The following is a 57,671-nucleotide window of genomic DNA, read 5'->3' on the forward strand; positions in this document are numbered from 1 at the left end:
GTCGGCCTCGCGGACGATTTCGGCGCCGAGCTGCGACAGGCGCTCGGCGGTGTGCGCGTGGCCGCGGTCCAGGTAGTAGGCCGAGGTGATCGTCGTCTCGCCCTCGGCGGCGAGGCCCGCGAGGACGAGCGCGCTGCCGCAGCGCAGGTCGTGCGCCTCCACCTCGGCGCCGCGCAGCGGACACGGGCCGTTCACCTTCGCGCGGTTGCCGTCCACCTCGATGTCGGCGCCCATCTTGCGCAGCTCGTCGGCCAGCTTGAACCGGCCGTCGAAGATCCGCTCGTAGACGTAGGACGGGCCCTCGGCGAGGCAGGACAGCGCCATGATCGGCGACTGGAGGTCGGTGGCGAAGCCCGGGTACTCATCGGTGATGACGTTGATCGGCCGGAGCGTCCGCTCGCGGCGCACCTGGAGGACGGCGCCCTGCTGGTGGAACTCGACGCCCATCTGCTCCAGCTTGTCGGCGGCGACGCCGAGGTGCTCCAGGGACGCGCCCACCAGGTTCAGGTCGCCGCCGGTGATCGCGGCGGCCATGACGAACACGCCGGCGTCGATCCGGTCGGGCATCACGGTGTGCTCGACGGCGGTCAGCTCGTCCACGCCCTCGACGGTGATGAAGCCGGTGCCGCCACCGCTGATCTTGGCGCCCATCGCCTGCAGGATCGCGATGTTGTCCAGCACCTCCGGCTCCAGCGCCGCGTTCTTGATCAGCGTGGTGCCGCGGGCCAGCGCCGCCGCCATGATCAGGTTCTCGGTGCCGGTGTGCGACGGGGTGTCGCAGTAGAGCGTCCCGCCGCGCAGGTCGCCCGCCTTGATGTGGATGATGCCGTCGCCGTTGTCGGCCACGTGCTCGGTGACCGTGGCGCCCATCCGCTTGAAGCCGTTGTAGTGGAAGTCCAGGTTGCGGCTGCCGAGGTTGCAGCCGCCGACGCCCTCGATGACGGCCTCGCCGAGCCGGTGCAGCAGCGCCGGGACGAACAGGAACGAGCCGCGGAACCGGGACGCGATGTCGGCGGGCAGCACGGGGCTGCTCAGCGAGGACGCGTCGATCACCAGCGTGCGCTCGGTCTCGTGCAGCTCGGCCTTGGCCCCGATGGCCCGCGCGAGCTCCACCGCCCGCCGCACGTCCTCGATGATCGGGACGTTCCGCAGGACGGTCCGTCCCTTGGCGGCCATCAGCGAGGCGCCGATCATCGGCAGGACGGCGTTCTTCGCCCCCTGGATGAATACCGTGCCGTGCAGCTGCCTGCCGCCGCGCACGCGGTAGCGAACCTCGTGGCCCATGCTCATGCCGCCTTACTCCTTCTCGGGTGCGGGTAGGTGCCTGCCATCAAGTGGGAGCACGAGGGCCGAGCGCGCCGAACGGTGTCCCCCCTCTGCGCCAACGCGACCCCAGTAAACCACCGGACCGGACATGTGCCGTCCGGCCCGCGCCACGCTGGCGTCAGTCTGCTTGGTGAGACCTTCGCTCAGCGCAAAAAGTTCGCACTCCCCAGGAAATTTCCCAAGGTGAGCCTAGGGGCGGCGACTCACCAGAGTGGTGGCTATCGTGATCATTCCTAGGCGAATCGCCCACGGCGCGGGGGTGCCGCCGGCCGGTTCAGCGGGGTTCGAGGACCTCGATCTCGTCGCCGATCGTGAGGGTGCCCAGCGCGCGCGGGACGGCGTTGTAGCCGAACTGGATGCCGCGGTCGCGGGTGCGGTAGGTGGCGAGCGTCCGGAGCGGCTCACGGCCGCGCTCAGCCGTCTCCTGGTCGGTGGTGGTGATGACGCAGCGGGCGCACGGCTTGACCATCTCGATGACGGCCTCCCCCACGCGCAGGAGGCGGACATCGTCCTCGCCATAGGGGCCGAGGCCCTCGATGACGACGCTCGGACGGAAACGGTTCATCGGGAGGGGGTCGTCCAGGCGCGTGTTGAGGTCGGCCAAGGACTCGGCGGAGATGACCAGCAGCGGGTACCCGTCGGCGAACATCAGCTCGCCCCCGCCCCTCGACGTCGGCCGGTGACCGGTGAAGCGCACCAGCCGGCAGTCGGCGTCGAACAGCTCGGCGAACCAGGCCGCGGCCTCTTCGCCCTGGTCGATGCCCTGGCACTCCTTCCGCTGGATGGCCACGTCCATAACCTCACCGTCGTCCACGGCCTTGTGGACGAGCGTTGAGGCGCCGGGAGCGTCCACCGTGAGGACTTCGCCGTCATAGGACGGACGCATCAGCGCCATCTCCGCGTAGTCCCGCTGGGACAGGAAACGGCCCTCGGGAGTGACCAGCATGAACTCGCGGTCGAACGGCAGCCCTCTGGGCGTCAGTTCGACACTGTGCAGCGCGGTGCCGCCGCCGCTCTTGAGCGGGTAGGCGTTCAGCTCGGTCAGGGTCCCCTTCAAGGCCCCTCCTCGTTTCAGCTCAGCGCGGCGAGCCGGTCGAAGACCGGCGCCAGCCGCTCGACGAAACGCTCCGGACGGCAGACTTCGTCCAGGCGGTTCTCGTCCAGGGTCAGGCCGGCCTCCGCGGCGTGCTTGCGCAGGGTCTCCCGGAACGGCGTCCCGGTCTCCCAGGTCTCCATCGCGGCCCGCTGGACGAGCGGGTACGCCTCATCGTCGCGGGACATGCCCGCTTCGACCAGTTCCAGCAGCACGGTCGACGTGTAGATCAGGCCGCCCGTCGACTCCAGGTTGACCGTCATGCGCGCCTTGTCCACCACGAGCCCGGACATGAGGCGGTTCGTCAGGTTCAGCATGTAGTCGAGCGCGATGGACGCGTCCGGCAGCGCGATCCGCTCGGTCGACGAGTGCGAGATGTCGCGCTCGTGCCACAGCGGGACGCCCTCCAGCACCGGGACGATCTGCGCCCGCACGACGCGGGCCATCCCGGCGAGCCGCTCGGAGATGATCGGGTTCTTCTTGTGCGGCATCGCCGACGAGCCCTTCTGGCCCTTCCCGAACGGCTCCCACAGCTCGCGGACCTCGGTGCGCTGCCCGTGCCGCACCTCCAGCGCGATCGCCTCGCACACCGTCGCCATGATCGCCAGCGCCGACACCCACTCGCTGATGCCGTCCCGCATCACGACCTGCGTCGACACGTCGGCCGGCTTCAGCCCGAGCTTGCGCGCGACATGCAGCTCGACGGCGGGGTCGATGTTGGAGTACGTCCCGACCGCGCCCGAGATCGCCATGACGCCCACGGCCTCCCGCGCCCGCCGCAGCCGGTCCCGCGACCGCGCCATGGCGAACGCGAAGTCGGCGACCCGGTGCCCCCACACGTCCGGTTCGCCGTGGATGCCGTGCGTCCGCCCGACCCGCAGCGTCCCCCGGTGCGCCAGCGCATGGTCGCGCAGGGTCGCGACCAGCGTGTCGGCCTTCTCCAGCAGGATGTCGGTGGCCTCGACCAGCTGCAGCGCGAGCGCGGTGTCCAGCAGGTCGGACGACGTCATCCCGAAGTGCACGTACCGGGCGGCCTCGCGGGGCTCGGTGTTGTCGGCCCACGCCGACAGGAAGGCGATCACGTCATGCTGCGTGACCGCCTCGATCTCGTGCACCGCCTCCGGTGTCGGCGGCGGCGCCTTGCGCACCGGGTCCACCACCTCCGGCGGGATGGTGCCTGCCTCGGCGTGGGCCTCGACGACGAGGACCTCCACCTGGCACCACAGCTCGTACTTGTGCGCGTCACTCCAGACGCGCCCCATCTCCGGGAGTGTGTACCGCTCGATCACCTGCTCATTGTCCCAGGTCTCACGGCCGCTCCGCGCGCCGGGTCCGATGCGCCCCCGGCCGGGCGCACCGGCACCGGGAAGCGTGCGTCAGGCCACGGTCTCGGCGGCCTTGAGCGCGATGTCCTCGCGGTGGTGGGAGGCGCGCAGGGTGATCTTGGAGACGGCCTCGTAGGCGGTCGCGCGGGCGGTGGGGAGGTCGGGGCCGGTGCCGACCACGTTCAGGACGCGGCCGCCGTTGGCGAGCAGACGTCCCCCGGCGTCCAGCCTCGTGCCCGCGTGGAGGACGTAGGCGCCGTCCACCTTGGACGCCTCGTCCAGGCCGGTGATCTCGTCGCCCTTGACCGGGGCGGCCGGGTAGCCCTCGGCGGCCAGGACGACCGTCACGGCCGAGCCCGGGTGCCACTCGGGGCGGAAGCCGGGGTCCAGGGCGCCGATCGCGCACGCTTGGAGGAGCTTGGCGAGCGGGGTCGCCAGCCGGTCCAGGACGACCTGGGTTTCAGGGTCGCCGAAGCGTGCGTTGAACTCGACGACCCGAACGCCCTTGGACGTCAGCGCCAGACCCGCGTACAGGGTGCCGACGTAGGGGATCTCGCGCCGGCGCAGTTCGTCCACGGCTGGTTGGACGACCGTGGACATGACCTCGTCCACAAGGTCCGGGGAGATCCAGGGGAGCGGCGTGTAGGCGCCCATTCCGCCCGTGTTGGGGCCCGCGTCGTTGTCGTAGGCGCGCTTGAAGTCCTGGGCGGGGAGGAGCGGGACGGCGCTCTGGCCGTCGCACAGGGCGAACAGGGAGACCTCGGGGCCGTCCAGGAACTCCTCGATCACGACGCGGTCGCAGGCGACGGCGTGCTGGGAGGCGATGGTGCGGTCCTCGGTGACGATGACGCCCTTGCCGGCGGCGAGACCGTCGTCCTTCACGACGTAGGGCGGGCCGAAGGCGTCGAGCGCCTCCTCGGCCTGGGCGGCGGTGTCGCAGACGCGGGCCTCGGCGGTCGGGACGCCGGCCGCCGCCATGATCTCCTTCGCGAACGCCTTGGACGCCTCGATGCGGGCGGCGGCGCGGTCCGGGCCGAAGCACGGGACGCCGGCCTCGCGCAGGGCGTCGCCGACGCCCGCGACCAGCACGGCCTCCGGGCCGATGACGACGAGGTCGGCGCGGAGGCGCCCGGCGAGCTCCGTCACCGCGGTCGGGTCGCACGGGTCGAGCTGGTGGTTGTCCGCGATCTCGGCCGTGCCCGGGTTGCCCGGGGCGCAGTGGAGGGCGGTGACGGCAGGGTCGCGGTGCAGGGCGCGGGCGAGCGCATGCTCGCGGCCACCCGATCCAAGGACGAGTACTCGCACGTGACGCGAGCTTACTGGTCGCACTGCCGGGAAGGACGGTCGTGCGTGACCCGGATCGTGCCGAGTGAGGCGACCGTCACAGCGGGACGGGTGAACCTCCCCGTTATGGGCGGCGTCCTAAATGCCGGCTGGTAAGCTGCCACGGGCTTGACCGCCCGGTGTCGAGGTGCGTGAAAGGAGGTGGTCGGGATGAGTCCTGGTGATCCTTGCAGTTCGCCGGAGAACCCTCACAGTCCGCACAGGACTGTCCTTCCGTCCGCCTCCATCTGGCATCCGGCCACCGTGCTCGCGCGCTCCCTTCGCTGACCAGCCTGGGTTGAGCGCGCGCTACGTGCGTGGCCGGCGGGTTAGGAGCACCTCATGGCCATGACACGAGTCCGCCCCGGCCGCGCGCTCTTCAAGACGCGCGGCCGCCCCCACGGCGTGCCGGCTCCGATCCGCGATTCGGCCGTCATCGACTGGGCCGCCTACATCGACGGCCACCGGGTCTGCACCGGCACCGTCGCCGACGCCGTCCGCATGGTCCGCGACGGGCGCCTCGTCCCGGACGGCGACAGCGCCGGATTCGTCTGGGTCGGCCTCCACGAGCCGTCCGCGACCGAACTCGCCGACATCGCCGAGGTCTTCGGCCTGCACCCGCTCGCCGTCGAGGACGCGATCCACGCCCACCAGCGCCCCAAGCTGGAGCGCTACGACGACGTCCACTTCGTCGTCATGAAGACCGTGGGATACGTGCCCAGTGAGCCCGGCGGCCCCGAAGTGGTGGTGACCGGCGAGATCATGCTGTTCTGCGGGCCCGACTTCGTGGTCACCGTCCGGCACGGCACCCACGGCGAACTCGGCACCGTCCGCCGCGACCTGGAGCACGACCCGGCCCGCCTGGCCCTCGGCCCCGCCGCCGTCCTGCACGCCGTCGCCGACCGCGTCGTGGACGGCTACGTCGGCGTCGCCAACGCCGTCATGGAGGACATCGACGAGGTCGAAGAGGCCGTCTTCTCCCCCGAACGCACCGACGAGTCCCGCCGCATCTACCGCCTCAAGCGCGAGGTCATCCAGCTCAAGCGCGCCGTCGGCCCGCTCGCCGGCCCGCTGCGCAACCTCTCCGGCCGCCGCTTCGTCCCGGCCGAGATCAAGGAGTACCTCCGCGACGTCGAGGACCACCTCACCCGCGTCCGCGAGCAGGTCGAGTCCTACGACGAGCTCCTCAACCCGATCCTCCAGGCGCACATGACCCAGGTCACCGTCGCCGACAACAAGGACATGCGCAAGATCTCCGCCTGGGGCGCCATCTTCATGGTCCCCACCGCCATAGCGGGGGTCTACGGGATGAACTTCAAGCACATGCCCGAGACCCAGTGGCAGTTCGGCTACCCGATGATCCTCTGCGTCATCGGCCTGGCCTGCTTCTCCCTCTACCGGGGCTTCCGCCGCAACGGCTGGCTGTAGCCCTTCCGTCCGCGGCCGCCGCCGGCGGCCGCGGTCAGTTCCCGGCTTCCGGCGTGCGGGCGTCCGCGTCGGCCAGCCGGACGAGCCGGTCCCGGTCGACGATCGAGGTCCATCGGCGGCCCGTCTCGATGACGCCCTCCTTGCGCAGCCGGCTCATGGCCCTGCTGACCGACTCCGTCGTGCTGCCGGTCATCGCGGCCAGGTCGCTGCGCGTCAGCGGCAGTTGCAGCAGGACCGCGCCGCCCCTGGGCTCGCCGAGCCTGCCGGCCAGGGTCAGCAGGGTCGCCGCGACCCGCTGCTCCACCGTGCCGCCGGACAGCCGCCGGACGGCCTGGTGCGCCTCCTCCAGGCGGTGCGCGAGATCGTCCACCACCGCGAGCGCGACGCTGGGGTGCCGGCGCAGGACGGCGCGGAAGTCGTCCGCGGAGATGGACAGCGCGCACGAGACCGTGAGCGTCTCGGCGGAGTCGGTGAACTCCGGCTCGCCGAGCGTGGTGAGCGTCCCGAACAGGCCGCCCGGCGTGACGATGCCGACCAGTACGTCCTGCCCGTCCGGCGTCGGGCGGACCAGCTTGACCCGGCCGCTGGCCAGTACGAACAGGTGGTCGGCGCGCGCGCCGGCAGGGTAGATCCGCTCGCCCTCGGCGTACCCGCGGACCCGCATGCGCGCCTCGATGGCGGTGATCTCGCCGATGTCCAGCCCGGTGAAGAACCGGGCCTGGGACAGCACCTTCAGCCGCATCCGCCGCGGGCAGTGGTGCGGTTTGGCGCAGGGCCGTCGCAGCGGCGTCGTCCGGCGGTGCATCACTTGTCCTCCGCGAAGTATGTCTCGGCCTTCGGGCGCGCCCTCACGGTATGCGGCCTCATGTGCTGCGACGTCCATCGTGCGCCGGGTCCGAGCCCGCCCCGCATCACCCGGAAGGCGCACCGGAATCCGGCCGATGTGCGGTTGATTGACACGCGTCATGGTGGGCGCGCCCCAGGCTTTCTACCTTTCGTCCCATGTCCGGCAATCGGCCGTACGCAAAGGGAGATGGGACATGAAGAAGCGTTCACCGCTCGTCATCGGAGCCTCCGGCATCGCGGCGCTCGCGCTGGCGGCGGGCGCCTACGTGATCAATGACGGGAACGCCGAGGGGAAGGCCGCTGAGCGGCCGGCGGTCGCCGCCGGGCAGGTGGCCGGCACCGAGCCGGTCACCCAGCCGCTGCGGGACGAGCACAAGGAACTGATGCCCCACATCGAGGAACTGCGGGCCGCCGGTGACGCCGTCGGCAACGCGCAGTGGAAGGACCTGCGGGCCAAGACCGCCACGGCCCACACGTTCCTGGCCGGGCATCTGGTGCCGCACGCACAGGCCGAGGACAAGGTGCTGTACGCGGAGATCGACCGCCTGCTCGGCAACGTGCCGGTCACCGCGACGATGCGCCGCGACCACGTCGAGGTCGAGAAGCTCACCGCCGAACTGGAGACCCTGCAGGGGCAGCTCACGAAGCCGCCGAACGCGCAGGCCCAGCGCGACCTGCGCCGCGTCCTCTACGGCTCCTACACGCTGGTCAAGCTCCACTTCGCCAAGGAAGAGGAGGTGTACCTGCCCATTCTCGACAAGCGCCTCACCGCCGAGCAGGCACGCGAGCTGTTCGAGCGGATGGAGCAGGTGGGCGGCCAGGACGGTGGTCACGGCGGCCAGGACAGTGGGCACGGCCAGGACGGCGGTCACTGAGGCCGGGATCCGGCGCGGCTAGGGCAGGTGGGCGGCGATCGTCCCAGGGGACGGCCTGGACAGGCCGCGGGACGTCAGAACCCGGTGCAGGCGGTCCGGGTAGTCGGTGACGATCGCGTCCACGCCGTACTCGATGAAGCGGGTCATGTCCTCGGGGCTGTTGACCGTCCAGACGATGACCGGCAGCGAGGCCGTGTGGGCGTCCGCTACCAGTGCGGGGGTGGTGATGACGTGTTCGGGAGACAGGGCCGTCGCGCCCATCTCAAGGGCGGCGGCCACCGGGTCCGCCGGGGAGAGGCCCGCCAGCCAGCGGGTGCCGGGGACGAGGGTCTTGCGTTCCACGAGGGCCACGCGGCCCAGGTCCGGGTAGTGGCGGCGGGCTTCGGCCAGGACGCGCCAGTCGAAGGCCAGGAGGCGGGCCCGGTGGGTGAGGGCGTAGGACTCCAGGACGTCCACCACGGCGGCGGTGAAGAGTTCTACCTCCTCGTCCGTCCACGTTGGGTCGGTCTTGAGTTCCACGGAGAGCGTCACGTCGGCCGGGGCGAGCAGGGCGCATGCCTCGGCCAGCGTGGGGATGCCCGAGCCGCCGCCTGCGTCCACCGTGCGGAGCTGGGCGAGCGTCAGCTCCCGGATCGGCTTGCCCACGTAGGGGAAGGCCGGGTCGTCCGGCTGGACGGGGCCGGTGTCCGCGAGGTTCCCCGGTGAGAGGACCTGGTCGTGGTTCAGGACGGCCACGCCGTCCGACGACAGGCCCACGTCCAGCTCGACGGCGTCGACGCCGACGGCGAGCGCGTGGGCGAAGCCGGGCAGGGTGTTCTCCGGACGCAGACCACGTGCGCCCCTGTGCCCGTGCACCTCGACGGTAGAGATCACCGCACGCACGTTACCGTCCGTGACCGAACGTGCGGTGAAGAACGCTAGACGAGAGAGCGGAGCGAGAGTGTCTGGTCGCGGCCGGGGCCGACCCCGATGGCGGAGATCTGGGCGCCGGACATCTCCTCCAGGGCCCGGACGTACGCCTGCGCGTTCGGGGGAAGGTCCTCGAACTTCTTGGCGCCGGTGATGTCCTCCCGCCAGCCGTCCAGGTACTCCAGGATCGGCTTGGCGTGGTGGAAGTCGGTCTGGGTCGTGGGGAGATCGTCCACGCGCGTGCCGTCGACGTCGTAGGCGACGCACACCGGGACGCGTTCGAGGCCGGACAGGACGTCCAGCTTCGTCAGGAAGTAGTCGGTGATGCCGTTGACGCGGGTCGCGTACCGCGCGATGACGGCGTCGAACCAGCCGCAGCGGCGGTCGCGGCCCGTGGTGACGCCGTACTCGCCGCCGGTCTTGCGCAGGTACTCGCCCTGCTCGTCCAGCAGCTCGGTGGGGAACGGCCCGGAGCCCACGCGGGTCGTGTACGCCTTCAGGATGCCGATCACGCGGGTGATCCGCGTGGGGCCGATGCCGGAGCCCGCGCACGCGCCGCCGGCCGTCGGGCTGGACGACGTCACGAACGGGTAGGTGCCGTGGTCGATGTCGAGCAGCGTGCCCTGGGCGCCCTCCAGCAGGACGACCTTGCCGTCCTCCAGCGCCTTGTTGAGGACGAGGGTGGTGTCGGCGACGAACGGCTTCAGGCGCTCCCCGTAGGCCAGGTACTCCTGGACGATCGGGCCCGTCTCGATGCGGCGCCGGTTGTAGACCTTCGTCAGCACCTGGTTCTTCTCCCGGAGGGAGAGGTCCAGCTTCTGGGTCAGGATGTTCGGGTCGAACAGGTCCTGGACGCGGACGCCCATCCGGTTGATCTTGTCGGCGTAGGTGGGGCCGATGCCGCGGCCGGTGGTGCCGATCCGGGCCTTGCCGAGGTACCGCTCGGTGACCTTGTCGAGGGCGCGGTGGTGCGGCATGATCAGGTGCGCGTTCGCCGAGATCAGCAGCCGGTCGCAGGAGATCCCGCGCTCCCGCAGCCCGTCGATCTCCTGCAGCAGGACGGCCGGGTCGATCACCACGCCGTTGCCGATGACCGGGACGACGTCGGGCGACAGCACCCCCGACGGCAGCAGGTGCAGCGCGTAGCTCTTGTCGCCGATGACGACCGTGTGGCCGGCGTTGTTGCCGCCCTGGTAGCGGACGACGTAGTCGACGTCCCCGCCGAGCAGGTCTGTTGCCTTGCCCTTGCCCTCATCTCCCCACTGGGCACCGACAAGAACGATGGCGGGCATGCCACTTTTCCTTCCCACGACGAAGGCCCCGGTCGCCGCAAGCGAAGGGGCCTCTTGCGATCAAAGCGTACCCGCACCAGGGCGGCAAGGAAACCGGAGCCGGATTCCCCCCCCGCTGGTCACCGGGTCCGCGCGTCGCCGGCTAGGAGCCGTTCAGGGTGGCGGCGGCGGTGGCGCTGCTGTCGCGCAGGAACGCCTTGCAGCGCTCGGCCTCGTCCTCCTCGCCGATGGCGGCGGCCGCGCGGCCGAGTGCGTGCAGGGCGCGCAGGAAGCCGCGGTTGGCCTCGTGCTCCCAGGGGATGGGCCCCTGGCCCTTCCAGCCGGCCCGGCGCAACTGGTCGAGGCCGCGGTGGTACCCGGTGCGGGCGAACGCGTAGGAGTCGATGACCGATCCGTTGGCGAAGGCACGGTCGGCCAGCTCGGCCCACGCCCCCGTGTAGTCGGGGTGGCGCGCGGCGACTTCGAACGGGTCGACGCCGTTCTCCAAGGCCGTCCGGGCTTCGGTGTTGTCCGGGAGTTCGGTCGGAGGAGGGCCGCCGAGCAGGTTCTGGGTCATACGGGCCATCGTAGGCAGGCTCGTCCGCCCGCTGACAACCCGGGTCACGGCCGGTGGGACGGCGCCGTGGCGCGCGAGTTCCAGTGGGGGGCGGGGAGCGGCAGGGTGAAGTGGGCTGCGCCGCCGTCGAGGGTGGAGCGGGCGCCGGGCCAGCCCTGGTGGACGAACTGGAGCCCCTGCCGGTTGGTCAGGATGACGTCCGCGTCGAACTCGGTGATGCCGCGCCGTCCGGCGAGGTGGGAGAGATACGCGACCAGGGCGCTGCCCAGACCATGGTGTTGCCAGGGGTCGGTGACGAGGACGGCGACGTCCGCGCGCCAGGGGCGTGCGGTGTCGCGGATGTACTCGGCGATGCCGGCGATCTCGTCGCCGTCCAGGCCGACCAGGGCCTCGCGGTCCCAGTGGTCGAGGCGGTCGAGCAGGCCCGCGTAGTGGTCGGGGATGCGCGGCGTGCCGGAGAAGAACCGCGTGTAGAGGCTGGCGGGCGAGAGCCGGTCGGACATCCGGCGCACGCGCGGGCCGTCGGTGATGCCGTACGGGCGGATTCGCAGGTCGTCAATGTGAGCGGCGCTGCGCACATCGAGTTGTGTCATGCAACTCATTGGACCGCAAAAAGTTGCGTGAAGCAACCCAGGTGGGGAATCAGGCGGCCGGACCGGGGCGGGGGGCCACGTCGGACGGGCCGAGGTGCGCGCCGCAGGAGTCGCAGGTGAACTCCGGCGTCAGCGTGCCGTCGCAGCCGCGGTGGCCGATGATCAGCGGCGGCCCGTCGGGGGCGTAGTGGCGGTCGCCCCACATCAGCAGGGTCATGACCGCCGGCCACAGCTCGACGCCCTTGCGGGTGAGGCGGTACTCGAAGCGCTCCGGCCGCCGCTGGTACGGGACGCGGCGCATGATGCCCTCGTCGCACAGCCGGTTGAGCCGGTCGGTGAGGACGTTGCGGGCCACGCCCAGGACGTCCTGGAAGTCGTCGAAGCGCCGCACGCCCTGGAAGGCGCTGCGGATCACCAGCATCGTCCACCGGTCGCCGACGACCTCCAGGGAGCGGGCGACCGAGCAGTTCTGTGACTCGTACGTGCGGGGTAGTGCCACGCCTGCGACCCTACCCGAGTTTCGTGAAACAACGCGGCCCCAGGGGGACGTCCCCCTGGGGCCGGTGCTGCGAGGTGCTACTTGAGCTTCTTGCCGGCGGACTGCAGGTTCTCCGCCGCCTCGACGATGCGGGCGGCCATGGCGGCCTCGGCCGCCTTGCCCCACGAGCGCGGGTCGTACTGCTTCTTGTTGCCGACCTCGCCGTCGACCTTCAGCACACCGTCGTAGTTGCGGAACATGTGCTCCGCGACCGGACGGGTGAACGCGTACTGCGTGTCGGTGTCGATGTTCATCTTGACGACGCCGTAGGAGACGGCCTCGCGGATCTCCTCCAGCGACGAGCCGGAGCCGCCGTGGAACACCAGGTCGAACGGCTTGTCCTTGCCGTACTTGGCGCCGACCGCGTCCTGGATCTCCTTGAGCACCTCAGGACGCAGCTTGACCGAGCCCGGCTTGTAGACGCCGTGCACGTTGCCGAACGTCGCGGCGAGGATGTAGCGGCCCTTCTCGCCCACGCCGACGGCCTCGGCGGTCGCGATCGCGTCGCCCGGCGTCGTGTACAGCTTCTCGTTGATCTCGTTGGCGACGCCGTCCTCCTCGCCGCCGACGACGCCGATCTCCATCTCCATGATGATCCGGGCCTTGGCGCACTCCTCCAGCAGTTCGGCGGCGATCCCCAGGTTCTCGTGCAGCTCGACGGCGGACCCGTCCCACATGTGCGACTGGAACAGCGGCTCCTCGCCGCGCGCCACCCGCTCCTGGGAGATCTTGATCAGCGGACGCATGAAGCCGTCCAGCTTGTCCTTCGGGCAGTGGTCGGTGTGCAGGGCGATGTTCACCGGGTACTTGGCGGCCACGACCCGGGCGTACTCGGCGAGCGCGGTCGAGCCCACGACCATGTCCTTCACCGTGGAGCCCGACAGGTAGTCGGCTCCGCCGGTGGACACCTGCACGATCCCGTCGCTCTCGGCCTCGGCGAAGCCGCGCAGCGCGGCGTTCAGCGTCTGGCTGGACGTCACGTTGATCGCGGGGAAGGCGAAGCCGTCCTGCTTCGCACGGTCGAGCATCTCCGCGTAGACCTCGGGCGTTGCGATGGGCATAGTCAGCGTCCTTTCATACGCAGCGGTGCCGCCGGGCAGCTGGGGCCGGGCGGTGGCACCCGGACGTCCGTGTACCCAGGTGAGCGCCCAGGTCACATGGTTTCCGGGTCGGGCATGCCGTCCACCCTCAGTATCCCGCCTTCGCGGAGTGCGATGAAAGGTACGCTCGCGGTGTGGATCTCACGACCCTTCCCCTAAACATCACCGAGTGGCTGCATCCGACCGCATGGCTGCAGCTCTTCGGCACGTTCGCGACGATCGGCGTGCTCGCCATCATCTTCGCCGAGACCGGACTGCTGGTCGGCTGCATCCTCCCGGGCGACTCGCTGCTGTTCACGGCGGGGATCCTCACGGCGGTCTCGACCGTCAACGGGCAGGAGTTCCAGCCGCTGTCGCTGCCCTGGCTGCTCGTCGGCGGCCCGGTCGCGGCGATCGCCGGCGCCCAGCTCGGCCACTGGCTCGGCGCCAGGTACGGCCGCAAGCTCTTCGACCGGCCGGACTCGCGCATCTTCAGACAGGAGTGGGTCGAGAAGGCCGAGCACTACTTCAACCGGTTCGGCCCCGCGAAGGCGGTGGTGCTGGCCCGGTTCATCCCGATCGTCCGGACGTTCCTGAACCCGCTCGCCGGGATGCTCGGCATGGACGCGAAGAAGTTCTTCATCTGGAACGCCATCGGCGGCATCGTCTGGACGGACGCCCTGTTCCTGCTGGGCCACTTCCTCGGTTCCGAGGTGCCCGACATCGAGAAGTACATCCTTCCCGGGGTCGCGGTGATCCTGATCCTGTCGGTGATTCCGATCATCCGGGAGGTCCTCAAGGGGCGTAAATCGGACCACGGTCCGAATAAGAATGGTCCCGAAGAGTCACGTCCGTCGCTCAGCGGTGACAGTTATCGCTAACCTCCCCATGTGGGACGTCATCGGTCGGACCCTAGGGGTCTCGCGCGCATACTGATCGCGGCATTGGCCGTGGTGGCCGCTTTGGCCCTGCTCGTCGTGGGCGGCATGGCCCTGGTCAACGCGGTTTCGGGCGAACCCGATCAGAAGGGGCCATCGACGGCTGCCTCGCCGTCCGGCGAGGGCGGCGGCGGCGCGACGTCCCCGAGCAGTAGCGAGAAGACCACGCCGGCGTCCAAGGTGCCCCTCGTCATCAGCGTGACCGGCCAGCCCACGAACGTGGTCGTCCGCGTCGCCGACACCCGCGGCGAGGTGCTCACCAACGGCACGCTCCAGACCGGGGTGACGCTGAAGTACGACCAGGCGCCCCTCCAGGTCGTCGCCGTCAACGGCGGCTCCCTGAAGGTCGTCATCTACGGCGAGGAGCAGCCGCAGCGGCCCGCGGGCCAGCGCGGCCAGTGGTTCGTCAAGGCGAAGAGCTAGCTCAGACCTGCTGGTCCAGGCCCAGATCCGCCACGTCGTAGGGGTGGCGGTACGCGAGACCCTCCTCCGCGATGCGCCCGGCGGCGCCCCGCTCCAGGATCGTCGCGACCGCCACGACCTCCGCGCCCGCCTCCCGCAGCGCCTCCACCGCGGTCAGGACGGACCCGCCCGTGGTCGAGGTGTCCTCCACGGCGAGGACGCGGCGGCCCCGCACGTCCGGCCCCTCGATGCGCCGCTGCAGCCCGTGCGCCTTGCCCGCCTTGCGGACGACGAACGCGTCCAGCGTCCGGCCGCGCGCCGCCGCCGCGTGCAGCATCGCCGTCGCGACCGGGTCGGCGCCGAGCGTGAGCCCGCCGACGGCGTCGTAACCGAGGTCGTCGGTCTCGTCCAGCATGACCCGCCCCACCAGCGGCGCCGCGGCCCCGTCCAGCGTCACCCGGCGCAAATCCACGTACCAGGACGCCCGCTTGCCCGACGACAGCACGAAGTCGCCGTGCACCACGGCCTTGTCCTTGATCAGCTCCAGCAACTCATCACGATCGCTCACGCTCAGAGCCTATTGACCCGGCGTCCGCGCCGGCGGGCCGCCATGTAGGTTCGGCGGGTGACACCCGGAACCGTCGTCCTGCTGCACGCCCCGAACGCCACATCGGCCTCCTGGGGCGATCTGCCCGAGATGCTCCGCTCGTACGGTCTGGACGTGGTGGCGCCGGACGTCCCGGACGCGACCGGCCCCCGCTACATCGCCCGCCTCTCGCTGATCATCACCGCGGCCGACCCGGCGGTGCCGCTCATCCTCGTCGCCCACGGCGCCGCCGGTCCTCTGCTGCCGGGCATCGCCCTGGCCCAGCGCGCGGCGCACCGTCCCATCGCGGGCTTCGTGTTCGTGGACGCCGACCTGCCGCGCCGCGGCCGGCACGACCACGAGGCTCCCCAGGACACCCTCCCTACGGCCCCAGATTGGCCCGAGGCGCCCTGCGGCTACCTCCGTACGCAATCGGACCACCTGCACGACGAAGCCCGCAGAGAGGCCGGTCTGCGCGGCTGGCGGGTCACCGACCACGAACCCCCGGCGACCGTCGCGCAATCCCTGAGCGAATTGATCGCCGGCCTGTAGGTGCCGAGGGCACGGCGTCATGAGGCCCGGCGGGCCCCTGGGAGATCACGCGTTCTTGAGGAGGTCGTCCAAGAGCGCGTCGTAGTCGTCTTCGTTCCGGCCGAGGTCCACGCGGGCTCGGTAGCGGAGGCGCAGGAGGGCCTCCAGGCTGTCTTCGGCGATGGCGACGTCGTCCGGGCCGGGAGTGAGGGAGTCGGCGTCGTCGGGGGCCGGGGCCTCGTCGGGGCCGCCGCCCATGCCGGTGCCGACGGCGCGGTCGCGGAGGGCGAGGACGACGTCGGCGCCGCTGGTGGCCCATTCGTGGGCGCCGGTCGCGTCGCCCTGGGCGTACAGCACCTCGGCGACGGCCCGGTACACCTCGGGGTCGCGCGGGCTGTCGGCGCGGATCTGGTCGAGGAGCGTGCGGGCCTCGTCGGCGTGGCCCAGTTCGAACAGCGCGTCGGCGAGGTAGGCGCGGGGGTCGCCGTAGGTCTCGCCGCCGTCCTCCAGCGCCCTGCGGTACAGCTCGGCGGCGCGGCCGTGGTCGCCGGCGTGCTGCCACTGCTCCCCGGCGCGCAGCAGGACGTTGGCGCGTGACACCCCACCGGAGACCGACTCGGCCAGCTCGGACAGCCTGCGGGCCGCCGAGATGTGATCGCCGGTGCGCAGGGTGTCGAACTCCAGATCGTCGAGATCGTCTTCCGTCACATGCGTCACGCTTCCACGCTACCCGGCGGTGGCAGGCCGAAGCGGGCGAATCGACGATGATCGCCGAATACCGCCGCGTAACTGTCAGCTCACCTGCGGGAACGTTCTAGCGCATCCCAGAATCCGCGGCGCAGCGCGTGCCGCACCTCGTCGTGCAGGAGGAAGTCGATCGGCAGCGAGGACCCCTGCAGGAGCCGCGCCTCCAGGTCGGACGGCATGCGCGGCTTGCGGGCCAGGACGGCCTCCAGCCACAGCGCGGGCGCGTCCCGGGCGACGGACTCGCCGAAGTCCTGGCCCTCCTGGTGGGCGGCCTTGACCGCGTCCGCGAGGGATGGGGAGTTCTGCGCCGGGACGGGCGACATCTGCTGCGGCCCGGTGTAGGGGCCGTGCTGGCCGTGCTGGCCGCCCTGGTGCGACGGCATCGACTGCGGTTGCATCGACTGCGGTTGCATCGACTGCGGCTGCATCGACTGCGGGGGTGGCGGCGGCGACGGCGCCGGGACGGGCGACGAGCCGTACTGCGGCCCGTGGCTCGGCGGCATCGGCGGCGCCGACGGGATGGGGGCGGAGGACGGCCCCGGCAGCGGCGACGGCCCGGACGTGGTGGCGGAATGGAGCGGGGCCTGCTGGCCGCCGGTGCCGTAGGACGATCCGGCGAGGCCGCCGCCGTTCCCGCCGGGCACGGGCATCGGGCCGGTGCCCACGCCGTTGCCGCCGGCGGGGCCGCTGCCGAGCCCGCCGGTCATGGCCGGGCCGAGGTCGCGGACGGACGAGGAGGACGGCGCCGGCGGCCCGCTGACCAGGGACGCGGGCGGCGGCCCGTTGTGCGAGGCCGGCTGCAGGGAGCCGAGTGAGCCGCCGTGCCCGTTCGACGAGGCGCCGTGCCCGTTGGACAGCGGGCTCGTCCCGTAGGAGGAGCCGGACGCCGCCCCGTCCATGCCGGCGAGCAGGTTGACGTAGGGGCGCAGGTGGCCGGACCCGATCTCGATGAGGTCGTCGCACTCCTGCCGCAGCACCCGGGAGATCGTCCAGTTGCCGTCGACGGCGACGTGCACGACGGTGACGCGGACGCCGAGGTCCTGCGCGTCGGCGACGATCTGCGCGAGGTCCTCGTCGCCGCTGACCAGGACGGCGTCGGCGAGCGCGCCGTTGCGGGCCAGCGTCATCAGGTCGCGGCGGACCTCGGTGTCGACGCCCTCGTGGCGGCCGGGGCGGACGCGGCCGAGCCGCAGCTTGAGGCCGGGCAGGTCGGCGAGCGCGTCGTGCTCGGGGGAGCGGCGGCCCTCGATCGTCGCCTCGTACCAGTAGCAGCGGAGCAGCGGCATGCCGGTGCGTTCCCTGGCGAGGTTGCCCAGGAGTTGCAGTAGGCCGCCGAAGTCCCACGAGACCGTCTCACGGTGGCGCGTGCCGTGCACAGCCATGGCGCCGTCCGCCAGCAGATAGCCGGCGTCAACGAACAGCGCGCAGCGATCCATGCGGCACCGTCCTTCCTCAACACGGGAGCTCACAGCGTGCCCACTCGATGTAGCGACCCCGGGCGCTTATAGCGTAGTGAAGCCCTGCAGCCCAGTAGGTCGATACGGCGATTCGCCACTCTTTCATGACGGACCGCCCGTTGGCGACTCCCCGGTAACAACGAATTGGGCAGCCGCGCGGGACGCTACCAGCCGTTTCGGCCCGGCCCGGCGCTTCCGCCTGATCTTTACGGGAAGAAGCAGGTCACGGACTCAGGTCCGGGATCCCGGCGATACTCAAAACCTTGCAGAGTCTCGCACATTGTGCTTGCTTGACCACGGACCGTTATGCATTTCGGGCGCGTTTTCCTTTCACCGGGACGGGCGAAAGCCCGGCGTCACGTGATATGGGCGCGGCCCATCTCGGTGAGCCGGCCGCCGTCGTGCGGAGTTTCCCAGCGCACGTTGCAGTCGCGGCCCGACAATTCGACGGTCGCGATGGCGTTGTGGAACCAGGGCCCTTCCGTCATGCGCCACCGGATGGGCGGGACCGGGACCTTCGCGAGCTTCGCCAGCATCCGGAACGGGCCGCCCGACGTCCGCGAGTACGCGATGCGGTTCGCCCACCTGAACTTGCCCTGCAGCGGGTTCCGCAGCGGCGAGCAGACGATCTGGGAGACCTTCGACTGCGTCCCGGGCTTGGTGACCCGCGCCAGGTACGAGTAGTGGATGTCGCCGGACAGGAACGAGATGCTCGCCGGCGCGGGCCCCCGCTCACCGCGTCCGACGGCCACGACGTCGGCGGCCACGTCGCGGAACGACCGTTCGAACGCCGCCCAGTGCTCCAGGTCGGCGGCCTGGCGGATCTTCTCCCCCAGCCCCGCACCGCGCTTGCCCCAGGCGCCCCCGGCGACGGCCTCGTTCCACGACTCCGCATGGTGGATCGCCATGGGGAGCAGGTAAGGGAGAGAACTCGCGATGAGCAGATGGTCCATGCCGCCTTGGCATTGGCCGTCGAGCCACTCGAACTCCTCGTCGTCGAGCATGCCGCGGCGGTCTTCGGTGAGCAGCCTGGAGCATCGGCTGTCGACGACGATCAGGCGGGTGCCGGCCCAGTCGTGGGCATAGCTCCAGCGCGTACTGGCGGGTTCCTTGTCGGCCTTCTCCGCGAACTCGTCCAGGACGGCGCCGGCGTCGCCCGACGTGTCCGACGCCTTGCGCAGCGCCTCGAAGAGGGGATTGGACGCGCGGTCCTGGGGCGACATGTTACCGAGGTGCTGGTAGATCCAGTACGAGCCGATCCCGCCGGTGATGCGGTCCTTCCACCAGGGCTGGGCCCACATCTGCCGCCGCCACGTGTAGGAGGTGTTCCAGTCGTCCCGGATGTCGTGGTCGTCGAAGATCGTGAAGGTCGGGACGGTCGACAGCAGCCACCGGACCGCCGGATCGCCGTGCCACGCCAGTTTGTAGAGGTGCGTGTAGTCCTCGAAGTCGGCGGCCTCGTCGGCGGGCGGCTCGTCCGGCCCGCGCCGCCCGCCGATGAACGCGCGCATCTCGTCGCTCAGCTCGTCGGCGTACACCTGGTCGCCGACCATGAGCAGGATGTCGGGCCAGGCGACCTCGTCCCCGCCGTCGCGCAGCCGCACCGCGAACGCGGCGAGCGCGTCGTACCCGAACTCCTCCACGGTGCCGGGCGACCGGCGGCAGGAGCCGAACGAGATCCGCAGCTTCCCGTCGTCGCCGAGCGTCCTGAGCTGGGACGGCGGGAACCCGTCGTCCTCGGGCCAGACGGTCTCGCCGTCGGTCAGCACCCTGTACGGGATGCGTGAGCCCGGCGCCAGGCCGTCGATCTCGACGAGCGCGTAGTGGTGGCCGTGCACGGTGAACGTCCGCGCGGACGCGTCGACACCGTGCTCCTCATTGTCGACACCGTGCTCGTCATTGACGACCCGCACCTCGCAGGGCCGTTCCGTCTCCACCCAGATCGTCGCGGTGTGGTGACTCACGTGCCGGAGATGGGGCCCGAGAACCAATGCGCTCATAGAGCGTCTCTAGCGGACCGGACCCCGCCGCGTCCACTCGCAGGCGCAACGGCCCGGTCCCCGTGCTGCTCGCGGGACCGGGCCGGCTCATCGACGTGGATGTCGTCTAACGCCGCTGGCGCAGGACCTCGGCCTCTTTATCGGAGGCCAGCCCCACCACCGGACGATCGGGGCGCTGCGGTGCCTGGCCGCCGATGGACTGGAGCCACTCCCAGGTGTCGGTGACCGTTTGCTGGACGGGCCTGCAGCGCAGCCCCGCGGCGAGAGCCTTGCTGACGTTGGAGCGATGAATGGTGTCGTGGGCCTCGCCGGGCGGAAGCCAGATCGGAAGGCCCGTCCACGGCTGGATGCCCGCTTCAAGGATCGTCTCTGGGGCCGTCCAGACGAGTTCGGCGTCCGACCCCGTTGCCTGGATGCAGGCTTGGAGCAACTCGTCCATCGTCGTGTGGGCCGGCGGACTGACCAGGTTGTAGGGCCCGTTCAGCCCTTGCTCAGCGGCGTTCATCGTCCAGACGGCCAGGTCACGGACATCGATGTACTGGATACCGGCGTCGTGCGGGCCCGGAGCCAGGACGTCGCCGCCCCGGTCGATGCGCGCGAGCCACCAGGGCAGGCGTCCGATGTTCTCGTACGGCCCCAGGATGAGACCGGCCCGCACGAGCAGCGCCCTGTCTCCGAACACATCGAGCGCTGCCAGCTCACCACCGCGCTTGGCCGCCGCGTAGTCGACATCGCCGTCGTCTGGCGAGCCGTCCACCACATCGGCCCCTTCCCCGGCGCCGAGCGGTGTGGGAAACCGGTACACCGAACGGCTGGAGATGTAGACGTATCGTCCGGCCCGTCCTTCGAGGAGCCGCGCGGCATCGCGCACAGCGGACGGTGCACCCGACCAGGTATCGACGACCGCGTCCCACTCCCCGTCGTCGAGAGCCTTGAGACCCCCCGCTTCGGTGCGGTCGCCGTGCAGCGACTCCACACCTTCCGGCGGCTCGTGGCGCCCCCTGTGAAAAACGGTCACGTCCAACCCGCGCGCAAGCGCCTCCTCGGTGATGGCCCGCCCGACGAACTCCGTCCCGCCCAGCATCAGCATCCTCATGCGGAGAACTCTGCCTTCTGTACGTTCTGTACGGAACGCCTTAACGCTCACAGCAGAACCCGCCAGGCCCCCGCGTGGTGTCCGGCCCCGCAGGAGCCGCCGCCCCCGACCGCCGCTACCTCACCCGCCGCCTGAACGAACTCCGCCGCGCGCCCTGACGCCGCGTTGGGCGGAAGTGACGCGGCACGGGCGCATCCGGTTGTGGCTGTGCCGGAATGGCCGGGAGCGGGCGGGCCGATTCTGCCGGGCGGGGCGGCATATCGGGGCTGACCGGTTCGCATACTGAATGGTATTTATACCCCAGTCGGGGGAAGTCGCGAGGATTTAACTGTTTGGTGTTGAGATCCGCAAAGTTGTGGCTATGGTCGAGTTCCTGCAACTCTCATTCGGTGGGGGAATGAGTGCGGATTGACGACTGCCTTGCGCGGATGATGACGATCCCGGGGGCTCAGCGGGTGACACTGGTCGACTGTGCGAGCGGGCTCGCCGTGGCGGCGGCGGGCCGGGAGGACCTCGTCGACCAGCACGAGGACGCGGCCGGCGCGACGGACGTGGTGCGCGCGGTGCTGGCGTCGCCGGCGCTCAGCGCCACCGCCGCGGGCGACGACGTGGAGGAGATCATCGTTTGCGGCACGGACGGATATCACCTATTGGCCCTCTCCGGAGCCGATCTCGACGGGCATCTCTTCGTCCATTTACTGCTCGACCGGGAGAACGGCAACCTCGCGCTCGCGCGGCTGCGCATGCAGAGCCTCGTCCGCGAAATGGCGGACGGCTGATATGGACATTTACGGTCTTCTCGGCGTGCTGGAGCGGGAAAGGTGCACCGGTGTGCTGCGCGTGGGCGGCGATGGCGCGTTCCACCTGGAACGCGGGGCCGTCGTCCATGCGGAGAGCCGGCATGCGTCCGCCGGCCCCGGGTCCGATCCCGAGCTGGGGGCGCTGCTCGCGGTGTTCGACGCCGCCTACTTCGTGCTCGGGTCCGCGGTCGAGCCGGTGTTCACCGAGGGGCCGGTGAGCGGGCGCCTGCGGATCACCGTGGCGACGCTCGTGCAGGAGCAGCGCCGGCGCCGCGCCCGCCTGGACGCCGCCTGGCCGGACGGGGGCGTCGACGTGGCGCCCGTCGTGCCGGTCCGGCGGGTGCGGCGGCAGCGCGTCATCCTGACCGGCGTCCAGGCGGAGATCCTGCTCAACGCCGACGGGCGGCGCACGCCCGCGCGGCTGGCCCGCGACCTCGGGCGGACGGCGTTCGGCTGCCTGCTCGCCGTGCGCGGGCTCGCCGCGGCGTCGCTGGTGCGGACGGAGCCGCCGGAACGCTCCGCCGCCCCGGCGGGGCCGGTGGGCGAGCCGCCCGCCGAATGGGCGCCGCCCGACCGTGCGCTGCTCGACCGGCTGCGGACGGCGCTGGTGGAGCTCGGCTGACCCGGACGACCGGTGAAACGTCTGATCGGAGGGCTGACGAAGGTGGCGAAACGAGCGGGGACGGCGACGCGGGTCCCCGAGGCCAAGGTGGCGGCGGAGCTGCGGACGCTGCGGGCGCGCGTCCCGCAGCTCACCGGCAGCCTGGTCGCGTCGGTGGACGGGCTGCTCCTCGCGCAGGACCTGCCCGCGTCCGTCGAACCGACCGGGATGGCGGCGGTGACGGCGACGGGCCTGTCGCTGGCGCACCGGATCGCGCAGACCGCGCACGGCGGCGCGTTCCACGAGGTGGTGATACGCGGGGTGGACGGCTACGTGGTCATCTACGCGGCCGGGCCGACCGCGTCCCTCACCGTCCTCGCGGAACCGACCGTCAACGTGGGGCGGCTCCACCTGGAGTCGCGCCCCATCGCACGCGCCGTCGCGTCGCATCTCACCGGCGCGCGCCGTACGTAACGACAAACAGAAGGGGAGCACGCATGTCCAACCTCGACCTCTCGCTCAAGGAAATGATGTCCATCGACGGGACGCTCGGCGCCGCCGTCGTCGACTACAACAGCGGCATGGCGCTCGGGCACCTGGGCAGCTCGAAGGCCCTCGACCTGCAGGTCGCCGCGGCCGGGAACACCGAGGTGGTGCGGGCCAAGCTCCGCACCATGGAGCAGCTCGGGCTCAAGGAGGAGATCGAGGACATCCTCATCAGCATCTCCAGCCAGTACCACGTCATCCGCCCGGTGACCGGCCGCAAGGGCAAGGGCCTCTTCCTCTACCTGGCCCTCGACCGGAACCGCTCCAACCTGGCCCTGGCCCGGCACCGCCTCCGCGACATCGAGGAGAACCTGGAGGTGTGACAGCGGGCGGCCCGTCCACCGGCCACAACGGTGGACGGGCCTGCCCGCCGGCATCGGGGCCGTCAGCTGTTCAGCAGGCGCAGCATCTGCTGGATCTCCGCCGTCCGCGACGTGACGACGCGGCCGGCGAACGCCTTCGCGTCCGGGTTGACGCCCTTGCTCTGCTCCGTCCGCGCCATCTCCACCGCGCTGCCCTGGTGGCCGATGAACAGGTTGAGGAAGGCGGGCTCGAAGCCGGCGCCCTTCGTCTTCCGCAGTGCGTTGATCTCCTTGGCCCCGGTGGCGGGCGCGGCGCCGTGGTGCAGGTGCGTCTGCGCCGCCGCCTCGGACGTCGCCGGTTTCGACCACGCGCCGAGCCAGGACTCCATGAGCTTCAGCTCTTCGGACTCCGTCGCGTCGACGGCGGAGGCCAGCGTCCGCACCTGCTTGCGGTCGGCCCGGCCGGTGGCGAGGCGCACCAGCTGCAGCCCCTGCTCGTGATGGGAGACCATCATCTGCAGGAAGACCACGTCCTGGTCGTTGAAGCCGGAGGACGGTGCGCTGGACGCGGCGCTCGCCGTCTTGCCCTTCGCCGGCCCGGTGCTGCACGCCGCCGTCAGCGGCAGGGCCGCGGCGAGGACGGCCAGCAGGATCGCGCCGCGCCGGCCGGTCACAGCGGCAGCCACAGGGCCAGCGTGAACTGCGACGGCTCCCAGCCCTGGAGCGCGGTGTGCCCCTGGCGGCAGCGGAACCGGGCGCCGTCGAAGGTCACCACGTCGCCCGTCTTGTACGCCACGCCCGCCTTCCACGCGTCCGCGGACGCGGGCTCGTCGGTCGGCGCCGGGGGGCGGCTGCTGGTCGGCGGCGCCGGTGCCGTCGGCTGCGTCGTCGGGGCGGGGGCCTGGGTCGGCTTGCCGGTGGGCGCCGGCTGCGAGCCGCCACCGCCGCCGATGTTGAGGTCGATGCAGCTGTAGAACGCGTTCGGCGTGTCCCCGATGTTCCACACCGCGAGGACGGTGTGGCGGCCCGGGAACTTGCTGAGGTCGATGTTGTGGGTCACGACCGCGTCCGGCTGCCGGTTGCCGCCGTCGACCGTGGCGGCCTTCGTGCCGTCGACGAAGTACTCCCAGTTGGACGTCCGGTGCCGCGCGGTGAACACCCACCGGAACGGGACGCTGGTGCCGACGGACTCGGCCGGCCAGTCGCGGCTCTCGTCCGCCAGGACGGAGAACTGGCTGAGGCCGCCGTCGCAGCTCTTCAGCCCCTTCGGGCCCTCGACGCTCTGCGGTTCGAACTGGATGGGGCCGCAGTCGGGGACGGCGCCCGTCGCGCAGAGCGCCTGCCGGCTCGGGGGTGCGGAGACGTAGCCGTGCGCCGACGCGGGGACGGCGACGAGCACCGGCGCCGCGACGGCCGCCACGGCGGCGAGGGGGTAGGCGACGGACCTGCGCATGAAGTGATCTCCCAACGGTCGTCCCGCGGCCACCGGATTTCGGTGTGCCGCAATGCCGTGGGACGCTACTGGGGGTATCCATAAAGAAACTTTAATAATCCTCGAAGGGACCGTGAAGGCGTCCCGCGGCGGCCGCACCGGGCCGCACGCTGGGAGAACACGGCGGGCCGGCGCATCGCGCCGACCCGTCCGGTCCCCGGTTACTTGGTGAGGGTGAGGCCGCTCTTCGGCTCGACCGTCAGCCGGTCGGCGGCGTCGTCGAGATCGACGACGACCTCGTCGCCGTCGCGGACCTCACCGGAGAGCAGCTCGCGGGCGAGCTGGTCGCCGATCGCCGTCTGCACGAGCCGGCGCAGCGGCCGCGCCCCGTACAGCGGGTCGTAGCCGGTCAGCGCCAGCCACTCCCGCGCCGCGGGCGTGACGTTCAGCGTCAGCTGCCGGTCGGCGAGGCGCTCGGCCAGCTTGTCGACCTGCAGGTCCACGATCCGGGTCAGCTCCGTCGTGGACAGCGCGTCGAACAGGATCACGTCGTCGAGACGGTTCAGGAACTCCGGCTTGAACGAGTTCCGGACGGCGTTCCACACCGCTTCCCGCTTCGCCCCGTTCTCCAGCGTCGGGTCGACGAGGAACTGCGACCCGATGTTGGACGTCAGGATCAGGATCGTGTTGCGGAAGTCGACCGTGCGTCCCTGCCCGTCCGTGAGCCGGCCGTCGTCCAGCACCTGGAGCAGGATGTCGAAGACCTCGGGGTGCGCCTTCTCCACCTCGTCCAGCAGGACCGCCGAGTACGGGCGGCGCCGGACGGCCTCCGTGAGCTGCCCGCCCTCCTCGTAGCCGATGTACCCGGGCGGCGCGCCGACCAGCCGGGCGACGCTGTGCTTCTCGGAGTACTCGCTCATGTCGATGCGGGTCATCGCCCGCTCGTCGTCGAACAGGAACTCCGCGAGCGCCTTCGCCAGCTCGGTCTTGCCGACGCCGGTCGGGCCGAGGAACAGGAACGAGCCGGTCGGGCGGTCCGGGTCGGAGATGCCCGCGCGCGCCCGGCGCACCGCGTCCGACACCGTGCGGACGGCGGCCTCCTGCCCGATGAGGCGCCTGCCCAGCTCGTCCTCCATGCGGAGCAGCTTGGCCGTCTCGCCTTCGAGCAGCCGGCCGGCGGGGATGCCCGTCCAGGACGCGACCACGTCGGCGACGTCGTCCGGGCCGACCTCCTCCTTGACCATCGCGTCGCGGTTCTCGGCCGCCTCCGACGCCTCCTCCAGCTGCTTCTCCAACGCCGGGATCTCGCCGTAGGTGAGCCGCGCGGACGTCTCCAGGTCGCCGTCGCGCTGGGCGCGCTCCGCCTCGCCGCGCAGCTGGTCGATCGTCTCCTTGATCTCGCCGACCCGGTTCAGGCTCGCCTTCTCCTTGTCCCAGCGGGCGACGAGGCCGGTGAGCTGCTCCTGCTTGTCGGCGAGGTCCTTGCGCAGCCGGTCGAGCCGCTGCCGGGACGCCTCGTCGGTCTCCTTCGCGAGGTTCAGCTCCTCCATCTTCAGCCGGTCCACCGAGCGCTGCAGCTCGTCGATCTCCACCGGACGGGAGTCGATCTCCATCCGCAGCCGGGACGCGGCCTCGTCCACCAGGTCGATCGCCTTGTCCGGCAGGTACCGGGAGGTGATGTAGCGGTCCGACAGCGTCGCCGCCGCGACCAGCGCCGAGTCGTTGATCTGCACCTTGTGGTGCGCCTCGTAGCGGCCCTTCAGCCCGCGCAGGATCGCGATCGAGTCCTCCACGGTCGGCTCGCCGACGAAGATCTGCTGGAAGCGGCGCTCCAGCGCCGGGTCCTTCTCGATGCGCTCGCGGTACTCGTCCAGCGTCGTCGCGCCGATCATGCGCAGCTCGCCGCGCGCCAGCATCGGCTTCAGCATGTTGCCGGCGTCCATCGCGCCCTCGGCCGCGCCCGCCCCGACGACGGTGTGCAGCTCGTCGATGAACGTGACGATCTGCCCCTCGGACTCCTTGATCTCGTTCAGGACGGCCTTCAGCCGCTCCTCGAACTCGCCGCGGTACTTCGCGCCAGCGACCATCGCGCCCAGGTCGAGCGAGACGAGCTTCTTGCCGCGCAGCGACTCGGGCACGTCGCCCGCGATGATGCGCTGCGCCAGGCCCTCCACCACGGCGGTCTTCCCGACGCCGGGCTCACCGATCAGCACCGGGTTGTTCTTCGTGCGGCGCGACAGCACCTGCACGACCCGGCGGATCTCCGCGTCGCGGCCGATGACCGGGTCGAGCCGCCCGTCGCGGGCCGCCGACGTCAGGTCGACGCCGTACTTCTCCAGCGACTGGTAGGTGCCCTCGGGGTTCTCACTGGTGACGCGGGCGTGGCCGCGCACCTTCTCGAACGCGTCCAGCAGCGCCTGCGGCGTCGCGCCGAACTCCTTCAGCAGGCCCGCCGCCGGGCCGCCGTCCGCGGCCAGGCCGACCAGCAGGTGCTCGGTCGAGACGTACTCGTCCTCCAGCTGCTGCGCCCGGTTCGCGGCCGTGTTGATCGACCGCTGGAGCTGGCCCGCGAGGCGCGGGGACGACACCGTCGACCCCTGCGCCTTCGGCTTCGCGGCGAGCTGCTCCTCGGCCCGCCGCCGGATCGCCTGCCAGTCGGCGCCGACCGCCTCCAGCAGCGGCACCGCCGTCCCGTCCGGCAGCGCGATCAGCGCCACCAGCAGATGCTGCGGCTCGACCTCGGGGTGCCCCTCGGCCGCCGCCCTGCGGACCGCGACCGACACCGCCTCCTGGCTCTTCTGCGTCAGCTTGTAGTCCATGTCCCGTCCCCGTGAGAAGTGCCGTGCTCAATCGGTGTTCCGCTCGTGCCAGACGACGACGCTGGTGTGCCGGATCGGCACCAGGTCGGCGCCGGGGGTGCCGGCCGGATCGCCGTGCCGCCGGTGCTGCGCCAGCCGCGCCGCGACCGCGCGGGTCGACTCCAGTTCGTTCGCGAGCTCCTCCAGCGCCGCGTGCGCCTTCGCGAGCTCCTCGCGGAGCCGCACGTTGTCGCGCTGCAGCTCCAGGATGTGCTTGATGCCGGAGAGGTTGATGCCCTCCTCCTGGGAGAGCCGCTGGATCTCCCGGAGCATCACGATGTCGCGCATCGAGTAGCGGCGCCCCCGGCCCGCCGTCCGCCCCGGCGACACCAGGCCCATCCGGTCGTACGTCCGCAGCGTCTGCGGATGCAGCCCGGACAGCTGCGCCGCCACCGAGATCACATAGACCGGAGTGTCATCGCCGAAGGGATCCATGACCTCACTCCTGCCTGGCCTGCTGGATGATGTCGGCGCGCAGGTCCTCGCCGCCGCCCGCCGCGCGGAGCTTCGCCAGGGCCTCGCGGGACTGCTCGTCCAGCTTCTGCGGGACATGGACGTCCACGGTGACCAGCAGGTCGCCCTTCGTCCCGTCGCGCCGGGGGGCGCCGCGGCCCTTCACGCGGAACTTGCGGCCGTTGGGCGTGCCCTCCGGCAGCTTCAGCGTGACGGGCTGCCCCTGGAACGTCGGCACCCGGATCTCGGCGCCGAGCGCCGCCTCGGGGAACGTCACCGGGACGGTCATCGTGAGGTTGTCGCCGCTGCGGCCGAACACCGGGTGCGGAAGGACCTTGATGTTCACGTACAGGTCGCCGGACGGGCCGCCGTTCTCGCCCGGGGCGCCCTTGGCCTTCAGCCTGATCTTCTGCCCGTCCGCGACGCCCGCCGGGATGCGGGCCTGGATCGTCCGGGTGCCGGTCGCGCGGCCGCTGCCGTGGCACACCTCGCACGGGTCGTCCACGACGAGGCCCCGGCCGCGGCACTCCTTGCACGGCTCCTGGAAGCCGAAGTTGCCGAGGTTGCGGGTCTCGTGCCCGGTGCCCTCGCAGTTCGGGCACACCCGCGGCACGGTGCCGGCCTTCGCGCCCGTCCCCCGGCACGCGTTGCACGCCGCCTCGCTGGTCAGCTTGATCGGGACGGTCACGCCGTTCATGGCGCGGCCGAACGACAGCGTCACCTCGGTCTCGACGTCCGCGCCGCGCCGCGCGCGCCGCGTCGTCCCCGTGGTGCGGGTACCGCCGCCGCCCCGGCCGAACAGGCCGCCGAACAGGTCGCCGATGCGCTCCCCGGCGCCCGTCTGCGTCCCGGTGCCGCCCTGGCCGAACAGGTCGCCGAGGTCGAAGCCGAACCCGCCGCCCTGCTGGCCGCGGAACCCGCCCGGCATCGACCGGACGGTGTCGTACTCCTTGCGGCGCTTCTCGTCGGACAGCACGTCGTAGGCCTCGGAGACCTCCTTGAAGCGCTCCTCGGCGTCGGCGTCCCCCTTGTTGGCGTCCGGGTGGTACTTGCGCGCCAGCTTCCGGTAGGACTTCTTGATCTCCTCCTGCGAGGCCGTCTTCGCGACACCGAGGACCTTGTAGTAGTCCTTCTCCAGGTAGTCCTTGGTGCTCACGGCGCCCCGCCTTCTGCTATCGCCACTTGCCACATGTCTTCAAGGCCCCCGATCGGGGCCCGCCCCCCGCGGGGACGGACCCCGCGGGATCATTCGCCGTCGTCGCCCGGCTCGTCGGCGGGCTTGTCCGCGCCCGCCTCCGGGTCGGGGTCGGCCACCGCGACGCGCGCGGCCCGCAGGACGCGCTCGCCGATCCGGTAGCCGGGCTGCAGGACGTCCACGACACTCGTCTCGGTCACGTCCGCCGAGAGGGAGTGCATGAGCGCCTCGTGCACGGTCGGGTCGAAGGGCTCGCCCTTCTCCCCGTACCGCTCCAGGCCGAGCTTGCCGGTGACCGCCTCCAGGCTCTCCGCGACGGACTTGAACCCGCCGGTGAGCTCGTCGTGGTCACGGGCGCGGCCGATGTCGTCCAGGATCGGGAGCAGCTCGGACAGGACCTGCCCGAGGGCCTGCTCGCGGACCGCGACCCGGTCGCGCTCGACCCGCTTGCGATAGTTGTCGTATTCGGCCTTCAGCCGCTGGAGGTCGGCGAGACGCTCCGAGAGCTGAGTCTTCAGCGAGGAGGTCTCCTCGTCGCTGACCTTGCCGGCGCTGGTGTCCCCGTCGGCCGGGGCCTCCGGGGCAGGCGAACCCTCCGCCTGCGCCCGGACTTCCCCCGTTTCGGGATCGATGCGCCGCTTGTCGCGGATCACCGGGCCCTCCTTCTCCTCGCCCTCATCAGGGGAGGACGTCACGATGCACCGTCCTTCGGCTTGTCCTCGTCCACGATCTCCGCGTCGACGACCTCGTCGTCCTGCGGCCCCTGCGCGTCGGCGGTCGGACCGTGGTCCTCGGCGCCGGGCTGGCCGCCCTCGGGCTGCTGCGCGTACATTGCCGCGCCCATCTTCTGGCTGACCTGGGCGAGCTTCTCGGCGGAGCCCTTGATCGCGTCGATGTCGGTGCCCTCCAGGGCCTTCTTCACCTCGGCGACCGCGTCGTTCACCTCGGTCTTCAGCTCCGCGGGGACCTTCTCGTCGTTCTCCCGCAGGAACTTCTCGGTCGAGTACGCGAGGGTGTCGGCCTGGTTGCGGACGTCGGCCTCCTCCTTGCGCTTGCGGTCCTCCTCGGCGTACTGCTCGGCGTCGCGCATCATCTTGTCGATGTCGTCCTTCGGCAGCGCGCTGCCGCCGGTGATGACCATCGACTGCTCGCGGCCGGTGCCCTGGTCCTTCGCGCTGACGTTCACGATGCCGTTCGCGTCAATGTCGAAGGTGACCTCGATCTGCGGGACGCCGCGCGGCGCCGGCGGCAGGCCGGTGAGCTGGAAGGTGCCGAGCTTCTTGTTGTACGCGGCGATCTCGCGCTCGCCCTGGTAGACCTGGATCTCCACGGACGGCTGGTTGTCGTCGGCGGTGGTGAACGTCTCCGACCGCTTGGTCGGGATCGTGGTGTTCCGCTCGATGATCTTGGTGAAGATGCCGCCCTTGGTCTCGATGCCGAGGCTCAGCGGGGTCACGTCCAGCAGCAGGACGTCCTTGACCTCGCCCTTGAGCACGCCGGCCTGCAGGCTGGCGCCGATCGCGACGACCTCGTCCGGGTTGACGCCCTTGTTCGGCTCCTTGCCGCCGGTCAGCTCCTTGACCAGCTCGGACACCGCGGGCATCCGGGTCGAGCCGCCGACCAGGACGACCTGGTCGATCTTGTCGACGGTGATGTTCGCGTCCTTCAGCACCGACTGGAACGGCGCCTTGGTCCGGTCGAGCAGGTCGGACGTCATCCGCTGGAACTCGCCCCGGGTCAGCTTCTCGTCCAGGTGCAGCGGGCCTTCGCTGGACGCGGTGATGTAGGGCAGGTTGATCTGCGTCTCGGACGAGCCGGACAGCTCGATCTTCGCCTTCTCAGCGGCCTCGCGGAGCCGCTGCAGGGCCATCTTGTCCTTGCCGAGGTCGACGCCGTTGGCGTTCTTGAACTTCTCCACCAGCCAGTCGACGACCTTGTTGTCCCAGTCGTCGCCGCCCAGGTGGTTGTCGCCGCTGGTGGCCTTGACCTCGACCACCCCGTCGCCGACCTCCAGCAGGGAGACGTCGAACGTACCGCCACCGAGGTCGAAGACCAGGATGGTGGCCTCGTTCTCCTTCTCCAGGTGGTAGGCCAGCGCCGCCGAGGTCGGCTCGTTGATGATCCGCAGGACGTTCAGGCCCGCGATCTGGCCGGCCTCCTTGGTGGCCTGCCGCTGGTGGTCGGAGAAGTAGGCGGGGACCGTGATGACCGCGTCGGTGATGGTCTCGCCCAGGTAGGACTCCGCGTCCCGCTTCAGCTTCTGCAGCACGAACGCGCTGATCTGCTGCGGGTTGAAGTCCTTGTCGTCGATCTTGGTCTTCCAGTCGGTGCCCATCTCGCGCTTGACCGACCGGATGGTGCGGTCCACGTTGGTGACCGCCTGGCGCTTGGCGACCTCGCCGACGAGAACCTCACCGTTCTTGGCGAAGGCGACGACGGACGGCGTGGTCCGCGACCCCTCCGCGTTCGCGATGACGGTGGGCTCGCCGCCCTCCAGAATCGCGACGACCGAGTTGGTCGTCCCGAGGTCGATGCCGACCGCACGTGCCATGTTCTCGTCCTCCGTCGTTCTGCCGGTGTTATCGCAGCCCCGGTCGCCCCCAGGGCGCGGCCGGTTCGTCTTCTCTGTCCGCAAGGTTGCCCGGAGACCGGCCCCTTGTCAAATGACTTGAGTCGGCCTCGCTCAACTTTGCTGACGACCTCTACAACAGGACGATTGAGCAACCTATTCCGGTTCCCGACGCCGGCTCGCGGGGGAGAAGTTCGCCCTGCCGAAGGAGGCCTCGTCCTCCGCGGGAAGGACCGCGGGCAGCGTCACCCCCATCCCGGACGCTCCCCGCACCTCCTCGTCCACATGACCCCGCCGTCATCGCGCCGCGCCCTGCCGATGACTCCGAGGTCGATGTACTCGCTCTGGCCGTACATGGACACGGTGACGAGCCGGATCGCACCGCACACCCCCGTGGCCGCCCCACCAAGAGCGAGATCGACGTAGCCGATCGCGGCGGTCATGTCGTCGGTCACCCCGCCCTGACCGTCCTCGATGTCCCAGGCGTACATCTGCGGCGGCTCGTACGCCGCCCTCACCGCCAGCCCCCGAGCAGGACGCGCCGCCGCCGCTTCGGCCGCACGTGAGACGGCCGCGACGGCGGCGCGGCCGTCCGGGGCCGCCTCCTGAGGGGCGGGGTCGCCCGCTGGACGCCGAGGGCCTCGCGAACCTTGTCGGCGAGCAGCCGAGGAGTGGCCGCATCGAGACGGCCAAGGGCAGGCCCACCGTGGCCGATGTCGGACGCATCCTGGACGTCTACGGCACCGACTACGCGACACGGGCGGCCCTGCTCCAGCTCACTCGCGACATCCGGAACCGGGGCTGGTGGGCGGCATTCGACGATGTGCTGGCCGGCAGTTATGCCGAACTGGAAGACGCGGCGGGCAGCATCCGTACGTGGCAGACGGAAGTTATCCCCGGTCTGCTCCAGACCCCTGACTACGCTCGCGCTCTAATCAGCAGTGAATTCCCAAACGATCGGGAAGAGATCGATCGGCGGTTGCAGGCTCGAATGGCGAGGCGCGCCCGGTTTGCGCGTACTGACGCGCCTGACCTCGACGTACTCCTGGCAGAGGAGATCCTCCGCCGCCCGGTCGGTGGACTGGCTGTGATGAAGGGCCAGCTCTCGGCGCTCCTGGAAGCGGCGAAACAGTCGTCGGTGACTGTCCGTGTTGTGCCGATGATGCTTGAATACCGGCCCGGGCTCGGCGAGGGCTCAGTCGTCATCTTCGAGTTCTCGGCGCCGCTGGAACTCGATACTGCTCACGTGGAGACCATGGGAGGAAGCATGTACATCGAGGACGTCGCGCAAGTGCGGCGCTGTTGCTCAATGCTTGACCGCATCGCCAGCATAGCGTTGTCTCAAGAGGAGTCCGTGGCGCTCATCGCCACCATCCGGGAGGAGTTTTAACGCATGTCGATGCTTAGGTTCCCGGCCGAAGCTCAGTGGCGGATCAGCAGCCACTCCGGCGCTGGTAACGATTCGTGTGTAGAGGTGGCGCTGAACATTCCTGGTGTTGTGGGTGTGCGTGACTCGGTGGATCGGAACGGGCCGGTGCTGGTGTTCGCGCCCCACGCGTGGCGCGGGTTGACTTCCCGAATCAAAAATGGCGAGCTGTAACCCTCCAGCTCACGTCATGCGGCGGCCGGTGCGAAACCGGTCGCCGCGCTCGTTCCGGCAGCTGATCAGGGTTGCGTGGTGTGCCACCAGGGGCGGGACACCAGGGCGGCCAGTGCGGCGCCGGTGGCGTTGAGGAGGACGTCGTCCACAGAGGACACACGGTCCAGATGCAGGACGTACTGTCCGGCCTCGACCAGGGCTGAGCAGCCCGCCCCGAGCGCCAGGATCCGGGGTACGGACGCCAGCGCCGCGAAGCGCAGCGGGGTGAAGAACCCGAGCGCCGCGAACACCAGCAGGTTGCCCACGATCTGGCCCGTGTCCATCGTGGACAAGTCCCGCAGCGGCACCAGGCTCATCGCTGCGCCGGCTTCGTCGCCGGGCAGCAGGATCATCCAGACCCACGGCACCGTCCCGTAGACGATGCCGACCTCGGCCAGCGACATCCGCCACGCCGACGGGACGCCGGCGGCGCTCCGGCGGCGGGCCAGAACCCACACCGCCAGTGCGGCCAGCGGCAGCGCGGCCACCGTGATGAGCGCCACGCCGTTGAACGTGCCGACCAAGATGTGCCATTCCGGCTTGTGCAACGGCATGGTCAACATCCTCACCATCATGCCGACCGGGCCGAACGCGGCGATCGCCGCGGCGAGGATCGCGAGGCTGGCGAGCACGATTACGCGCGTACGACGGGCTGGAGTTGAAGGCGAAGCGCTCTGGTCCATGCCTGTATTGAAATCGGAAGCCCCTATCGCGGGCGTATGCGTTTTCACCGGATACCTACAGCGTGGAGACCCCGTCCTTGAGGGCGGGGAGGAAACGCGGCACTTTGGCCTCCTGGTTTTGTCGGTCGGGGTTTTGTCGGTGGCGGTCGGTAGGTTGCGGGGCGTGTCGCGGTATCGGCTGTGTCCGACCCCTGCCCCCGGTTCGTGTGGAATCTGGCGGTGGAGCAGCACGCGTGGTGGACGCCGCGGCGCGGCCCGGCGCCGGGGTATGGCGCGCAGGCCCGCCAGCTCACCGAGGCCCGTGCCGCCAACCCGTGGCTGGCGGCCGGGTCGGTGACGGTGCAGCAGCAGGCGCTCCGGGACTTCGCGCAGGCGATGGCGAACTTCTTCGCCGGGACGCACCGGCGCCCGACCTGGCGTAAGGCCGGGGTGCACGAGGGTTTCCGGATCGTCGGGGTGCGGGGGCAGGCGTGGGAGGTGCGGCGGTTGTCGCGCCGCACGGGTGAGGTGCGGGTGCCGAAGGTGGGGTGGGTGCGGTTGCGCTGGTCGCGTCCCGTCCCGGCCGGGGTGAGGTCGTTCCGGGTGACGCGGGACCGCGCCGGACGCTGGCATGTCGCGTTCGCCGCGATCCCGGCCCCGGTTCCCGCGCCGGGCAATAGTGCGGCGGTCGGTGTCGACCGGGGTGTGGTGGTGTCGGCCGCGCTGTCGACCGGCGAGACCTCCGCCGTGCCGGGCCTGACGCGGGGGGAGGCGGGCCACCCGCCGCGACCGATCCCTGCGCGACCCCGAACGGCAGGGGGCGTCCGGCAGTCAGGGGCGGCGGACGGCCTTCCAGACCCACCGTCCGCGGCCTCGCCACAGGGTGGTGGTGCCGTCCGGCTCGACCTTCGCCCGTGCCCCGTAGCACGGCAGGTCGCCCTCACGGAGCCCAGCGTTCGCGGATGGCGTCCAAGGCCTCCCAGAGGCGCCGGGTGCCGCCCTGGGTGACCGTCGGTGGTTCGCCGTCGCGGAGATCGATCTTGCGGTCACCTCGCCGTTGGGCGACGTGGTCGCTGTCGGCGCCAGGTCGCCGCTGACCGGTGCCAGGTGGTGCCTGGCCAGCGAGATTGCCGAGTGGCCGTAACCATCTGCTCGCAGGGCTGCGGTGTGTTATCTTGTGAGTGCGGACCCGCCCCACACTCGTGGATCAGCGGGTCTAGCTTCTTTCTGAGCCAGGAGTGCTCTGGGCGGGACAGTACGCGTCAGCACAGGATCGGGCCGCCGTTGATGTCGGCGGCCTTGAGGTAGGTGTCGAACCAGTCCCACGTGTACCTCTTGCCGGGGTGGCGTAGCAGCGACTGGTAGGAAGTCCAGGCCACCAGGTCGGCCATATGGACCAGCTGGGAGCGGCCCGAGCACTGGAACAGCGGATCTTCGATGATGCTGCGGTGGGCGAGTTTCATACTGCGGTGCGCGGCGTAGTAGCCGTTGGCGGTTCCGTCGCCGTCCATGAAGACCATCCCCAGCTCGCCGGCCGTTCCGAGCCGGGTGTCGAGCCGGTCCACTAGGCGGCGGTAGAGGGCGTCGCGTTCCCGGGCGTAGGCGGGGCCGGTGGCCGTGGTGGTCCGGTACACGGTACCGACGTTCAGGCCCGGCGTGGAGCCGATGGCTTCCAGCGCCAGCCGCACCACTTGCCGCCGGTCCTTCTTGGAGGCGTTCACCTTCGGGTCTGTCGACGGCTCGCCGCGGCCGCCGACCAGCTTGGTGGCGTGCAGCTCTGCAGCCGGCGGGATCCTGTAGTCCGCTACCGCAAGGTGAAGGCGCGTGGGCGTGAAGGCGGATCGGGGGATCGGTTGAGAACCGGGTGACCGTGCACTCCCCCCACAGCGAGGATCTCCTCATGGCCCATCACCACCCGCCGGACTCCGGCGGGGACGCGTCCGACGCGGAGGCGATCGTCCGGTCGCGGGACGAGCCCGCCGCGTTCGCGGAGATCTTCCACCGCCATTTCGCCGCTATCCACGGGTATGTGGCGCGGCGGCTCGGCGCGGATGCCGCGGACGACATCGCCGCCGAGGTCTTCCTCGCCGCGTTCCGCAAGCGGGGCCGGTTCGATCCCGCGCGTGGGTCGGTCCGTCCCTGGCTGTACGGCATCGCGACCCGGCTGATTGGGACGCACCGCCGCGCGGAGGGCCGCCGCTACCGGGCGCTCGCGCGCACGCCCGCCGACCGATTCGAGGACGGCCCCGAAGACCTGGTCGCGGCCCGTGTCACGGCCGGTGGCGCGGGCGTGGAACTGGCCGACGCGCTGGCCCGGCTGCCGCGCGGGGACCGTGACGTCCTGCTGCTGGTGGCGCTGGCCGACCTGTCCTACGAGGAGGTCGGGCAGGCGCTCGGCCTGAAGACGGGCACGGTCGGGTCCCGGCTGAACCGTGCCCGGCGCCGCCTGCGGGAGTCGCTCGGCGGAACCAACCCCGCGCTGATCGTTGAGGAGACGCCCGCATGAACATGAACGAGATGGACCGGGTCCGGGGCCTGCTGCGCGAGCCGCCGCCCCCGTCGGCGGAGGTGTCGGCGAAGGCGCTGGCGGTGCTGGCGGACGAGATGGCGGGCAAGCGCGTCCAGACGGCGGGGACGGGCCGGCGGCGGTTCGGGTTCGGGTGGCCGGCCGGGCTGGGGACGGCCCTGGTCGCGGCGGGCGCGGCGACCGCCGTCGCCATCGCCCTTACGGGCGGAGGGACGCCGGGTTCGCCCGAGTCACCGGCCGGGGTCGACCTCGGCAAGGACGCGGTGCTCGCGGCGGCGGCCAAGGTCGAGCTGACGCCGACCGGCGAGTACTGGTACACCGACCGCCTCGACGGGCAGTCGTACATCGTCCGGGCGAAGACCGGCACGTACGCGATCGTCGGCGCGGCGAGCGAGTCGTTCAGCTGGACCGGCCTGAAGAAGGGGACCGGCGAGGCGTACTACGGGCGCGACCTGCCGGCCAGGCCGCTCACCGCCCAGGACGAGGCGGCGTGGAAGAAGGCCGGTTCCCCGTCCACCTTCCGGGTCTGGTCGAACGACCACTACTCCACCTACACGGCCAAGGCGACGAAGTGGCGGTCGGACGGCCCGGAGGTCGGCATCGACCCGAAGGGCGGCGGTGAGTTCCTGGGCAAGCCGGCCGCCGAATGGCAGAACCTGCCGACCGACCCGTCCAAGCTCGCCGCCATGTTCCTGAACGACGCGGAGACGCGCCGGGGGATGGGCCTCCCGGAGAAGGCCGCGCGGAAGGTGAGCGCTTCGCAGGCGGCCTCCGCCAAGATCTGGCGTGCGTCGTCGATCCTCGGCGGCACGCCGGTCCCGCCCAAGGTCCGGGCCGGGCTGATGCGGGCGCTGGCCGCGCAGCCGGGCATCGACGCGATCGGCCGCACCACCGACCCGCTGGGCCGCGAGGGTGTGGCGCTGGCCTCCGGCGAGCGCACCGTGACGGTCACCGGCGAATACGGCGGGCCGAAGGCCGAGCGGGGGACCTACCGGCACCGCCAGGTGATCGTCTTCGATGAGCGGACCGGCGAGCTGCTGTCCGTCCAGGACGAGCTGACCGGGCCCGGCGGCCCCTACGCGGAGATGAAGCCGGGCTTCGTCATCAACTACGTGGCCATCCGCTCGTCGGGCTGGACGGACACCAAGCCGAAGCCCCCCGCGGAGCTGCCCTCCTGACCTGTCCGACCCTTCCGGACCGGGGGCGGTGACCGCCGCGTTATCCCTTGGCGAACGCCGCCTCTCCGCCGATGCCCTCCGCCCACCGTCCGGGCGGGGGGCATCGTGCCATCAGGGGGCGTCGCGCCGTTAAGCAGTGAGGTCGGACGGGGCCGTGCCGGCCTCGGTTAGGGGAAGGCCGAGGGCCACCCGTTCGCTCAGCCAGCCGCTCGGCCGGTAGCGCGGGTCGCGGGTCGCCGCGTGCATCTGGTCAAGGACGGCCCAGACACGCTCGGCGCCCACGTGGTCGCCCCACTCCAGCGGTCCGCGCGGGTAGCCGAGCCCCAGCCGGACGGCGGTGTCGATGTCGGCGGGACGGGCCAGCCGCTGCTCGGCGATGCCGCAGCCCACGTTGACGATCGACGCCAGCAGCCGGGGCGCGACGGCCACGGGCGCGTCACGGACGACGCTCACCTGCCGTCCCGTGGCGAGCAGGGCGGCGAGCGCCGCGCGGCCGGCGTCCGGGTCGAGCGCGGGCTGCACGGTGAGGGTGATCCGGCCGAAGAAGCCGAAGAAACCGTCGATACCGAGCGTCCGCTCACCCGGGAGGCCGTTGGCGACCTGGTCCGCGACGCTCATGTCCGCCGTGGCGTCGACCAGCGCGACGGCCTCGCCGGACGGCGCGTCGCCCGCCTCGACCTCCACTCCGGCCTCGGACAGCAGGAGACCCAGCGTCTCCCGATGCTGCGGTTCCTGGAACCAGACCGGCCGGAAGTCGGCGGCGGGCGCGGCCGCCTCCGGGGGCTCCTGCTTGACGCCGTCCACGTACTTGTAGAAGCCCTCGCCGGTCTTGCGTCCGTATAGACCGGCCTCTAGGCGCGCCCTCCCGATCCTGGACGGACGGAACCGAGGCTCTGTGTAGAACCCCGTCCAGATGGACTCCATGACTGGGTGTGAGACGTCCATGCCGGTGAGGTCGAGCAGTTCGCAGGGGCCCATCTTGAGGCCGAGCACGTCCCGCGCGATGCGGTCGATGTCCGCTGGCTCAGCGACCCCCTCCGAAAGGATCTGCAGGGCCTCCGTCACCAGGCCGCGCCCAGCGTGGTTGACCAGGAACCCGGGCGCGTCAGGCGCGATCACCGGTTCGTGACCGAGACGCCGCACCAGGTCGGAGAGGGCGCCCGGGATCCACTCCGCCGTGCGCGCGCCCGGAATCACCTCTACGAGACGCATCAACGGCACCGGGTTGAAGAAGTGCAGCCCCGCCACCCTGGACGGGTCCTCCAGAGCGGCCGCGATGGCAGTCACCGGCAGCGAACTGGTGTTGGTCACCAGGACCGTGTGCTTAGGGCACACCTTCTCCAGGGACCTGAACAGCTCCCGCTTGGTGTTCATGTCCTCGCGGACGGCCTCCACCACGAGATCGCAGTCCTGGAACGGGGTCAGCGGCTCACCGACCGGCCGCAGCCGCCCCTTGGCGGCCTCGGCCTCCTCGGCGGTCATCCGGCCCTTGCCGACGAGCTTGTCGAACATGCCGCCGATGTGCTCGGTGGCGCCGACCACGGCCTCCATCCGGACGTCGGCCAGCTCCACGGTCAGCCCGCCCGCCGCGGCGAGCTGCGCGATCCCGCGCCCCATCGCCCCGGTGCCGATCACCCGGATCGTCGTGACCCGCCGCGCCCAGTCCTCCACCGTCGCCTCCTCGCTCGCCCGCCTCCACGCATTCAACCGTGAAGGCCCCCGCCCCGCAGGGCGGGGCCCTCCAGACCGGCGTCCAAGGCCTCGCGGCCGTCTTCGAACGCCTCTGACCCCGTACTGGCGGCGTGTTAGGTCAGCGTGGGTGCGAGGCCGGGGGCGGCCAGCAGGACGAGGCCGAGGGCGATCATCCCGGCGCCCAGCGGCCGGCTCAGCAGCTCCCCGTGCCGCCAGACCTTCTCCACGAGGATCACTGCGGCGATGGCCCCCATCCAGACCAGGCTCATCATCCCCGCGGCGAGCAGGACGGCCATCAGCGCCCAGCAGCAGCCGAGGCAGAAGGCCCCGTGCCGGACGCCGACGAGCAGCGCCCCGCGGGGGCCCGCGGTGATCCGCTCGCCGTGGCGCACGACGACGGCGAGCGGTGAGCGGCACAGCCGCAGGCATGCCCCCTTCAGCGGGGTGAGCTGGTAGGCGCCCGCGAGCAGCAGCACCGCGGCGCCCGCGCGGACGGCCTCCGCCGGGTCGCCCGCCGCCATCGCCGGCTGGAACGCCAGGAACAGGCCGTACGCCGCCACCCCGGCCGCCGCCCACACGGCCAGGTAGCCGGTCGCCAGCGTGTACGCGGTCGTGCCCGGTCCGCCGCGACCGCGCAGCAGCCGGTCGATCCGGACGATCACCGGCGTCACCGCGGGCAGCATCATCGCCGCCATCATCACCAGCCAGGTACCGAGGAACAGCCCCGCGCTCATGGAGTGCTCCATCTGCATCCCGGCCATCTCGTCCCCGGAACCGCCGGGTTCGGCGGCGCCGGTGAGGATCCCGGCGCGCATTCCGGGTGTGGCTAGGTGGTGGACCGCCAGCCACGCGACCGCGGAGATGAGGACCAGAACCGCGACGAACACGATCTCGTGCGGCGCGGGCCCGGCGACGGCTCCGGGCTCGTGCTGACGCCCCGACACGGGCCGGGCCCTCACTTCGGTCCGCTCCAGTCGAACGGGATGTGCTTGCTGGAGCGGCCGTCCCACTCCCAGTCGAACCCGTAGGCGGCGACCCGGTCGGTGACGGCGCGGCCCCAGGTGGCGACCTGCCCAGGCCCCGTCTCCGAACCCGGGGCGTTGACGGTCTGCACCCGCGCCCCCTCGGGCGTCGTGGGCCCCGTCAGCGCCTCGGCCCGCGCCGCGACCCGGCCGGGCACCTCGGCGCTCCAGGTGGCGAGGTCGTCGTCGATCGAGATCGTGATGGGCGAGAACTCCATCCCGCGCACCTCCGGAGCGAGCATCCCCACCAGCTGCGCCGGCCACCCGCCGGCCTCCCCGCCGAAGATCTTCCCGAGTGCCGCGCGCTGGGAGTCGTCGGCGCGCTCGTCCAGGAAGACGGCCGCGTAAGCGTCGGAGTGCTCGCCCCACACGTTCCCCACGAAGGAGCCCAGCATCAGGACGTTGAGGCCGTCGAGCGCGACCTCTCCGTACCGTCCTTCACGGATGTGCCACGCCAGCACACCGTCGCAGTCGCCGTAGGTGGGAGGCTGCGCGTAGGTGCACGGGCACGGGATGGCGCATTTGCAGACGTCGAACCAGTCGCCGATGAGGTGCCATCGCGGTATTGCGGCGGTCTCTGCCATGGTCTTCCCCTTGGTCGCATCCCGCCGCGCCTCTCGGTCCAATCCTCGCAAAACGCCTGATCAGGAGCCAGCGGGTGCGGGGTAAAACCTGGGGCGCACCGGGGATGGCGCGGCCGGGTTCGCGTCCGGCCGGGTCAACGACGGTCGGGGGTCCAGGTGGGGGTGCGGCCGGTCATGGCGATGAGGCGGTCCAGGGAAGAGGCGTCGGCGGGGGCGTCCACGGCGGGGCCGAAGAGACCGGGGACGCCCTTGCCGCCGCTCTGCTCGACGGCGGGGGCGACGAAGGCGAGGCATGCCTCGATCTCGTCCTCGCCGACGTCGTAGGGCCGGCCGGTGGCGCGGGCGATGTCCCAGCCGTGCACGACCAGCTCGTTGAGCGCGACGTTCCCGGCCTGTTCGCCGGGCAGGTCGATGCCGCCCGCCTTCGTCATGCCCTGCCAGGCGCCGGGGGAGCGCCAGGCGGCGGCCAGGGCGTCGAGCTGCTCGGGGATGCGGGCGCGCCAGTCCGGCGGGAGGCTGGCCGCGTCGGCGGACGGCGGCTGCGACCCGCCGTCCGGGACGCTCTTCTCGGCGGCCCAGGTGAAGGCGAGCGCGAGGCCGTTCACGTGGTCGATGAGGGTGCCGAGGGACATCTCGGCGCAGGGGGTCGCGGCGGTGAGCCGGTGGTCGGGGAGGTCCGTGAGCAGGGCGGCCATGCGGCGGGCCGCGGGTGCGATGTCGGGCTTCGAGGTCATCTGGATTCTCCGTTCCAATGGCCGGGACGGGGCTGGACGTGCCCCGTCAGGTGGTATGGACTCGGGAACCCGCCGATACTCATCGGCGCGCGGAATCTCTAAGGTATGACGGGCGGCAGACGTCCGGGTGGGCGCCCAGACGGCCCGGAAAGGGGCCGGAAGGGGTCTGACCAGGGCACGTGACGCATAAGCTACTACCGAGTAGTATTCGGGCCCCGGGTGCGGAGCGGTCTTTCGCGAGCCCTACGCTGGCTGCCAACACCCGTACCCCAGGAGGACGGAACAGTGTTCTGGATCACGTTGGTCATCGGGCTCGCCGGAACGGCGGTCGCTCTGGCGCTCGCCGGTCGGCGGGTGCTGTTCCTGTACAAGATCGGCGCGAGCGGGCAGCCCGACCCCGAGCGGACGCTGCAGGTCAAACGTGAGCCCAAGAAGGCCGTCGAAGGCCAGGCCGTCGAGGTCCTGGGGCAGCGCAAACTGCTGAAGTGGACGGTCGCCGGCATCTCGCACGCGGCCGTCATGTGGGCGTTCATCCTGCTGCTGACCGTGTACCTGGAGGCGGCCGTCGCGCTGCTGTTCGGGCTGGACGTGAAGATCCCGGGCTTCCAGACCTGGGGGCCGATCGGTTTCGTCCAGGACACGATCGCGCTCGCCTGCACCGCCGGCCTGATCGTCTTCACCGCGATCCGGTTCAAGAACTCGCCGAAGCGGCTGGACCGCAAGTCCCGGTTCAAGGGCTCGCACTTGTCCGGCGCCTGGTGGACGCTCTTCCTGATCTTCAACGTGATCTGGACGATGTTCTTCTTCCGCGGCGTCGAGTGGGCCAGCGGCAACCTCCCCTACGGCAAGGGCGCGTACTTCTCCTACGCCGTCGGCCAGCTCTTCAAGGGCATGGACCACGACACCCTGGAGATCCTGGAGTCGGTCGGCCTGCTCGCGCACATCGCCGTCGCGCTGATCTTCCTGGTCTTCGTCGTCCACTCCAAGCACCTGCACATCTTCCTGGCGCCGCTCAACGTCATGTTCAAGCGCCGCCCGGACGGCCTGGGCGCCGCGCAGCCGATGATGTCGGGCGGCAAGCCGCTCGACTTCGAGGAGGCCGACCCCGACGAGGACGTCTTCGGCCGCGGCAAGATCGAGGACTTCACCTGGAAGGGCTTCCTCGACATGGCGACCTGCACCGAGTGCGGTCGCTGCCAGTCGCAGTGCCCCGCCTGGAACACCGGCAAGCCGCTGTCGCCGAAGATGCTCATCCTGGACCTGCGCGACCACGCGCTCGCCAAGGCGCCCTACCTGACGGCGTCCGAGGAGCAGCGGGAGAAGTTCACCGACGAGCAGAAGCTCGCCATGGAGGTGGACAAGGCGCTCGTCGGGGAAGACGGCGTCATCCACCCGGACGTCCTGTGGTCCTGCACCAACTGCGGCGCGTGCGTCGAGCAGTGCCCGGTCGATATCGAGCACATCGACCACATCCTGGACATGCGCCGCTTCCAGGTCATGATCGAGTCCTCGTTCCCCAGCGAGGCCGGCGTCATGCTGAAGAACCTGGAGAACAAGGGCAACCCGTGGGGCATGTCCGAGATGAAGCGCCTCGAATGGGTCGAGGAGCTGGACTTCGAGGTCGACGTCGTCGACGACAAGGTCGCCGAGGACACCGAGTACCTGTTCTGGGTCGGCTGCGCCGGCGCCCTGGAGGACCGGGCCAAGAAGACCACCAAGGCCGTCGCCGAGCTGCTGCACATCGCCGGCGTCAAGTTCGCCGTCCTCGGCCCCATGGAGGCGTGCACCGGCGACCCGGCCCGCCGCCTCGGCATGGAGTTCGTCTTCCAGATGCTCGGCCAGCAGAACGTCGAGACGCTGAACGACGCGGGCGTCAAGAAGATCGTCGCGACCTGCCCGCACTGCTTCAACACCCTGGCCAACGAGTACCCGCAGATCGGCGGGAACTACGAGGTCGTCCACCACACCCAGCTGCTCGCGCACCTCGTGGACACCGGGAGGCTCACCCCGGTCACCCCGATCGAGGAGAACATCACCTACCACGACCCCTGCTTCCTGGGCCGCCACAACAAGGTCTACAAGCAGCCGCGCGACATCATGGCGACCGTCCCCGGCGTCAAGACGCAGGAGATGCACCGGCACAAGGACCGCGGCTTCTGCTGCGGCGCCGGTGGCGCCCGGATGTGGATGGAGGAGCGCATCGGCAAGCGCATCAACACCGAGCGCGTGGACGAGGCTCTGGAGACCAACCCCGACACCGTCTCCACTGCCTGCCCGTTCTGCCTGGTGATGCTGGGCGACGCCATCAACGAGAAGAAGAACGAGGGCGCGGCCAAGGAGTCGCTGGAGGTCGTGGACGTCTCCCAGCTCCTGATCCGCTCCATCAAGGGCGAGGGCCTTCCCGAGCAGAAGGAGCCCGTCGCCGCCGAGTAGCGCAGCGGACGGTGGAGGACCCCGGGCTCACGGCTCGGGGTCCTTCCCTTTTCAGGGGCCGGGTGCCGGCTCCACGGCCGGCGGTCCCGCGTCCGGTTCCGGTTCCGCGCCCGTGACTGCGCCCGTGACCGCGCCCGTGACTGCGTCCGTGGCCGCGCCCGTGGCCGCGTCCGTCGCAGGGGGGACGGCGATCAGCACGTCACGGAGGACGGTCACCGACTGGTAGGGCAGGATCTGGCGGACGGCGAGGTCGTCCACGGAGGCGAGCGGGCCGTGCGCCGTCCGCGCCAGCACGATCAGCTTCGCGTGGTACATGCCCAGGCCGGGCAGCGAGGCGAGGACGTGCTCGGGTGCCGAGTTGACGTCGACCAGGCCGCCGTCGTCGAACCCGCTCGGCACGTCGGGACGTCCGATGCCGAGATGGCGGGCGATCGCCGGATGGTGCGCCGCCAGCGCGCGGGCCTGCTCCCGGCGCACCCTCCGCTCGATCAGCTGGACGGCCGGGACGGGCATGCCGCCAGGGTGCGCCGCCGGCCGCGGCCCGGCTGTGATGAGGGCGAGCTGGACGGGGCCGCCGATCATCGTGACCGCCAGGGCGCAGGCGGCCGGGCCGTCCCACCAGGTGGTCTGATCGGGGTCGCCGCTTCCGGCGACGACGAAGAAGAGCAGCCACAGCATCAGGTAACCGGCCGCCATCAGCCCGAGCCGCCAGCTGTGCCGCCGCGCCGCGATGTAGGCGACGAGGGCCCAGGTCGTGACCCCGAAGGTGAGCACCGGGAGGGTGATGAGGAGGGCCCGGAGCCACCCGGGCAACCAGTATCCGGCCGGCGGCGGCACCGTCCACGCCGCATGCTCCGCGGCGAGGTGGTACCCCGCGACGGCGCTGATGGCCGGAGCGGCGGGGTGCGGCTGACCGGTGTGCGCGAGGACGCTCGCGGGGTGCGGCGGGGTCGCCGGCGAGGGAGCGGAGTGGTTCGGGAAGGGAGCGGAAGCGAGCGGCGGGTCGGGCGGAGCGAACCTGGGCGCGGCCGGTTGTCCGGCCGGTTTGAGCGATTCATCCGGTTCGGGTGGTTCGGGCGGTTCTGTGCGGTCCGATGCCTCGTCCGGTTCTCCCCCGGGCGCCGGTAACACAAGCGACGGATCGGAGCGCAGGATGGCCAGGTGCAGGCTCCGCAGCCGCTCGCCCGGCTCGATGCCGAACTCGTCCGAGAAGAAGGCGCGCGCGTCCCGGTAGGCGGCGAGCGCCTCGGCCTGGCGGCCGCACCGGTAGAGGGCCAGCATCAGCAGGTGCCGGAAGCCCTCCCGGAGCGGGAACTCGGCGACGAGCCGCAGCAGCTCGGGCACCACCCGCGCGTGCTCTCCCGCCTCCAGCGCGGCCTCGGCGCACGCTTCCAGCGCCGCCGCGCGCATCTCCTCCAGGCGGTCGCGCGCCGCGTCGAAGAAGACGCCCTTCAGGCCGGCCAGCGCCTGGTCCCGCCACATGGCCAGCGCCTCGCGCAGCAGCGCCTCTGCCCGCGCCGCGTCGCCCCCGGCGGCCACGACCTGCGCCGCCTTCACCCGTTCCTCGAAGACCTCGGTGTCGAGGCTCTCCGGCGGGACGTGCAGCGCGTATCCGGCGCCGGTCAGCGCCAGCAGCCGCCCCGGAGCGCGCGGGGAACGTTCCGGCTCCAGCACGCGACGCAACCCGGCCACGTACTTCTGCACGACGTTCGCCCCGTTGTCGGGAGGCTCGTCCCCCCACACCGCCCGCACGATCGACGCCGTCGGCACCGGCCGGCCCGGCGTCAGCAGCAGCACGGCGAGGACCGCCCGCTGCTTGCCCGGCCCCAGGTCGAGCTCCCGCCCGTCCCGCCACGCGGCGGGCCGGCCCAGGATCCCGAAGCGCAGTGATGGTCCCTCGCCCGGCAGCGCCACCACCTCCCGTCCCCGTCCCGGGCGCCACCGCAGTAGTTCGGCAGCCGTGGCGCACTGACCGCAGCATAACGACAGTGATCCGGCACCCGACTGCCACAGGCTCATTCCGGACATCGGGGGGCGATGTCCCACGTAGATATGAAGAGAAGGGACCTCGGGTGTCTCATCACCGACTGCGGGCCGGCCACGTCTCGGCCGCGCTCGTTCTCGTGCTCGCGTCCGCCACGGCCTGCGGGCCGGCCGAGGACGCGGCGACGACATCGAAGACGGGCTCCGCGCCCGCCGCACGCCCGTCCGGCGCCGCGTCCGACGGCGCGACCGCCGCGGCGCCCAACGGAGTGGAGAAGCTCCCGGCCGCCGGCGTCCTGTCGCGTGCCCGCAAGGCGACCGCCGCGGCGCGGTTCCTGCGGATGCGCGGCAACATCGAGGACGGCAAGGACAAGTTCGCGCTCGACTTCCGGTACGCGGGCAGGACGAAAGCGACCGGGTGGTTCCAGCAGGGGAAGCAGCGCGTCGAGATCACCAGGATCGGCAAGGACGTCTACCTCAAGGGCAACAACGCGTTCTGGAAGGCGATCGGCGGAAAGGGCGCGGTGCAGCTGTTCTCCGGCAAGCAACTCAAGACGACCACCCGGGCCGCCGACTTCAAGGACCTGGCGGGCTTCACCGACCGTACGGCCATCTTCAACGAGGCCGTCAAGTCCGTGGGCACCTGGAAGACGGCCGGGACCGGGACGGTCGGCGGAACCCCCGCCGTGCGCCTCACCGGCGCCCCCGGCGAGGAGATCCACGTGGCGACCCGGGGAGCGCCGTACGTGCTGCGTGTCGACGGCGGCCCCGGCAACCGCATCGAGTACCTCGACTACGGGAAGCCGGTGGACGTCCGGCGCCCGCCCGCCGGGACCGTGGTCGACGGCGACGCCTTCCAGTGAGCTGCCGTCCGCCCGGCGGCCGCGGGGCCGCGTGCGCACGCCGGGCGGACGGCGTCCCCCGCCGCTGAGGTTCCGGACGCGGGCGCCCTGGTAGAACTCGGGGATGGCCGTGCTCGTGTCCGTCCTCGCGTTCGTGATGACGCTCGCCGGCGGTCTCGCGGCGATGCGGGTGCGCGACCGGCGGCACCTCGTCCTCGGGCTGGCCGGCGGGCTCATGCTCGGCGTCGTCGCCTTCGACCTGATCCCCGAGTCGCTGGAGATGACGCGGCACCGCCCGCTCGGCGTCCCCGCGCCGATGATCGGCTTCGCGGCCGGGTTCGTGCTGCTGCACGTCGTCGAGCAGGCCGTGGCGATCCACCGGGCGCACGAGGACGAGTACGCGCCGCACGCCCACGGCGTCGAGGCCGGGGCCGGCGGGCTGCTGGCCGCGTCCGCGCTCGTCCTGCACAGCCTCGTGGACGGCGTCAGCATCGGCCTCGGCTTCCAGTCCGGCACCGACGTCGGGATCTTCGTGGCGCTCGCCGTGGTCACGCACGACTTCGCGGACGGGTTCAACACCTTCACCGCGGCGTCGCTGAACCGCGCCGACCGCCGCCCGGCCGTCCTGCTGCTGCTCGCCGACGCCGCCGCGCCCGTCGCCGGGGCCGCGCTCGGCACCCTCGCGACCGTCCCGGACGCGGTCCTCGGCCCCTACCTGGGGACGTTCGCCGGCGTCCTGCTGTACCTCGCCGCCGCCGAGATCCTGCCGGAGGCGCACAGCGTCCACCCGCGCGTCATGACGCTCTGCGCCACCGGTGCCGGGCTCGTGGCCGTCCTGTTCATCGTGGGCCTCGCCGGATGACCGCACGTGCACGGCGAAGGGCCGCCCGGGATCGCCGGACGGCCCTTCCTCCGCTGGTGGGAACGTTCCCTTACGGTCAGCCCGTCAGGGACGTCGCGTAGCTCTGGTTCTGCTTGAGCCACTCGTCGACGGCCTGGTCGGGGTTGCCCTTGTACTTGTTCTCCATGAGGTCCTCAAGGGACCCCAGCTGCTTGTCGTCCATCTTGAACTTCTTCAGCCAGCCCGAGACCTCAGGCTGGTCCTTGCCGAAGTCCTTGCGGCCGACGGTGTAGATGGTGTCCGGCTTGCCCATCGCGCCCTTCGGGTCCTTCAGGTCGCGGATGGGGAACTTCGCGTACGCCCAGTGCGGACGCCACAGCGTGACGACGATGTCCTTCTTGGCGTCGATGGCCTTCTTCAGCTCGGTCAGCATCGCCGCCGTCGAGGACGTCGTCACCTTGTACTCGTCCTGCAGGCCGTACGCGGGGAGCATCTTCTCCTGCGACACCCGGTACAGGCCGGAGCTCTTCTCGATGCCGACGATCTTGCCGTCGTACGTGCCGCCCTTGCCCTTGAGGTCCTCAAGGGACTGCAGCGGCGAGTAGTCCGGCACGGCGATGGTCAGCGGCGCGGAGTCGTACCAGCTGCCGACCTTCTCCAGCTTGTCGCCGTACTGCTTCCAGTAGTCCTCGTGGGTGCCCGGCAGCCAGGAGTCGAGGAAGAGGTCGACGTCGCCCTTCGACATGCCGGCGTAGAGGGGGCCGGTGTCGAGGGTCTTCACCTCGACCTTGTAGCCCTTGTCGGTCAGCAGCCTCTTCCACAGCTGCGTCGCGGCCTCACCCTCGGCCCAGCCCGAGACCATGCCGATGGTGATGCTCTTGTCGTTCTCACCCCCGCCGGAGTCGGAGTCGCCGCAACCGGCGGCGCTCAGACCGAGCGTCAGCGCCACCGCGGCGACCGTCAGACCCTTGAACTTGAAACGCATGCCCATCCTTTCGTCGGCTTGCACAGTGGGGTAGGGGGAGCGGCGCCCCGCGGCCGGACGGGCCGGACCGGCCGGAGGCGCAAGCAGTGGATCAGACAGGGGCGGCCATGCCGCGCCGCAACAGGCCGCGCACCAGGCTCGGGCCCTCGCCGAGGGCCCCGGTGAGGCGGTCCAGGTAGATGGCCAGGATGACGACGGCGATGCCGCCCTCGAAGCCCTTCGCCACGTCCACCCGGTTGATGCCCTCCAGCACCACGCCGCCGAGGCCGCCCGCGCCGACCATGCCCGCGATGACGACCATCGACAGCGACAGCATGATCAGCTGGTTGACGCCCGCCATGATGGACGGCATCGCGAGCGGGATCTGGATGCGGGTCAGGATCCGGTTCGGCGGCGTGCCGAACGCCTCCCCCGCCTCCACCATCTCCGGGTCGACGCCGCGGATGCCGAGCTCGGTCAGCCGCACCCCCGGCGGCATCGCGAAGATGACCGTCGCGACCACGCCGGGCACGGCGCCGATGCTGAAGAAGAAGATCGCCGGGATCAGGTAGACGAACGCCGGCATCGTCTGCATGAAGTCGAGGACCGGCCGGACGATCCGGCTCACCATGTCGCTGCGCGCCGCCGCGATGCCGATCGGGATCGACAGCGCCGTCGACACCACCGCCGACACGAGCACCAGGGCCAGGGAGTCCATGGAGTCGTCCCACAGCTCCATGCTGTCGATCAGCACGAAGCCGAGGATCGTGAACACGCTCAGCTTCCAGCCGCTGATCGCGAGCGCGATGAGGGCCAGGACCAGCGTCAGCGCCAGCGGCGGCAGGACCGTCAGGACGTCCGTCAGCGCGTCGACCGACGACTGGATCGCCGACCCGATCCCGTCGAACAGCCACGACAGGTTGTCGGTGCACCAGCTCACCAGGTCGTCGAACCACTCGCCGACCGGCGTCCGGGGCAGCTCGATCGCACTAATCACTGTCGCCGCCCTCCTTCGCCAGCGCGAGTTCCGGTTCGTCGTCCTCGATGACGTCCTCCACATGCCCGTTGATCGCACCGAGCGCCGCCAGCAGCGTCACCCGGGGGATGACGCCGAGCAGCGTCCCGTTCTCGTCCGCGACCGGGACCGGCAGCTCGCTCTCGGCGCAGCGGACGAACAGGTCGGCGACCGGGGTGTCCGGCGCCACCGGCTCCGGTTCCTCCACGTCGATCAACCCGTCGAGCTTCTGCACGTTCTCCTGCACCGCGTCCGCGATCACGGTGGCCCGCACCCGCCCGACCAGCTTGCGGTCGCGCCCGACCACGAACGCGGCCGAGGTCTGGTGCTCGCGCATCGTCCGCAGCGCCGTCCGCGGCCCCGTCGACGCCAGCACCGTGACCAGCGGCTTCTCCATGACGGACGCCGCCGTGAGCACTCTGGTACGGTCCACGTCCGCGACGAACTGGGCGACGTAGTCGTTCGCCGGGTCGGTCAGGATCTCCTCGGCCGTGCCGATCTGGACGATCCGGCCCTCTCGCATCACCGCGATGCGGTCACCGATGCGCATCGCCTCGTTCAGGTCGTGCGTGATGAAGACGATGGTCTTCCCGAAGCGCCCCTGCAGATCGAGCAGCAGGTCCTGGACCTCCCGCCGGATCAGCGGGTCCAGCGCGCTGAACGCCTCGTCCATCAAAATGATCTCGGTACCGGAGGCGAGCGCCCGGGCGAGCCCCACACGCTGCTGCATACCGCCCGACAACTGACCGGGGACCTTGTCCTCCCAGCCTTCAAGACCCACCAGACCCAGGAACTCTCGGGCCTTCTTCTCACGTTCTTCCTTCGGGACACCGCGGACCTCGAGCCCATACGCGGCGTTCGCCAGAACCGTCCGATGGGGGAACAGGGCGAAGTGCTGGAAGACCATGCTGACCTTGTGCTGCCGAAGCGCCCGAAGCGCCTTCGGCGACATCTTCGCGATGTCCTGGCCGTCGATCTCGACACTCCCGGACGTGACCCCGAGCAGCCCGTTCAGCATCCGGATCAGTGTCGACTTCCCCGACCCCGACAGGCCCATGACCACGAAGATCTCGCCCTGCCGGACCTCGAACGAGGCGTCCACCACGGCCGGTGTGACACCGAGGTCGCGGATCGCCTTCATATCGGCGCCCGCCTTGAGCTTCCGCTGGGCCTCTGCCGCCTTACGACCGAAGAGCTTGGTGACGCTTTCCGCGCGGAGTACTGACACGATCTCCTTCCGGGTTCCCACGTCGAAGCGCGGAAACAGTCGCCCTGAGTGCCGGCGTCTCAGGCAAAGAGACCGTAAACCGGACGCCAAGCGTGTGCGTCACCCGAAACTACCTGCCCAGAGAACATGTTTCATCTTTTGGGTGGTTGCGTCACGTTCAGGTCACAAACGAGCTACACCTTCGTCCGATGGAAATTCAGGTACGACCGCGACGGCGTCGGCCCCCGCTGGTCCTGGTACCGCGACCCGTACCGCGTCGACCCGTACGGGTACTCCGCCGGCGAGCTCGTCCGGAACAGGCACATCTGCCCGATCTTCATCCCCGGCCACAACTTGATCGGCAACGTCGCCACGTTCGACAGCTCCAGCGTCACGTGGCCGTTGAACCCGGGATCGATCCACCCGGCCGTCGAATGAGTGAGCAGCCCCAGCCGTCCGAGCGAGCTCTTCCCCTCCAACCGGGCCGCCAGATCCTCCGGCAACCCGAACACCTCATACGTGGACGCGAGCACGAACTCCCCGGGATGCAGCACGAACGCCTCGTCGGCCTCGACGTCCACCAGCCGCGTCAGATCCGGCTGCTCCACAGCCGGATCGATGTGCGGATACCTGTGGTTCTCGAACACCCGGAAGTACCGGTCCAGCCGCACATCGACACTGGACGGCTGAACCATGCCCGGCTCGTACGGGTCGATCTTCACCCGCCCGGACTCGAGCTCGGCCCTGATATCACGATCGGAGAGCAGCACCCCGAAACGCTATCCCACCCCACACCCACACCGCCGATCCGGTACAGTATCCACAGCATGGGGCACCCCAGAGCCCCCACGCGGGTGTAGTTCAATGGTAGAACTTCAGCTTCCCAAGCTGACAGCGCGGGTTCGATTCCCGTCACCCGCTCCACTGTTTCCGCAGGTCAGAGCCTAGGTCACGCTCCCGGCGATCTTACTTCAAGATCGCATGTCAAGCGGATGTCAATGAGACCAGGAACGATCATGTGACATCCCGCGCCACGCAGCCGGACGCCGCGAACCTCCTGACCCACGCAAAGTGGACACCCGCGCCGGCGCTGCACCGTGCCGCGCAGCAACCTGGCCGCCCGTCCGCGAGTCCTGCGAACCGATTCGTGAGTGCGCAACTGCGCCCTCGCCGAGACCCTCCTGGGCGATCGAGGAGACGCGGTCCCGTTCGCGACGAGACACCCCGCCCGGATGCAAGCCGCCGCAGGCGTCACGAGGACCCCTACGGGCTTCGCCCATGCGTTGAAAGCTTGCGTCTCGGCAAGGCACCGACGACGACCGGGCAGCCTCATCCTGTAGAGGCCCGGCATGTGCAACCTCCTCGACCACTTGTCCGAGCTTGTAACTCGAAGTGTGTAAAGATGATCTTGTTGTTGGTCTGGTTGTCTTTACTGGATGCGGTCTGGGTAGGCGGCGGCGAGTTCGTTGAGGGCTTCGGCCCATCCGTAGGTTTTCTGGCCTTCGATGAGGCGGGCGGGGTAGCCGGAGCGGGCGCCGTCGCATTGGGCGCGGGCGGCGCGTTCGCGGGCGCGTTTGTCCTCGATGTTGACGATGGCCAGCCAGAGCAGTTTGACCACGGCGTCGTCGGTGGGGAAGTGCCCGCGGGCTTTGGTGACCTTGCGGAGTTGGTAGTTCAGCGACTCGATGCTGTTGGTGGTGTAGAGCAGTCGGCGGACGGCGGGGGTGAAGGCCAGGAACGGGGTGAACCGTTCCCAGGCCGCCTCCCAGACCTTGACGCTCTGCGGGTAGCGTCTGCCCAGGTCGGTGTCGGCGAACGCGGCCAGGGCGTCCAGGGCGGCGTCGGCGTCGGGCGCGGTGTAGACCTTCTTCAGCTCGGCGGCGACGGCGGCGCGGTGCTTGCGCGGGACCGGCCGGAGACTGTTGCGGATCAGGTGCACCACACACGATTGGACGATGGTGTGCGGGAACGCCGTGCAGATGGCGTTTTCGAACCCGGCGAGCCCGTCGACGCAGGCGATGAGGATGTCGGTGACGCCGCGGTTGCGCAGGTCGGTGACCACCGACCGCCAGAACGCGGCGCCCTCCCCGACCCCGCGCGGGCCGGCCGGGCCGTCGCCTGCTTTGGGGACCCAGATGCCCAGGACGTGTTTGTCGCCGTCGGTGTCGATCCCGACCGCCAGGTAGGCGGGCTTGTTGTGCACGACGTGGTTGTCGCGGACCTTGACCATGAGGGCGTCCAGGAACACCACGGGGTAGATCGGGTCGAGGGGGCGGCGCTGCCAGGTCTTGACCTCCTCCATCACCTGGTCGGTGATGCGCGAGACGGTCTCGGGCGACAGTTGGGTGCCGTACACCTGGTCGAGGTGGTGGATGATGTCGCGCACCGTCATGCCGTGCGCGTACAGGCTGATGACCATGTCGTCCAGCCCGCCCGACACCCGGCCGGCGCGTTTGGGCACCAGCACCGGCTCGAACGACCCGGCCCGGTCCCGCGGCACCGCCAACCGGACCGGGCCGACGCCGGTCTGCACCGTCTTGGCGATCTTTCCGTTGCGGGAGTTCCCGGTTCCGTAGCCGTCGGTGTGGTGCTTGTCGTAGCCGAGATGGGCGGTCAGCTCGGCCTCCAGGGCGCGTTCCAGGACGGCTTTGACCAGGTCGCCGAGCATGGAGCCCTCGCCGGTCAGGCGCAGACCGCCGGCCTGGTCGCGGGACCGGGCCAGCAGCTCGTCCAGCAGCCGGTCATCGACCAGCTCCCGGATCGGACGACGCTCGTCCTGTGCGCTGTGGTGCTCGGGCTCGCTCACTTCCGCCACGGTAGCCGGAAGATCGCTTACGGTAGTTGAGGTGGTGCCGTCGACACGGTCGATCACGGACATGACGTGTAGTTCTCCCCCCGAAGAACGTGGGCGCTTCACCCACTGATCACTTGCTCCCCAGCAAGATCACTTTCCACACCTGAGGGAATACCCCCACTTGTTTCCGGCCGCCAGCGGGACTTGCCGCGGTCCTAACTGCGAGTCCTTGGGGTCGGCGGCCTGAGTCTTCGCCTTGATGGGCAACCTGTACGCGCGGCCACTTCTCGCATCCGACCGTCGGGATGCCAGGTTGGCTCGTCGTTCGGATGGCAGCGGCAGGACCACGGGACAAGGTGCGCCGACTCTTGGTGTGCGGGTCGGCGCATCGCGCCTTCGGTGGGTGGCTGGTTATAGCCGGTCGAGGAGGTCCTTCTTCTTGGCTTCGAATTCTTCGTTGGTGACGACGCCGGCGTCCCGAAGCTCGCCGAGCTGTTTGAGCAGCCTCATGACTTCATCTGGATTGGTGGCCTGGATTGCGGGGGTCGTCTGCAGGTTGCTCGGCTGCGGGAGCGCTGGCGGTTGTGCGAACCCGCCGGTGTCGGGGCCGCCTGCGGGCTGCGGGAGGGGGCCGGTGTGCTGGAACCGGTGGGTGCCCAGATCCCGCTGCTCATCGAGCTGCCGCTGATGCACCGCCGCGCGCACGTGGTGGACGGTCTGATTGATCAGATCCCGGACCTGGGCGGGTTCCACGATCGAGTCGAGCACCGCGGTCTCCCTCGGGCTGCCCGGCCGGACGATGTGCACCAGGACGTTCCCGACCTTCTGTGTCTTCTGCAGCAGGGTCTGCGAGACGTCCACGTCCTGGATGTTGATCAGCGGTATCTGCTCCTGCCTGGTCCCGGAGATGCCCCCGGTCTCGAAGTACAGGTAGTGGGTGGTGAGCCGGTAGTGCAGCGTGAACCGCCCGCCTGTGGCGCGCGCGGTGACGTTACGCGACTCGCCTTCCCAGATGATCTGTTCCTGACCAGAGTGGACCGTCATCGGCTACCTGTTCGTACGCGCGCCCGTGCGGGCGAAGTTGGTGCTGGCGACTGTCAGACGCGCTCCACCCCTGCCGAGTTGACGTAACGACCAAGTCAGGCCACATCTGCCGCGTCGCCGAGGCGTCGGCCGATGCCGCACCGCGGCCTCTCGGTCGTTCAAGATCCACGCCCGTGGGTCCACCATCCGATACGTCCGATTCTCACCGCTCCGGCCACCCGTCGGCCAAATCGCCCAAATGCCCCTGGGAGCTGTGCGGTCCAGCCAGCCGGACTCAACACGGAGTTCAGTTGGAAGTTCCCAGCTGAGTCCTCTCGGCGGCATGAGAGTAGGTTGCGGCGCTCTTCAGGCTCGCGGGAGGGGGCGCAGGAGCGAACGTGCACTCTCTGCGGTGCTGGGGAGATGCCAATAACCGGCTTCATGCCGTTGTCCAGTAGCGGTCAGCACCTGGCGTACGCAAGCGGTGTCGTCTAAGTCAATGAAGGTGGAAGAGCTTACGTGGTACCAGCAGCGCCTCACAGAGGCGGTACGGTCCGTTCTGCGTGCGGAAGAAATGCAAGTCGCCATGGTGAACACGCGAATCACTGAAGGCCAACTGGTTGAAGCGGCCGTGGACGAGGCTCCCAAGCTCATCTGTAGCGAAACGTTGATCTTCATCGGGCACATTTCCTGGCGGGAAGTCATCGCGTCAGTCACGGAAAGCCGTGCAGCCTTCGCGCGGACAGTGTGGGTGCAGACAATATGGGCAAAGCCGAAACGCCCGTTCATTCCGGTCCTATGGGTCATGTTAGTAGTGATTGCATGTATGGTGCTGATTGGATGGGCCGTCATAGCAAGTGCTGCGGTCGCCCTGGCTCTCGCATCATTGACAACCGGAATACTGCAGGCTGCTCCCCGCTGGTGGCTTATGGATCCCGCCTCGCAGCCGATATTTCAACAACAGGTTTTGGCGCCATTCTTGCGCGAGCAGATTAACCTGGTCGCGAACGGATCCGAATATAGGCGGTACTTTCTCGTCACGAGCGTGCCGAGCTTGTCGGACCTGTCTGGTCGTGAGCAAATTGCTTCGACCGTTGCCGCGGAGCGCCTTACCAAGGTTGCTAATGCCATGCTGACAGGCAGCATAGCTCTCTCTGGCCCTCGTGGTGCGGGTAAGACTACTCTCCTGAGAGGCTTCTGTGACAGTCAATTTGCCATTCCTAATGTTCCCGAGTTGAGGGTGCTCGTGTCGGCCCCAGTGGTGTACGACGTTCGCGACTTCGTTGTGCACCTATACAAGCAACTCTGCCTCGCAGTAACAAGGAGTAGAGCAGGGAAAACGGACGGGGTGAGAAATAAAAGTTTGCGGCGGAGTCGGCTCTATATCGCGTTTGCCGCAGTACTGCTCGCGGCGGGTTTGGCTCTGGTCTCAGGTTGGCTTGCTCAGCGGGCTAGCCCTGCGCAACTCACGCAGGCTGCCTACCTCCTGCTCGGTGGTGTCTTGACGGCCCTGGCCGTTATGTCGGTGGTTTGGCGTCGTTCTGTGTGGTTTGCTGACACTAGGCTGAACGAAACCCGCTTCCGGCGCAGGGTGGCCACTCTGCTGTACGCAATCGTTGCGGCCTCAGGTATGGCTCTGGTCGCCTGGACCTTGGTGGAGCAACCACAACGAATCGTACTGCCGAGTACTGAGTTGCTCATGTTGGCGGGCGGCGTGTCGCTGATCGTAAGCGGAAGTGCACTGCTTTCTATTCGTGCACGTCCCGAGGTGCGGAAACGCTTTGCTCCATTTGAGGAAGAAGCGCGACGGAATCTGCAGCAGTTGGAGTTCCTGCAGACATTCACTACCGGACATTCAGGAGCCTTAACCGTTCCAGGAGGTGTGCAGCTCGGCAGGACGGTCAGTAAACAACTAGCCCAACAAACGCTTTCGCTTCCGGAAATCGTGGATCAGTACCGTGAATTTGCATCCAAGGCTGGTAAGTGGTGGCGCACGCAGCATGGTGGTGTGGGGAAGCTTGTCATTGGGATAGACGAACTCGACAAAATCAGCGACGTGTCGTCTGCGGAACGATTCATCAACGACGTCAAGGCCGTCTTCGGGACGCCCAATTGCCTTTATCTTGTGTCCATCTCTGACGAAGCTCTGCTCGGCTTCCAGCAGCGATCGCCGGCGCTGCGCGCAGTTTTCGACACTGCCTTCGATGAGATGGTCCGTGTGGAGCGCCTCAGTCTGTCTGATGTTCGCGACCTACTACGCCGACGGGTGGCGGGAATCTCCGACCCATTCATTACTCTGTGTCACGTACTCTCCGGCGGGCTACCGCGCGATGTCTTGCGCACGGCTCGCGCGTTGGTCGAGACACGCTCGGGCGAGCGAGCCGACATCACCGATATGACTCAGGCACTGATCACACGTGAGTTGTTGCTTATCAAGCAGGCACTGCTCCGTGACATCACGGGTGATGCGAGTGCCCCCAACCGTCAGCGACTCCTCAAAGACCTGGTTAGCGAGAGCTGGCCGAGGGATCTGATGAAGGCTGCAGAAGAGTATGCACGAATAAACGGCGACCCGACATCGCGCTGGCTGTCTGTCATCCTGTATTACTTGGCGACGGTGGCCGAAACATTCGGTCCCGACCTGAACCACGCGATCGAGCAACCGGAGGAAACTGATCTACTGGCGCGCGCCCGTGCCACACTCGCAATCGACAGCGAGATTGCCTCAGAACTGATATCACGTTTTCGTGATGAGTGGGGTATGGCTCGCCCAATTTAGCTATTGGCCTCGGGATAGAGGCACGGCCCCCACCGTCCAGGTCAAGTGGGACAAGG

54 protein-coding genes, 1 tRNA gene and 1 pseudogene are annotated in these 57,671 nt (G+C 70.1%); 19 read left to right on the top strand and 37 right to left on the bottom strand.

All coding sequences use genetic code 11. The features are described from left to right. The 4 genes from murA to purD all read right to left on the bottom strand — a co-directional run. Positions 1-1,284: UDP-N-acetylglucosamine 1-carboxyvinyltransferase (gene murA / locus AL2_RS33915; protein ID WP_067641124.1), on the bottom strand; the 1,284-nt coding region annotated here is incomplete at its 3' end. A gap of 316 nt (positions 1,285-1,600) precedes the next feature. Then, positions 1,601-2,383, bottom strand: coding sequence for an MOSC domain-containing protein (locus AL2_RS33920; protein WP_083947184.1), 783 nt, complete (start codon positions 2,381-2,383; stop codon positions 1,601-1,603). A gap of 14 nt (positions 2,384-2,397) precedes the next feature. Then, on the bottom strand, positions 2,398-3,708 hold the full coding sequence (purB, locus tag AL2_RS33925) for an adenylosuccinate lyase (RefSeq protein ID WP_067641038.1): 1,311 nt from the start codon (positions 3,706-3,708) through the stop codon (positions 2,398-2,400). 87 nt (positions 3,709-3,795) lie between these two features. Further along, complete coding sequence (gene purD, locus AL2_RS33930) at positions 3,796-5,049, bottom strand: phosphoribosylamine--glycine ligase (protein WP_067641040.1); 1,254 nt, start codon at positions 5,047-5,049, stop codon at positions 3,796-3,798. 360 nt (positions 5,050-5,409) lie between these two features. On the opposite strand from purD, the gene AL2_RS33935 reads away from it, so the two are divergent. Next, positions 5,410-6,495, top strand: coding sequence for a magnesium and cobalt transport protein CorA (locus tag AL2_RS33935; protein ID WP_067641042.1), 1,086 nt, complete (start codon positions 5,410-5,412; stop codon positions 6,493-6,495). A 34-nt stretch (positions 6,496-6,529) separates the two neighbouring features. Here the strand turns inward: AL2_RS33935 and AL2_RS33940 are convergent, their stop codons facing one another. Next, entirely contained in the window at positions 6,530-7,300 is a 771-nt protein-coding gene (locus AL2_RS33940; RefSeq protein WP_067641044.1) for a Crp/Fnr family transcriptional regulator, read from the bottom strand. Positions 7,301-7,535: 235 nt separating this feature from the next. Between AL2_RS33940 and AL2_RS33945 the strand changes: the two genes are divergently transcribed. After that, positions 7,536-8,216 (top strand): hemerythrin domain-containing protein, encoded by a 681-nt coding sequence (locus AL2_RS33945; RefSeq protein ID WP_067641046.1) that lies wholly within the window; start codon positions 7,536-7,538, stop codon positions 8,214-8,216. Positions 8,217-8,234: 18 nt separating this feature from the next. On the opposite strand, the gene AL2_RS33950 is transcribed toward AL2_RS33945, so the two are convergent. The 6 genes from AL2_RS33950 to fbaA all read right to left on the bottom strand — a co-directional run bounded on the left by AL2_RS33950 (position 8,235) and on the right by fbaA (position 13,165). Then, positions 8,235-9,089: a glycerophosphodiester phosphodiesterase family protein gene (locus AL2_RS33950; RefSeq protein WP_083947186.1), complete on the bottom strand. Its 855-nt coding sequence runs from the start codon at positions 9,087-9,089 to the stop codon at positions 8,235-8,237. Positions 9,090-9,133: 44 nt separating this feature from the next. Continuing rightward, a complete protein-coding gene (locus AL2_RS33955; RefSeq protein ID WP_067641047.1) occupies positions 9,134-10,417 on the bottom strand; it encodes an adenylosuccinate synthase in 1,284 nt (427 codons plus the stop codon). A gap of 142 nt (positions 10,418-10,559) precedes the next feature. After that, positions 10,560-10,982 carry a DUF3151 domain-containing protein gene (locus AL2_RS33960; RefSeq protein WP_210748391.1) on the bottom strand — a complete coding sequence of 141 codons (423 nt, stop codon included), beginning with the start codon at positions 10,980-10,982 and terminating at the stop codon, positions 10,560-10,562. 35 nt (positions 10,983-11,017) lie between these two features. Next, the gene (locus AL2_RS33965) at positions 11,018-11,566 is read right to left on the bottom strand and encodes a GNAT family N-acetyltransferase (protein ID WP_245667109.1); all 549 of its coding nucleotides are present in this window, start codon (positions 11,564-11,566) and stop codon (positions 11,018-11,020) included. A gap of 49 nt (positions 11,567-11,615) precedes the next feature. Beyond that, a complete protein-coding gene (locus tag AL2_RS33970) occupies positions 11,616-12,065 on the bottom strand; it encodes a winged helix-turn-helix transcriptional regulator (RefSeq protein WP_067641054.1) in 450 nt (149 codons plus the stop codon). 77 nt (positions 12,066-12,142) lie between these two features. Beyond that, positions 12,143-13,165, bottom strand: coding sequence for a class II fructose-bisphosphate aldolase (gene fbaA, locus AL2_RS33975; protein WP_067641057.1), 1,023 nt, complete (start codon positions 13,163-13,165; stop codon positions 12,143-12,145). A gap of 173 nt (positions 13,166-13,338) precedes the next feature. On the opposite strand from fbaA, the gene AL2_RS33980 reads away from it, so the two are divergent. Both AL2_RS33980 and AL2_RS33985 read left to right on the top strand, forming a co-directional pair. Next, entirely contained in the window at positions 13,339-14,064 is a 726-nt protein-coding gene (locus tag AL2_RS33980) for a DedA family protein (protein WP_067641059.1), read from the top strand. A gap of 72 nt (positions 14,065-14,136) precedes the next feature. Beyond that, positions 14,137-14,544 carry a hypothetical protein gene (locus tag AL2_RS33985; protein ID WP_245667110.1) on the top strand — a complete coding sequence of 136 codons (408 nt, stop codon included), beginning with the start codon at positions 14,137-14,139 and terminating at the stop codon, positions 14,542-14,544. Between the two features lies 1 nt (position 14,545). Here the strand turns inward: AL2_RS33985 and pyrE are convergent, their stop codons facing one another. Next, positions 14,546-15,091, bottom strand: a complete 546-nt coding sequence (pyrE, locus tag AL2_RS33990) for an orotate phosphoribosyltransferase (RefSeq protein WP_067641064.1) — start codon at positions 15,089-15,091, stop codon at positions 14,546-14,548. 57 nt (positions 15,092-15,148) lie between these two features. On the opposite strand from pyrE, the gene AL2_RS33995 reads away from it, so the two are divergent. Continuing rightward, positions 15,149-15,661 (top strand): lipase family protein, encoded by a 513-nt coding sequence (locus AL2_RS33995; RefSeq protein WP_067641066.1) that lies wholly within the window; start codon positions 15,149-15,151, stop codon positions 15,659-15,661. Between the two features lie 45 nt (positions 15,662-15,706). On the opposite strand, the gene AL2_RS34000 is transcribed toward AL2_RS33995, so the two are convergent. From AL2_RS34000 to AL2_RS34015, 4 genes are all read right to left on the bottom strand, one after another. Then, on the bottom strand, positions 15,707-16,357 hold the full coding sequence (locus AL2_RS34000; protein WP_245667111.1) for a tetratricopeptide repeat protein: 651 nt from the start codon (positions 16,355-16,357) through the stop codon (positions 15,707-15,709). 80 nt (positions 16,358-16,437) lie between these two features. Further along, complete coding sequence (locus tag AL2_RS34005; RefSeq protein ID WP_067641070.1) at positions 16,438-17,823, bottom strand: NYN domain-containing protein; 1,386 nt, start codon at positions 17,821-17,823, stop codon at positions 16,438-16,440. A gap of 377 nt (positions 17,824-18,200) precedes the next feature. Further along, the gene (locus AL2_RS34010) at positions 18,201-19,844 is read right to left on the bottom strand and encodes a DUF7800 domain-containing protein (protein WP_067641072.1); all 1,644 of its coding nucleotides are present in this window, start codon (positions 19,842-19,844) and stop codon (positions 18,201-18,203) included. Between the two features lie 106 nt (positions 19,845-19,950). Continuing rightward, positions 19,951-20,940, bottom strand: a complete 990-nt coding sequence (locus AL2_RS34015) for an NAD-dependent epimerase/dehydratase family protein (RefSeq protein ID WP_067641074.1) — start codon at positions 20,938-20,940, stop codon at positions 19,951-19,953. Positions 20,941-21,368: 428 nt separating this feature from the next. On the opposite strand from AL2_RS34015, the gene AL2_RS34020 reads away from it, so the two are divergent. From AL2_RS34020 to AL2_RS34035, 4 genes are read left to right on the top strand one after another with little or no spacing between them, the layout of a single operon-like run. Further along, positions 21,369-21,719, top strand: a complete 351-nt coding sequence (locus AL2_RS34020; protein ID WP_067641131.1) for a hypothetical protein — start codon at positions 21,369-21,371, stop codon at positions 21,717-21,719. Between the two features lies 1 nt (position 21,720). Beyond that, positions 21,721-22,362 carry a DUF4388 domain-containing protein gene (locus tag AL2_RS34025; protein ID WP_067641076.1) on the top strand — a complete coding sequence of 214 codons (642 nt, stop codon included), beginning with the start codon at positions 21,721-21,723 and terminating at the stop codon, positions 22,360-22,362. A gap of 12 nt (positions 22,363-22,374) precedes the next feature. Next, positions 22,375-22,815 (top strand): roadblock/LC7 domain-containing protein, encoded by a 441-nt coding sequence (locus AL2_RS34030; protein WP_245667112.1) that lies wholly within the window; start codon positions 22,375-22,377, stop codon positions 22,813-22,815. Positions 22,816-22,838: 23 nt separating this feature from the next. Next, positions 22,839-23,210, top strand: a complete 372-nt coding sequence (locus AL2_RS34035; protein WP_067641078.1) for a hypothetical protein — start codon at positions 22,839-22,841, stop codon at positions 23,208-23,210. A gap of 62 nt (positions 23,211-23,272) precedes the next feature. Here the strand turns inward: AL2_RS34035 and AL2_RS34040 are convergent, their stop codons facing one another. The 8 genes from AL2_RS34040 to AL2_RS34075 form a co-directional block, all read right to left on the bottom strand. Next, positions 23,273-23,875, bottom strand: coding sequence for a DUF305 domain-containing protein (locus tag AL2_RS34040; RefSeq protein WP_157438536.1), 603 nt, complete (start codon positions 23,873-23,875; stop codon positions 23,273-23,275). After that, positions 23,860-24,642 carry a lytic polysaccharide monooxygenase gene (locus AL2_RS34045; RefSeq protein WP_067641080.1) on the bottom strand — a complete coding sequence of 261 codons (783 nt, stop codon included), beginning with the start codon at positions 24,640-24,642 and terminating at the stop codon, positions 23,860-23,862. Before AL2_RS34045 ends, AL2_RS34040 begins: the two co-directional genes overlap by 16 nt. 200 nt (positions 24,643-24,842) lie before the next feature. Beyond that, entirely contained in the window at positions 24,843-27,440 is a 2,598-nt protein-coding gene (gene clpB / locus AL2_RS34050; RefSeq protein ID WP_067641082.1) for an ATP-dependent chaperone ClpB, read from the bottom strand. 27 nt (positions 27,441-27,467) lie between these two features. Beyond that, positions 27,468-27,914 carry a heat shock protein transcriptional repressor HspR gene (locus tag AL2_RS34055; RefSeq protein ID WP_067641084.1) on the bottom strand — a complete coding sequence of 149 codons (447 nt, stop codon included), beginning with the start codon at positions 27,912-27,914 and terminating at the stop codon, positions 27,468-27,470. 4 nt (positions 27,915-27,918) lie between these two features. After that, complete coding sequence (gene dnaJ / locus AL2_RS34060; protein ID WP_067641086.1) at positions 27,919-29,088, bottom strand: molecular chaperone DnaJ; 1,170 nt, start codon at positions 29,086-29,088, stop codon at positions 27,919-27,921. Between the two features lie 89 nt (positions 29,089-29,177). After that, the gene (gene grpE / locus AL2_RS34065; RefSeq protein WP_376741338.1) at positions 29,178-29,822 is read right to left on the bottom strand and encodes a nucleotide exchange factor GrpE; all 645 of its coding nucleotides are present in this window, start codon (positions 29,820-29,822) and stop codon (positions 29,178-29,180) included. Continuing rightward, positions 29,819-31,678: a molecular chaperone DnaK gene (gene dnaK / locus AL2_RS34070; protein WP_067641089.1), complete on the bottom strand. Its 1,860-nt coding sequence runs from the start codon at positions 31,676-31,678 to the stop codon at positions 29,819-29,821. The genes grpE and dnaK overlap by 4 nt, the downstream gene beginning before the upstream one ends. Positions 31,679-31,941: 263 nt before the next feature. Continuing rightward, on the bottom strand, positions 31,942-32,214 hold the full coding sequence (locus AL2_RS34075) for a hypothetical protein (protein WP_067641091.1): 273 nt from the start codon (positions 32,212-32,214) through the stop codon (positions 31,942-31,944). A gap of 188 nt (positions 32,215-32,402) precedes the next feature. Here AL2_RS34075 and AL2_RS34080 point away from each other — a divergent pair, with 188 nt between their 5' ends. Next, a complete protein-coding gene (locus AL2_RS34080) occupies positions 32,403-33,086 on the top strand; it encodes a DUF5753 domain-containing protein (RefSeq protein WP_067641092.1) in 684 nt (227 codons plus the stop codon). A gap of 9 nt (positions 33,087-33,095) precedes the next feature. Further along, on the top strand, positions 33,096-33,296 hold the full coding sequence (locus tag AL2_RS36950; protein ID WP_157438541.1) for a DUF397 domain-containing protein: 201 nt from the start codon (positions 33,096-33,098) through the stop codon (positions 33,294-33,296). 65 nt (positions 33,297-33,361) lie between these two features. On the opposite strand, the gene AL2_RS34085 is transcribed toward AL2_RS36950, so the two are convergent. Next, entirely contained in the window at positions 33,362-33,967 is a 606-nt protein-coding gene (locus AL2_RS34085) for a VanZ family protein (protein WP_210748392.1), read from the bottom strand. 270 nt (positions 33,968-34,237) lie between these two features. Between AL2_RS34085 and AL2_RS34090 the strand changes: the two genes are divergently transcribed. Next, positions 34,238-35,005: a hypothetical protein gene (locus AL2_RS34090; protein WP_210748393.1), complete on the top strand. Its 768-nt coding sequence runs from the start codon at positions 34,238-34,240 to the stop codon at positions 35,003-35,005. Positions 35,006-35,259: 254 nt separating this feature from the next. On the opposite strand, the gene AL2_RS34095 is transcribed toward AL2_RS34090, so the two are convergent. Continuing rightward, positions 35,260-35,718, bottom strand: a complete 459-nt coding sequence (locus AL2_RS34095; protein WP_157438537.1) for a hypothetical protein — start codon at positions 35,716-35,718, stop codon at positions 35,260-35,262. A gap of 179 nt (positions 35,719-35,897) precedes the next feature. Here AL2_RS34095 and AL2_RS34100 point away from each other — a divergent pair, with 179 nt between their 5' ends. Both AL2_RS34100 and AL2_RS39930 read left to right on the top strand, forming a co-directional pair. Next, complete coding sequence (locus tag AL2_RS34100) at positions 35,898-36,503, top strand: RNA polymerase sigma factor (protein WP_067641139.1); 606 nt, start codon at positions 35,898-35,900, stop codon at positions 36,501-36,503. Next, complete coding sequence (locus AL2_RS39930) at positions 36,500-37,702, top strand: hypothetical protein (RefSeq protein WP_067641096.1); 1,203 nt, start codon at positions 36,500-36,502, stop codon at positions 37,700-37,702. The genes AL2_RS34100 and AL2_RS39930 overlap by 4 nt, the downstream gene beginning before the upstream one ends. Positions 37,703-37,831: 129 nt before the next feature. On the opposite strand, the gene AL2_RS34110 is transcribed toward AL2_RS39930, so the two are convergent. From AL2_RS34110 to AL2_RS34125, 4 genes are all read right to left on the bottom strand, one after another. Further along, complete coding sequence (locus tag AL2_RS34110; protein WP_083947191.1) at positions 37,832-39,373, bottom strand: 3-hydroxyacyl-CoA dehydrogenase; 1,542 nt, start codon at positions 39,371-39,373, stop codon at positions 37,832-37,834. A gap of 134 nt (positions 39,374-39,507) precedes the next feature. Then, on the bottom strand, positions 39,508-40,338 hold the full coding sequence (locus AL2_RS34115) for a DUF2182 domain-containing protein (protein ID WP_067641098.1): 831 nt from the start codon (positions 40,336-40,338) through the stop codon (positions 39,508-39,510). A gap of 11 nt (positions 40,339-40,349) precedes the next feature. Beyond that, on the bottom strand, positions 40,350-41,000 hold the full coding sequence (locus tag AL2_RS34120; protein ID WP_067641100.1) for a DUF1326 domain-containing protein: 651 nt from the start codon (positions 40,998-41,000) through the stop codon (positions 40,350-40,352). 134 nt (positions 41,001-41,134) lie between these two features. Next, entirely contained in the window at positions 41,135-41,734 is a 600-nt protein-coding gene (locus AL2_RS34125) for a TIGR03086 family metal-binding protein (RefSeq protein ID WP_067641102.1), read from the bottom strand. 285 nt (positions 41,735-42,019) lie between these two features. Between AL2_RS34125 and AL2_RS34130 the strand changes: the two genes are divergently transcribed. Continuing rightward, positions 42,020-44,167, top strand: coding sequence for a (Fe-S)-binding protein (locus AL2_RS34130; protein ID WP_067641104.1), 2,148 nt, complete (start codon positions 42,020-42,022; stop codon positions 44,165-44,167). Between the two features lie 51 nt (positions 44,168-44,218). Here AL2_RS34130 and AL2_RS34135 read toward each other — a convergent pair whose 3' ends face one another. Next, positions 44,219-46,084, bottom strand: coding sequence for an AfsR/SARP family transcriptional regulator (locus AL2_RS34135; protein ID WP_168444723.1), 1,866 nt, complete (start codon positions 46,082-46,084; stop codon positions 44,219-44,221). 155 nt (positions 46,085-46,239) lie between these two features. Between AL2_RS34135 and AL2_RS34140 the strand changes: the two genes are divergently transcribed. Next, positions 46,240-47,013 (top strand): hypothetical protein, encoded by a 774-nt coding sequence (locus AL2_RS34140; protein WP_067641108.1) that lies wholly within the window; start codon positions 46,240-46,242, stop codon positions 47,011-47,013. A 103-nt stretch (positions 47,014-47,116) separates the two neighbouring features. Then, entirely contained in the window at positions 47,117-47,854 is a 738-nt protein-coding gene (locus tag AL2_RS34145; protein WP_067641110.1) for a ZIP family metal transporter, read from the top strand. A 76-nt stretch (positions 47,855-47,930) separates the two neighbouring features. Here AL2_RS34145 and AL2_RS34150 read toward each other — a convergent pair whose 3' ends face one another. From AL2_RS34150 to dcd, 4 genes and pseudogenes are all read right to left on the bottom strand, one after another. Beyond that, positions 47,931-48,818, bottom strand: a complete 888-nt coding sequence (locus AL2_RS34150) for a glycine betaine ABC transporter substrate-binding protein (RefSeq protein WP_067641143.1) — start codon at positions 48,816-48,818, stop codon at positions 47,931-47,933. 91 nt (positions 48,819-48,909) lie between these two features. Further along, positions 48,910-49,632 (bottom strand): annotated as a pseudogene (locus AL2_RS34155) (ABC transporter permease); the annotation flags it as partial. A gap of 154 nt (positions 49,633-49,786) precedes the next feature. Then, entirely contained in the window at positions 49,787-51,040 is a 1,254-nt protein-coding gene (locus AL2_RS34160; RefSeq protein WP_067641114.1) for a quaternary amine ABC transporter ATP-binding protein, read from the bottom strand. 173 nt (positions 51,041-51,213) lie between these two features. Next, entirely contained in the window at positions 51,214-51,789 is a 576-nt protein-coding gene (gene dcd / locus AL2_RS34165; RefSeq protein WP_067641116.1) for a dCTP deaminase, read from the bottom strand. Between the two features lie 80 nt (positions 51,790-51,869). On the opposite strand from dcd, the gene AL2_RS34170 reads away from it, so the two are divergent. Beyond that, a tRNA-Gly gene (locus AL2_RS34170) sits at positions 51,870-51,943 on the top strand. Between the two features lie 505 nt (positions 51,944-52,448). Here the strand turns inward: AL2_RS34170 and AL2_RS34175 are convergent. Both AL2_RS34175 and AL2_RS34180 read right to left on the bottom strand, forming a co-directional pair. After that, entirely contained in the window at positions 52,449-53,834 is a 1,386-nt protein-coding gene (locus tag AL2_RS34175; RefSeq protein WP_083947197.1) for an IS256 family transposase, read from the bottom strand. Between the two features lie 390 nt (positions 53,835-54,224). Further along, positions 54,225-54,857, bottom strand: coding sequence for an SHOCT domain-containing protein (locus AL2_RS34180; RefSeq protein ID WP_067641120.1), 633 nt, complete (start codon positions 54,855-54,857; stop codon positions 54,225-54,227). Positions 54,858-55,335: 478 nt separating this feature from the next. Between AL2_RS34180 and AL2_RS37865 the strand changes: the two genes are divergently transcribed. Further along, a complete protein-coding gene (locus tag AL2_RS37865; RefSeq protein WP_157438539.1) occupies positions 55,336-57,615 on the top strand; it encodes a hypothetical protein in 2,280 nt (759 codons plus the stop codon). Positions 57,616-57,671 lie beyond the last annotated feature (56 nt).

The sequence above is a fragment of the Actinomadura latina NBRC 106108 genome (assembly GCF_001552195.1).
GTDB classification, from domain to species: Bacteria; Actinomycetota; Actinomycetes; order Streptosporangiales; family Streptosporangiaceae; genus Spirillospora; species Spirillospora latina.

Excerpts from the sequence above, each read along its gene's own strand:
- AL2_RS33945 (WP_067641046.1), top strand. The coding sequence starts at position 7,536 with ATGAAGAAGCGTTCACCGCTCGTCATCGGAGCCTCCGGCATCGCGGCG.
- AL2_RS39930 (WP_067641096.1), top strand. The coding sequence starts at position 36,500 with ATGAACATGAACGAGATGGACCGGGTCCGGGGCCTGCTGCGCGAGCCG.
- AL2_RS34045 (WP_067641080.1), bottom strand. The coding sequence starts at position 24,642 with ATGCGCAGGTCCGTCGCCTACCCCCTCGCCGCCGTGGCGGCCGTCGCG.
- AL2_RS34055 (WP_067641084.1), bottom strand. The coding sequence starts at position 27,914 with ATGGATCCCTTCGGCGATGACACTCCGGTCTATGTGATCTCGGTGGCG.
- AL2_RS34015 (WP_067641074.1), bottom strand. The coding sequence starts at position 20,940 with ATGAGGATGCTGATGCTGGGCGGGACGGAGTTCGTCGGGCGGGCCATC.
- AL2_RS34180 (WP_067641120.1), bottom strand. The coding sequence starts at position 54,857 with ATGACGGTCCACTCTGGTCAGGAACAGATCATCTGGGAAGGCGAGTCG.
- AL2_RS33940 (WP_067641044.1), bottom strand. The coding sequence starts at position 7,300 with ATGCACCGCCGGACGACGCCGCTGCGACGGCCCTGCGCCAAACCGCAC.
- AL2_RS34100 (WP_067641139.1), top strand. The coding sequence starts at position 35,898 with ATGGCCCATCACCACCCGCCGGACTCCGGCGGGGACGCGTCCGACGCG.
- AL2_RS33935 (WP_067641042.1), top strand. The coding sequence starts at position 5,410 with ATGGCCATGACACGAGTCCGCCCCGGCCGCGCGCTCTTCAAGACGCGC.
- AL2_RS34150 (WP_067641143.1), bottom strand. The coding sequence starts at position 48,818 with ATGCGTTTCAAGTTCAAGGGTCTGACGGTCGCCGCGGTGGCGCTGACG.
- AL2_RS33965 (WP_245667109.1), bottom strand. The coding sequence starts at position 11,566 with ATGACACAACTCGATGTGCGCAGCGCCGCTCACATTGACGACCTGCGA.
- clpB (WP_067641082.1), bottom strand. The coding sequence starts at position 27,440 with ATGGACTACAAGCTGACGCAGAAGAGCCAGGAGGCGGTGTCGGTCGCG.
- AL2_RS33955 (WP_067641047.1), bottom strand. The coding sequence starts at position 10,417 with ATGCCCGCCATCGTTCTTGTCGGTGCCCAGTGGGGAGATGAGGGCAAG.
- AL2_RS33960 (WP_210748391.1), bottom strand. The coding sequence starts at position 10,982 with ATGGCCCGTATGACCCAGAACCTGCTCGGCGGCCCTCCTCCGACCGAA.
- AL2_RS36950 (WP_157438541.1), top strand. The coding sequence starts at position 33,096 with ATGCTTAGGTTCCCGGCCGAAGCTCAGTGGCGGATCAGCAGCCACTCC.
- AL2_RS34005 (WP_067641070.1), bottom strand. The coding sequence starts at position 17,823 with ATGGATCGCTGCGCGCTGTTCGTTGACGCCGGCTATCTGCTGGCGGAC.
- fbaA (WP_067641057.1), bottom strand. The coding sequence starts at position 13,165 with ATGCCCATCGCAACGCCCGAGGTCTACGCGGAGATGCTCGACCGTGCG.
- AL2_RS34020 (WP_067641131.1), top strand. The coding sequence starts at position 21,369 with ATGATGACGATCCCGGGGGCTCAGCGGGTGACACTGGTCGACTGTGCG.
- AL2_RS34145 (WP_067641110.1), top strand. The coding sequence starts at position 47,117 with ATGGCCGTGCTCGTGTCCGTCCTCGCGTTCGTGATGACGCTCGCCGGC.
- AL2_RS34035 (WP_067641078.1), top strand. The coding sequence starts at position 22,839 with ATGTCCAACCTCGACCTCTCGCTCAAGGAAATGATGTCCATCGACGGG.
- AL2_RS34125 (WP_067641102.1), bottom strand. The coding sequence starts at position 41,734 with ATGACCTCGAAGCCCGACATCGCACCCGCGGCCCGCCGCATGGCCGCC.
- AL2_RS34025 (WP_067641076.1), top strand. The coding sequence starts at position 21,721 with ATGGACATTTACGGTCTTCTCGGCGTGCTGGAGCGGGAAAGGTGCACC.
- AL2_RS34010 (WP_067641072.1), bottom strand. The coding sequence starts at position 19,844 with ATGAGCGCATTGGTTCTCGGGCCCCATCTCCGGCACGTGAGTCACCAC.
- dnaK (WP_067641089.1), bottom strand. The coding sequence starts at position 31,678 with ATGGCACGTGCGGTCGGCATCGACCTCGGGACGACCAACTCGGTCGTC.
- AL2_RS34120 (WP_067641100.1), bottom strand. The coding sequence starts at position 41,000 with ATGGCAGAGACCGCCGCAATACCGCGATGGCACCTCATCGGCGACTGG.
- AL2_RS37865 (WP_157438539.1), top strand. The coding sequence starts at position 55,336 with ATGAAGGTGGAAGAGCTTACGTGGTACCAGCAGCGCCTCACAGAGGCG.